The organism is Polaribacter sp. IC073, from assembly GCF_007997075.1.
GTDB lineage: Bacteria > Bacteroidota > Bacteroidia > Flavobacteriales > Flavobacteriaceae > Polaribacter.
In genome coordinates, this window is record NZ_VORS01000008.1 from 1 (window position 1) to 57,671 (window position 57,671).

General features: G+C 31.6%; 34 protein-coding genes and 1 pseudogene (1 of these 35 running past the window's edge). 27 read left to right on the forward strand and 8 right to left on the reverse strand.

Translation table 11 applies throughout. The annotated features are described in order from the left end of the window. From ES045_RS12245 to ES045_RS12265, 5 genes and pseudogenes are all read right to left on the reverse strand, one after another. Window positions 1-229, reverse strand: a pseudogene (locus ES045_RS12245) (phosphoglucosamine mutase); the annotation flags it as partial. Window positions 230-249: 20 nt separating this feature from the next. Further along, window positions 250-2,178, reverse strand: coding sequence for a glucosamine-6-phosphate deaminase (gene nagB, locus ES045_RS12250; protein WP_147116579.1), 1,929 nt, complete (start codon window positions 2,176-2,178; stop codon window positions 250-252). Between the two features lie 35 nt (window positions 2,179-2,213). After that, window positions 2,214-3,518 carry a sugar MFS transporter gene (locus ES045_RS12255; protein ID WP_147116580.1) on the reverse strand — a complete coding sequence of 435 codons (1,305 nt, stop codon included), beginning with the start codon at window positions 3,516-3,518 and terminating at the stop codon, window positions 2,214-2,216. 47 nt (window positions 3,519-3,565) lie between these two features. Next, window positions 3,566-4,630, reverse strand: a complete 1,065-nt coding sequence (locus ES045_RS12260) for a phosphotransferase enzyme family protein (RefSeq protein WP_147116581.1) — start codon at window positions 4,628-4,630, stop codon at window positions 3,566-3,568. Window position 4,631: 1 nt separating this feature from the next. After that, on the reverse strand, window positions 4,632-5,546 hold the full coding sequence (locus tag ES045_RS12265; RefSeq protein WP_147116582.1) for an NDP-sugar synthase: 915 nt from the start codon (window positions 5,544-5,546) through the stop codon (window positions 4,632-4,634). A gap of 156 nt (window positions 5,547-5,702) precedes the next feature. Between ES045_RS12265 and ES045_RS12270 the strand changes: the two genes are divergently transcribed. The 9 genes from ES045_RS12270 to ES045_RS12310 all read left to right on the forward strand — a co-directional run bounded on the left by ES045_RS12270 (window position 5,703) and on the right by ES045_RS12310 (window position 21,143). Continuing rightward, window positions 5,703-6,740: a LacI family DNA-binding transcriptional regulator gene (locus tag ES045_RS12270; RefSeq protein WP_147116583.1), complete on the forward strand. Its 1,038-nt coding sequence runs from the start codon at window positions 5,703-5,705 to the stop codon at window positions 6,738-6,740. 164 nt (window positions 6,741-6,904) lie between these two features. Continuing rightward, window positions 6,905-7,483: an RNA polymerase sigma factor gene (locus ES045_RS12275; protein WP_147116584.1), complete on the forward strand. Its 579-nt coding sequence runs from the start codon at window positions 6,905-6,907 to the stop codon at window positions 7,481-7,483. A 128-nt stretch (window positions 7,484-7,611) separates the two neighbouring features. Beyond that, window positions 7,612-8,739, forward strand: coding sequence for a FecR family protein (locus tag ES045_RS12280; RefSeq protein WP_147116585.1), 1,128 nt, complete (start codon window positions 7,612-7,614; stop codon window positions 8,737-8,739). A 155-nt stretch (window positions 8,740-8,894) separates the two neighbouring features. Continuing rightward, window positions 8,895-12,344 (forward strand): SusC/RagA family TonB-linked outer membrane protein, encoded by a 3,450-nt coding sequence (locus ES045_RS12285; RefSeq protein ID WP_223267249.1) that lies wholly within the window; start codon window positions 8,895-8,897, stop codon window positions 12,342-12,344. An 11-nt stretch (window positions 12,345-12,355) separates the two neighbouring features. Next, window positions 12,356-13,774, forward strand: a complete 1,419-nt coding sequence (locus ES045_RS12290; RefSeq protein WP_147116587.1) for a RagB/SusD family nutrient uptake outer membrane protein — start codon at window positions 12,356-12,358, stop codon at window positions 13,772-13,774. Window positions 13,775-13,792: 18 nt separating this feature from the next. After that, entirely contained in the window at window positions 13,793-14,827 is a 1,035-nt protein-coding gene (locus ES045_RS12295; protein WP_147116588.1) for a TlpA family protein disulfide reductase, read from the forward strand. 158 nt (window positions 14,828-14,985) lie between these two features. Then, complete coding sequence (locus ES045_RS12300; protein ID WP_147116589.1) at window positions 14,986-17,814, forward strand: M16 family metallopeptidase; 2,829 nt, start codon at window positions 14,986-14,988, stop codon at window positions 17,812-17,814. Window positions 17,815-17,825: 11 nt separating this feature from the next. Beyond that, window positions 17,826-19,805 (forward strand): protein-disulfide reductase DsbD family protein, encoded by a 1,980-nt coding sequence (locus ES045_RS12305; protein ID WP_147116590.1) that lies wholly within the window; start codon window positions 17,826-17,828, stop codon window positions 19,803-19,805. 237 nt (window positions 19,806-20,042) lie between these two features. Beyond that, the gene (locus tag ES045_RS12310) at window positions 20,043-21,143 is read left to right on the forward strand and encodes a mechanosensitive ion channel family protein (protein WP_147116591.1); all 1,101 of its coding nucleotides are present in this window, start codon (window positions 20,043-20,045) and stop codon (window positions 21,141-21,143) included. A 99-nt stretch (window positions 21,144-21,242) separates the two neighbouring features. Here the strand turns inward: ES045_RS12310 and ES045_RS12315 are convergent, their stop codons facing one another. The 3 genes from ES045_RS12315 to kduI all read right to left on the reverse strand — a co-directional run bounded on the left by ES045_RS12315 (window position 21,243) and on the right by kduI (window position 24,219). Next, window positions 21,243-22,418 (reverse strand): DUF4861 family protein, encoded by a 1,176-nt coding sequence (locus tag ES045_RS12315; RefSeq protein WP_147116592.1) that lies wholly within the window; start codon window positions 22,416-22,418, stop codon window positions 21,243-21,245. A gap of 146 nt (window positions 22,419-22,564) precedes the next feature. Then, window positions 22,565-23,359, reverse strand: coding sequence for a gluconate 5-dehydrogenase (locus ES045_RS12320; RefSeq protein ID WP_147116593.1), 795 nt, complete (start codon window positions 23,357-23,359; stop codon window positions 22,565-22,567). A 17-nt stretch (window positions 23,360-23,376) separates the two neighbouring features. Beyond that, a complete protein-coding gene (gene kduI, locus ES045_RS12325) occupies window positions 23,377-24,219 on the reverse strand; it encodes a 5-dehydro-4-deoxy-D-glucuronate isomerase (protein WP_147116594.1) in 843 nt (280 codons plus the stop codon). 162 nt (window positions 24,220-24,381) lie between these two features. Here kduI and ES045_RS12330 point away from each other — a divergent pair, with 162 nt between their 5' ends. The 18 genes from ES045_RS12330 to ES045_RS12415 all read left to right on the forward strand — a co-directional run. Then, window positions 24,382-25,401 carry a LacI family DNA-binding transcriptional regulator gene (locus ES045_RS12330; RefSeq protein WP_147116595.1) on the forward strand — a complete coding sequence of 340 codons (1,020 nt, stop codon included), beginning with the start codon at window positions 24,382-24,384 and terminating at the stop codon, window positions 25,399-25,401. 58 nt (window positions 25,402-25,459) lie between these two features. Beyond that, window positions 25,460-29,596, forward strand: a complete 4,137-nt coding sequence (locus ES045_RS12335; RefSeq protein ID WP_147116596.1) for a hybrid sensor histidine kinase/response regulator transcription factor — start codon at window positions 25,460-25,462, stop codon at window positions 29,594-29,596. A gap of 174 nt (window positions 29,597-29,770) precedes the next feature. After that, window positions 29,771-32,956 (forward strand): SusC/RagA family TonB-linked outer membrane protein, encoded by a 3,186-nt coding sequence (locus ES045_RS12340; protein WP_147116597.1) that lies wholly within the window; start codon window positions 29,771-29,773, stop codon window positions 32,954-32,956. A gap of 12 nt (window positions 32,957-32,968) precedes the next feature. Beyond that, the gene (locus ES045_RS12345) at window positions 32,969-34,627 is read left to right on the forward strand and encodes a RagB/SusD family nutrient uptake outer membrane protein (RefSeq protein ID WP_147116598.1); all 1,659 of its coding nucleotides are present in this window, start codon (window positions 32,969-32,971) and stop codon (window positions 34,625-34,627) included. An 81-nt stretch (window positions 34,628-34,708) separates the two neighbouring features. Then, window positions 34,709-35,647: a DUF5017 domain-containing protein gene (locus ES045_RS12350; protein WP_189663097.1), complete on the forward strand. Its 939-nt coding sequence runs from the start codon at window positions 34,709-34,711 to the stop codon at window positions 35,645-35,647. Window positions 35,648-35,924: 277 nt separating this feature from the next. Continuing rightward, entirely contained in the window at window positions 35,925-39,734 is a 3,810-nt protein-coding gene (locus ES045_RS12355; protein WP_147116600.1) for a polysaccharide lyase family 8 super-sandwich domain-containing protein, read from the forward strand. 116 nt (window positions 39,735-39,850) lie between these two features. After that, window positions 39,851-41,128 (forward strand): T9SS type A sorting domain-containing protein, encoded by a 1,278-nt coding sequence (locus ES045_RS12360; RefSeq protein ID WP_147116601.1) that lies wholly within the window; start codon window positions 39,851-39,853, stop codon window positions 41,126-41,128. A gap of 222 nt (window positions 41,129-41,350) precedes the next feature. Beyond that, the gene (locus tag ES045_RS12365; RefSeq protein ID WP_147116602.1) at window positions 41,351-42,577 is read left to right on the forward strand and encodes a glycoside hydrolase family 88 protein; all 1,227 of its coding nucleotides are present in this window, start codon (window positions 41,351-41,353) and stop codon (window positions 42,575-42,577) included. Between the two features lie 121 nt (window positions 42,578-42,698). After that, window positions 42,699-44,204, forward strand: coding sequence for a sulfatase (locus ES045_RS12370; RefSeq protein WP_147116603.1), 1,506 nt, complete (start codon window positions 42,699-42,701; stop codon window positions 44,202-44,204). Window positions 44,205-44,295: 91 nt separating this feature from the next. Further along, window positions 44,296-44,970 carry a hypothetical protein gene (locus ES045_RS12375; protein ID WP_147116604.1) on the forward strand — a complete coding sequence of 225 codons (675 nt, stop codon included), beginning with the start codon at window positions 44,296-44,298 and terminating at the stop codon, window positions 44,968-44,970. Window positions 44,971-45,014: 44 nt separating this feature from the next. Beyond that, window positions 45,015-48,068, forward strand: a complete 3,054-nt coding sequence (locus ES045_RS12380; RefSeq protein WP_189663098.1) for a chondroitinase family polysaccharide lyase — start codon at window positions 45,015-45,017, stop codon at window positions 48,066-48,068. A 162-nt stretch (window positions 48,069-48,230) separates the two neighbouring features. Beyond that, complete coding sequence (locus ES045_RS12385; protein ID WP_147116606.1) at window positions 48,231-49,838, forward strand: DUF4955 domain-containing protein; 1,608 nt, start codon at window positions 48,231-48,233, stop codon at window positions 49,836-49,838. Window positions 49,839-49,860: 22 nt separating this feature from the next. Then, the gene (locus ES045_RS12390; RefSeq protein WP_147116607.1) at window positions 49,861-51,735 is read left to right on the forward strand and encodes an alpha-L-fucosidase; all 1,875 of its coding nucleotides are present in this window, start codon (window positions 49,861-49,863) and stop codon (window positions 51,733-51,735) included. An 11-nt stretch (window positions 51,736-51,746) separates the two neighbouring features. Next, window positions 51,747-52,886 (forward strand): T9SS type A sorting domain-containing protein, encoded by a 1,140-nt coding sequence (locus ES045_RS12395; RefSeq protein ID WP_147116608.1) that lies wholly within the window; start codon window positions 51,747-51,749, stop codon window positions 52,884-52,886. A gap of 52 nt (window positions 52,887-52,938) precedes the next feature. After that, a complete protein-coding gene (locus ES045_RS12400; protein WP_147116609.1) occupies window positions 52,939-53,427 on the forward strand; it encodes a DUF4440 domain-containing protein in 489 nt (162 codons plus the stop codon). A gap of 11 nt (window positions 53,428-53,438) precedes the next feature. Then, a complete protein-coding gene (locus ES045_RS12405) occupies window positions 53,439-54,857 on the forward strand; it encodes an alpha-L-fucosidase (protein ID WP_147116610.1) in 1,419 nt (472 codons plus the stop codon). 60 nt (window positions 54,858-54,917) lie between these two features. Further along, window positions 54,918-57,080, forward strand: a complete 2,163-nt coding sequence (locus tag ES045_RS12410; protein ID WP_147116611.1) for a polysaccharide lyase family 8 super-sandwich domain-containing protein — start codon at window positions 54,918-54,920, stop codon at window positions 57,078-57,080. Window positions 57,081-57,101: 21 nt separating this feature from the next. Then, on the forward strand, window positions 57,102-57,671 hold the start of the coding sequence (locus ES045_RS12415) for a sulfatase (protein WP_147116612.1). The gene runs 903 nt beyond the window's last position; the window shows 570 of its 1,473 coding nt (coding positions 1-570); the start codon lies at window positions 57,102-57,104; its stop codon lies off the right edge, out of view.

The following is a 57,671-nucleotide window of genomic DNA, read 5'->3' on the forward strand; positions in this document are numbered from 1 at the left end:
CAATACCTAAACCAACTAAAGTATTTGCGACCAAACTAGAAATCATTTTTCCAGAAATACGAGCGTCTCTGCCAATTACAACTTTTATCTTTTTCTTATCAGCATTTCTTGCTTGTATAAATGCACCATAAGACGCTGCAAATTTCACAGCGTCTATGGGTGTTAAATTGTCGCCCGTTTTACCTCCAATGGTTCCTCTAATTCCAGATATTGATTTTATTAATGTCATTCTTTATGATTTAAGAATTATTAATATTTCCATCTTACAAAAGCTTCCATAGCCGCATAATGAGACAAACCTAATTTGTCATATAATTCTGCAGTTTCTCTATTTCTATCTTCTGCACGTTGCCAAAATTCTCTACTATCTGCACCTTGAAAAACAACACCATCTTTTTGAGATTGATGTTTAAAGATTCCTTTTCTTTTTTCTAAAACCTGGTCTGGTCCCATTGGTACAGCCATTTCTATTTCGTCAATTCCCCATTCTTGCCATGCACCTCTGTACAACCAAACCCAACAGTCATTCATGAATTTTTTAGGTTTAAGTTCTTTTACAGCCGAGAAAATAGCATCTAAACAAACTTTATGCGTTCCGTGAGGATCTGCTAAATCTCCTGCGGCATAAATTTGGTGAGGTTTAATTTTTTCAATTAGGTCGGCGGTGATTTTTACATCAGCAACACCTATTGGGTTTTTTTCAATTGCGCCAGTTTCATAGAAAGGTAATTCCATAAAATGAATTTGAGCATCTGGTAAACCTATAAAATGACTTGTTGCTCTTGCTTCTCCTTTTCTAATCAATCCTTTAATGTACCGAACCTCTGAAGTATCGATTTCACTAGATTTTTTGTTCTTTAAAAAGGTAACTGCTTTTTTATAAATGTCATTTGCTTCGGTATTATCAATGCCGAATTTATCATTATAATCACAAACAAAACTTGCAAAACGCAAGGCTTCATCATCTGCAACAGCAATGTTTCCAGAAGTTTGGTAACCAACATGTACTTCGTGTCCTTGCTCATGCAATCTCTTAAAAGTACCACCCATACTAATAATATCATCATCTGGGTGCGGACTAAAAATTAACACACGTTTTTTAGCTGGTTCCGATCTTTCGGGTCTTTTGTTGTCGTCTGAATTTGGTTTCCCTCCAGGCCAACCTGTAATGGTATTTTGTAATTTATTAAAGATACTAATGTTAATGTCATACGCTGGTCCAGAATCTGCTAATAAATCGCTCATTCCGTTTTCAATATAGTCAGCATCTGTTAACATTAAAATTGGTTTCTTTAAGAAAAGAGCTAAACTTAACACCGCTTTTCTGGTAAGTGTGTCTGTCCATACTATTTTCTCTACCAACCAAGGCGTATTAATTCTTGTTAATTTAGAAGCTGCTGCTTGGTCTAAAACAAACATTGCATTTCTGTGTTCTTGTAAGTAAGATGCAGGAACTAAACTACTAACTTGGTCTTCTGTAGAAACTTTAATAATGTTAGATTTTCCTTCTCCCCAAGCCATTAAAATAACTCTTTTGGCTTCCATTATTTTCTTAACACCTAAAGTAATGGCTGTTCTTGGTGTATTTTCTAAACCTAAAAAATCTCGGCTTGCAGCAACTCTTGTAACATGATCTAAGGCAACCAATCTTGTTTTAGAGTTTTGAAGTGATCCAGATTCATTAAAACCAATATGACCATTTCCACCAATTCCTAGAATTTGTAAATCGATTCCGCCAAAGGCTTCAATTTTTGATTCATATTGATCACAATAATTTCTAATTTCGGCTTTAGATAAAGTTCCGTCTGGCACAAAACAATTTTCTGGTAAAATATCGATGTGATTAAACAGTTGTTCTTGCATAAAACGCACATAACTGTTTACAGAATCTGGTTCCATTGGGTAATATTCATCCAAATTAAAAGAAACCACATTTTCAAAACTTAAACCTTCTTCTTTGTGTAAGCGCACCAATTCTGCATACAATCCTTTGGGAGAAGAACCTGTTGCCAAGCCTAAAATACAAGGTTGTTTTTGAGATTGTTTCACTTTGATAAGGCTTGCAATTTCTTGAGCGATTGCTTTGGATGCCGATGTTGCTTCTTTAAAAACTACCGTACCAATATTCTCGAATCTTTTTTCGAAACCTGTTGCTTTGTCTATATTACTTTTTAACATAATGTGTTGTTTGTTTCTATGAAAAGTTTGTGTTGTTATTTGCTCCAGTTTTTTATTTTATGTCCCCAAATAGCAAAAAAGAGAACAATAGCATAACAAGGAATTAGAATCCAATAACTACTTGTAGAAGCAGTTGCCATTGCTTGTGCTTCTTCGATTCCGCTAGTCATTAATTCATGCTTGGCAGCATCTACAATTCTACCATATAAAGGCGGAATAATTGCACCCCCAGAAATTGCCATAATTAATAAAGCAGATCCTGTTTTTGTGAATTTTCCTAAACCATCTAAAGTTAAAGGCCAAATTGCTGGCCAAACCAATGCATTTGCAACACCTAATGCAGCTACAAATAAAATAGATGTAAAGCCGGTTGTGTTTAAAATACAGAAACTAAAAATGATTCCTAAAATGGCACTTATAATTAAAGCTGTTTTTTGTTTTACGTACTTCGGAATTAAGAAAACACCCAAAGCATACGTTGCAACCATTGCCATTAATGTATAAGTTGTAAAATATTTAGCTTCTTCACCTGTAAAGCCAAGAGAAATTCCGTAAGAAATAATAGTATCTCCTGCAATAACCTCTGCACCAACATATACAAATAATGCCAATACACCTAACCATAAATTAGGGAATTGAAAAATACTTGTTTTTGCAGTTTTTCCTGCTACTACTTCTTCTGTTTCATCTGCTTCAACATTTGGTAATGGTGCTTTTCTTATTAGAATTCCTAATACGAATAATACAATTGCCATTATGATATAAGGCATAAAAACACTGTCTGCCATGGTATCTAATAAAACATTTTTCTCTTCTAAAGTAGCGCCAGCTAATTTTTCTTTAGTTTCATCAATTCCAGATAATAGCAATGCACCAAAGATTAAAGAACCTAAAGCACCTGCTGTTTTATTTGCAATTCCCATAATAGCAATACGTTTTGCACCGCTATCTATAGGACCTAAAATGGTAATGTATGGGTTTGCTGCTGTTTGTAGAATTGTCATACCAACTCCTTGAATGAAAATACCGGTTAAAAACACCCAATATGTTCTTGCTTCTGCTGCCGGAATAAAAACCAGTGCACCAATTGCCATAATAATTAGTCCTAAAGACATTCCTTTTTTATAGCCAATTTTATTTAAAATATAAGAGGCGGGTAATGCCATTACTACAAACGAAATGTAAGAAGCAGAAGCTACTAAATAAGATTGGGCATCTGTTAATTCGTTTATGGTCTTCATAAATGGAATTAAAGCGCCATTGATCCAGGTTACAAAGCCGAATATGAAAAATAAACTCGCAATAATTATAATTGCTGTTGTGTTATTTTTTTGTTGCATGATTTTTTTGGTTTAAATTATGGGTGTAATTGATGGTTATTTTATTTTTATATTGATAATTTTTCAGAAAAACTTTCAATCAATTTAAATTGATTTTTGGCTCTATCTAAATTGTGTTCTTCATAATTTGTTTTGTAATAAACATCATTATTCAAATAATCTGTTAAAAACCTTATTGCCATTATAAAAATCATGGTTTTTGCTGCTAAAGGCAAGTATTTTAATTCCGTTTCAGATAAAGAATCTTTTGTCTTTTCTAGAAAACCTTTTTCATACGCTTGGTAATACTCTAGGTTAAATTCTACTTTAGACAACTCTTTTTCATCTTCTGCCGCAGTATTACAAATAGTTCTAATAGCATCACCAAAATCATAATGTATAATTCCTGGCATTACCGTATCTGTATCTATCATGCATACACCTTTGTTCTCTTTATCGAAAAGAGAATTTGAAATTTTAGTATCGTTGTGCGTTACTCTTACAGGAATTTTTCCTGCTTCTTTCAGTTCTTGTAAAATGTGCATTTCACTTTTTAAAGCTGCAACTATTTTTATGTATTTGGCGGCTTTAGTTAAACGCGCTTTTGAAGCACTTTGTATAGAAGAAGCGTATTGTTTATAACGAAAAGACATGTCATGAAAATTAGGAATGACGTCTATTAACTTGCTGCTATCAAAATCTGATGTTAAGTTAAGAAAATCTCCTAGAAGTTTACCGCCTTCGTAGGCTACTTCTTTCTCCTTTACAATTTCGTAGGTAATGCTATCATCAATAAAAATCATCACATTCCAAAAATCACCATTTTCATTATGATAATAAAAAGCGGTGTCTTTTGCTTTCACAAAACTTAAAACCGTTTTGTTTAATTCTTCATTAGATAAATTTGGGTATTTGCTTCTAATGTGATTGCTTGTTAAAACTTTGTTGTTTACCAAGCCAGGAACGTCTTTAAAAATTGCGTGATTTATTCTCTGGAGAATGTAATCTTTATTGCCGTCTGCTTTTATTAAAAAAGTGTCGTTTATATGACCAGAATTTAATTCTGAATGACTTACATAATTCGATTGGTGATCGAATTTGTTAAAAATAGATGTTAGAATTTCTGCGTTCATATTAGTTCCATAATTTAGTTGGATACACTCCGTTCTCTTTCAACTTATTGATTTCTTTTTGTGCTTTTTCTTTGTCTTCGCTATACGTAACACCAAACCAAATAGAGTCTGATTCTAATACTTTTACAGAAGCTTTTTTAGATGCTAACATTTTATTTACAATTGTAGGTAAATAGAATTCTGCTTTTAAGTTCTGAGTGTTTTTTTCTAAAAAGTCTAAGAATAATTCATCTCCAAACTCGAAACATTTTGGTGTAAAGCCCCAAAAGTTCATGGAAACAGTTGTGTTTATATTAATAGGAATCATTTTTCCGTTGTCATCTTCACTTTTTAAGGTTCCATCAATTTTTTCGATTCTAACTCTTTCAGTAACATCCGTTAAAAAGCCGTCTTTATTTACAGTACATTCTCCTCTAGAAACATAGCCATTGTCTGAAACCGTGTTTTTTAAAGAATAGGCAACCATACTAAAATTGTAACTATCTATATCTGTATTTCTTAATTGTTCTGCAATGGCATCAAAAGCTTGTCTGCTATAAAAATCATCTGCATTTATAATGGCAAAATTTTCTTTTATAACATCTTTTGTCATTAATAAAGCATGCCCAGTTCCCCAAGGTTTCACTCTTTCCGGGTTTCTGTATTTTTCTGGTACATTTTCTAACTCTTGAAATACATATTCAACTTCAACTTTACTCGCTAATTTTTCATTAAAAATGGCTTTAAATTCTGCTTGAAAACTTTTTCTAATAATAAAAACAACTTTTCCAAAACCAGCCTGAATTGCATCATAAAGAGAAAAATCTATTATTGTGTCTCCTTCAGGAGTAAAAGTATCCATTTGTTTTAATCCGCCATATCTACTACCCATTCCTGCTGCTAGAATAACTAATGTTGGTTTGTTGTTTTTACTCATAATAGATTGATTTTTAGATAGTTTTGTTTTTTATTATTGACTTGCTATCGCTCATCTTATCTACAAAAATATATAATTTTTTTTGTGTTACCAAGATGTTTTCAATAAAATGTGTTCGAACACACTTTATGAAACAAAAACATTATATTTGTCATAATGAAGAAATACACCATTAAAAATATTGCAGAGTTAGCAGGCGTATCTAAAGGGACGGTAGACCGAGTAATTCATAAAAGAGGCAAGGTTTCTGTAAAAGCTTTAGAAAAAGTAAATGCTGTATTAAGTGAAATAGACTACAAGCCAAACCTGTTGGCTAGAAGTTTAAAAAAGACCAAAGAGTATCATATTTGTGTGGTGTTGCCAGATTTTAATAAAGATCCTTTTTGGCGACCGTGTTTTGAAGGAATTGAAGCAGCTGTGCAAGAGTTTGCGTCTTTTGGTGTTTTTATTGAACCTTTCTTTTTTCATCCTAATGATGTAAATTCTTTTATAGAAATTAATAAAAAAGTATTAGAATTATCTCCGGACGCTGTTTTGTTAGCGCCTTTGTTTTATAAAGAAACCGTTGCTATTGTTAATAATTATGCGCTTGCAGATATTATTGTAAGTAAGTTTAACAATCAGTTAGAAACGGAAAAAACAAAAAACTTTGTTGGGCAAGATTTATTTAAAAGTGGAAGAATAGCTGCCAGCTTGCTTCAAATGATAATTTCTAAAAATGCTGCCATTGCCATTATTCACATTGATGAAGATTATAATAATTCGATTCACATGCAAGAAAAAGAAAAAGGGTTTCGGCATTATTTTAATGAATTAGAGGACGCTAATTATGTAATTAATACTTATAATACTAAACAGGCAGCACTTGAAAATAGGTTAGACAGTATTTTTAACAACACTTCTAAGGTTGAAGCTATATTTGTAACTACTTCTAAAGTTTATAAAGTGGCAGATTTTTTTAAAGCGAAGCATATTAAAAATGTAAAGATTGTTGGGTACGATTTATTAGATGAGAATATTCAGTATTTAAATGATGGTATTATTAATTTTTTAATTCATCAAGATCCTAAAAAACAAGTGTATTTAGGCTTGTCTTATTTGGTTGATTATTTTCTTTTTGATAAGGAAATTCCTGCTAAAAGTTTGTTGCCTATTGATATTATTACATCAGAAAATTTAGAGACCTACTTGTAAAAGATCATTATATTTAGAGACGAAGCAGATGGCCATCATAAGAAATCTAAATTATTTTATTTTACTGGTATTAAGTGTGGTAGGCTACCGATCTATAAAAATATAAAAACAAAGCTTATTAGTTCGGCGTTTTTTATACTTTTAACTTTTTATATTAAAATGCAATGCTACAGACAGATATTAATAATGCGTTATTAAAACGTATTGCAAATAATGACGTAAAAGCCTTCGAAGAAGTTTATGATAAATTTGCTTCTAGGATGCTTGTGTATGCCTTAAATATATTAGATAATAAACAGGTTTGCGAAGATTTAATTCAGAATATATTTATAGCTTTTTGGTCTAAAAGAAAGAAAAATGACATTAACAATTTAGACGCTTATTTGTTTCGAGCAGTAAAGTTTCAAGTATTTAAACATTTTAGAGACAATAAGTTTCCCGATAAAGATTTAACCCGATTAAATTTTATTAATGTCGCTGTTTCTTCTGAAAATACTTTAGAATATGCAGAATTAGAAAACGCGATTCAAACATCTGTTTCTAAACTGCCAACGCGTTGTAAAGAAATTTTTGAATTAAGCAGGTACGAGCATAAAACGCATAAGGAAATAGCAGAAACGTTAGGTATTTCTGTGCAAGCAGTAAAAAATCAAGTTTCAAAAGCGTTGTCTTCCATTAAAAATAACTTAGATAAAGAGGAATATCTTTTGTTCTTTACACTCTTTTTTATAGCAAACTTTTAAAATAAACACTAATTTTATCCTATATTTTATAAGGGTTTTACGCCCTATTATAAAAATAATGAAATTTAGACGTGTACCTATCTTCTTTTTTGGGTACTTAAGAATAAACACTTATAGTTTTTACTTTAATGAATACATCAGAAGCAAAAATACTTTTTACAAAATATACTAATAATCAATGTTCTGAAAAAGAAATTGAATTATTAGAAGCGTATCTAGACTCTTATCAAACAAAGGGTTCTAAGAATACTACTATCAATGAAAGCAAAACAAAAGTTTGGCAAAATATTGTGGGCACTATAGATACACAACCAAAGAAGAAGAAAAAGTTCCCTTTTAATACAAAAAACGTCTTAAAAATCGCTGCATCAATAACTTTATTATTTATTTTATCTGTGGTAATTAAAAACTACTCTAAAGAAAGTTCTTTCATATTTAGTGAAGAACCAATGGTAGTAGGTTCTGACAAGGCAACGTTAACTTTAGAAGATGGTACCGCTGTCGCTTTAGAAAAAGGTAAAAAATACGAAAGTAAAAACATAAATAGTAACGGAGTGTCTTTGGTATATGATGCAGCTTCAGAAAAGGTTACAGAAGAAATTGCGTATAACTATTTAACGGTACCAAATGGAGGTCAGTTTTTTGTAACACTTTCAGACGGAACAAAAGTTTGGTTAAATTCTGCTACGAAGTTAAAATACCCTGTTAAATTTAAACAAAATGCACCGCGTGAAGTAGAACTTGTTTATGGTGAAGCTTATTTTGAGGTAACTTCAAGTACAAAAAATAAAGGGGCAACTTTTAAGGTGATTTCTAAAAGACAAAATATAGAGGTTTTAGGAACCGAGTTTAATGTAAAAGATTACCAAGATGAAACAATAACTTACACCACTTTGGTTGAAGGAAAAATAGCCTTAAACACTAAAGAAGATAATCAAGTTTTAATTCCTAACCAGCAAGCAACTGTAAATATGAATACAGGTGTTATTGTTTTGCATACGGTTGATGTGTATAATGAGATTTCTTGGAAAGATGGTGTTTTTAGTTTTAAAGGTAAAAACTTAAAAGAGATTATGAAAGTGCTTTCTAGATGGTATGATTTAGAAGTTGTGTTTAATAATAAAGATTTAGAAACAACAAAATTTAAAGGGGTTTTAAGTAAAAAACAACCCATCGAAGAAATATTAAAAGCAATTAAAAGTGCAAGTATTATCACATCTTTTAAAATTGAAAATAAAACAATATATCTAGAGTAAAAAAAAGGGAATAAAAGAGTAGACCGTCGAAAGCTTTATCTAATATTCCCAAAATGTATTATAAATCAATTAAATGTCTAACCAATTAATAAGTATGCAAATTTATGAAAATTAACCAAACCAGTGTTTTTTTCAGTATCAGAAAAAAACTATTAATGAACATTATGAGAACTTTTGTTTTTTTATGCTGCCTTTCGGCTTTTAGTTTATCACCAAACAATGTGTTGTCTCAGAACGCAAAAGTGTCTATTAAGACCGTTAAAACGGTAACTGTAGATGAAGTTTTTGATATCATTATGAATCAGACAGATTATAACTTTATCTATCAAGAAGGTCTTTTTAACAGCTTTCCAAAAATCACCCTTAAAAAAGGAATTATTACAGCAGATAACTTATTAAGAGTAAGTTTATCTGGGGGTAATTTTAATTTTGATTTCCTGAATAAGAATACAATCGTAATTAAAGAAATGGCAGAAGTAGCTATTTCATCATTTGTGCAAACCAAACAAATTACGGGTAAAGTTTTAGATAAAACAGGGATGCCCGTAGTAGGAGCAACGGTTTTAGTAGAAGGAACTAGTAGAGGTAAGGTAACTAATTTTGATGGAGAATATAAAATTAGCTTAGGCGAAGATGAAAACGTATTGGTTTTTTCTTCTTTAGGTTATAAAACAGTTCGTACAGAAGTAGGTGCTAGAGCCATTGTAAATGTAACTATGGAAGAAGACTTTGGGCAGTTAGACGAAATAGTGATAATAGGATATGGTAAACAAAAAAGAGAAGATGTTACCGGAGCAGTTTCATCTGTAAAAACAAAAGATATTGTACAATCTTCTATTGGTAGTGTTGGTTTTGACCGTGCTTTAGGAGGATTGGTAAAAGGTGTAAATGTTTCTCAATCTTCTGGTAGACCAGGTGCTCCTGTTCGTTTAAATATTAGGGGTGTTACTTCTCCTTTGTCTGGTTTTGGTGGTCTAAATCAACCATTATATGTGATTGATGGTGTGCCTTTTAATATCGATGCATTAGGTGGTGCAAACCCATTATTAACAATAAACCCTGCAGATATAGAAAGTTTTGATGTCTTAAAAGATGCAGGAGCAACTTCTATCTATGGTTCTAGAGGTGCAAATGGTGTTATTATAATTAACACTAAAAAAGGGAAAAGAAACCAGGCAGCGTCTATGAACTTTTCTTACACTACAAGTCTTGCAAAACCTATTAACAGTGTAAAGGTTTTAAATGCTTCTCAATATAGAAATTTTTACGATATTTTAATTGGTAATACAGTAACGGCAATGAATGCTGGTCAAATAGATCCGTTTTTTGCTTTTGACTTAGATAATATTGGAGATGTACAAATAGATTTTTCAACATTCCCTTTTCAAGTAAATTATAACGGTTTAAGAGACAGTTATTTTGGCGATGCAGATACCGATTGGAACAAAGAAGTTTTTAGAAATATTGCCGTAACAAAACAAGCTAATTTTAGTGTAAACGGTGGTGGTGAAAACAACAACTATGCAATTAGTCTTGCTTTTATAGACCAAGAAGGATTAACTAAAAAAGACAATCTTAAACAATATACTTTAAATATGTCTTTAGATACCAACTTAAATAAAAATGTTAAGATTGGTGGTACGGTTAGTTTAGGTCATACAGAATCTGATTCTGGTGAAGATGATATTTTTGGTCAATATACGTTAAACAGTTCTATTGCAAAAGCAAGACCAGATTTACCTGTTTATGATGACAATGGTCAACTTTTAGGGCAAACAGATTTTTCTTACGGATTTGCAACTTTTGAGCCAAACCCATTAATGAGGTTAGAAAACAAAACAAATAGAAAAAACTATAATTTTATTGGAAACTCATATATTGAAGTAGAGCCAATTAAAAATTTAAAGTTAAAAGCAGATGTAAATGCAGCCGTTTTTTACAGTGCAAATAGAACCTTTGTTCCGCAAATTACACAAACAGATTTTGTGTTTTTTCCTAACCAATCTTTCTTAAGCGAATCTAGAAACTTAGTTTCTAACGTAACTACAAACTTAACTGCAAACTATAATTTTAGAGTAAATGATAATCGTTTTAGCTTTTTATTAGGTGCTGCTTGGGACAGAACTAATTTTGACAATAGTAGTCAGTTTTATATTGGTTTCCCAGATGACGATGTTCTTATTAATGGTTCATCAGCAGAATCTGTTGGTTCTTATTCTAGCAATCGTTTAGAATCTGGGTTAAACTCTTTTTTCTCTAGAGTTACCTATGGTTATAAAAATTTATACAACGCTACTTTAAACTTTAGAACAGATGTATCTTCTAAATTCGGACCAGGAAATAGAAGAGCTTATTTTCCTTCACTATCTACAAGTTGGAATATTTCTAACGAAGATTTCTTAAAGGATAGTAGTACCATCAATAATTTAAAATTAAGAGCAAGTGTAGGTGCTGTGGGTTCTACAAACATATCTGACTTTGCATACTTACAGTTTTTTAAATCTGCATCCGATGATTTGTATAATGGTAGTTCTGCTATTTTACCAAATGATAATTTTCCGAACACAAATATTGGTTGGGAAGAAACAAAAGAAGTAAACTTAGGTTTAGACTTTGAATTATTAAATTCTAGATTAAGAGGTAGTATAGATGTATATAGTAGAAAAACTACTGGCGCTCTAGTAAGCACGCCTCTGCCTTTAGAATTAGGTCCAAACAGTTACTTTGCTAACTTTATAGATGTAACTAATAAAGGGGTGGAATTAGCTATTGGAGGAGACATTATTAAAAATGAAAACTTTACGTGGTCTGCAAATGTAAACTGGTCTTTAAACAGAAACAAATTAGACAAACTAAATGGCGCAAACATCAACCAGTTTCAGTTAGATTATTTTGTTGAAGGAGAACCAGTAGGAACTATAAAAGGATACAAAGTTGTTAAAATATTTCAAGATCAGGCAGAAGTAGATGCTTTAAATACTGCATCTTCAACTGGTTTGTATGATCAAATTGCTACTAGTGTAGGAGATTATATGTATGAAGATTTAAACAATGATGGTAGAATAACTACAGAAGATAGAACAATTCTAGGAGATATCGAAGCAGATTATTTTGGTGGAATTTCGAATACATTCACCTATAAAAATTTAAGTTTATCTACATTAATGCAGTACTCTGTTGGAGGAGAGAGAACTTGGAATAACATTTCTTTTGGAACGTTAAATATTTTAGGTGAAAATAAATACAGTGAGTACGGTTTAAATACTTGGACCCCAGAAAACACAGATGCACGTTACGCAAGAGCTTTATATTTTGATGCATCTGCAAGTAGTAGAACATCAGACAGGTATTTGTATGACACTTCTTATTTAAGATTAAAAAGTGTGCAGTTAAGTTATACGTTCGACCATACTATTATGAATCAATATGGTATAAACAACGCAAGACTTTTTCTTACAGGAACTAATTTGTTAACATTTACAAACTGGCCAGGTATGGATCCGGAAACTTTTTCTGAAAGAGGAGGGATTACAGATCAAGTAGATAATGAAGATCCTTATCCGTTAGCAAAAGCATTCTCATTAGGTATTCAAGTTCAATTTTAAAAAAGAAAAAAATGAAAATAGATATTAAAATATTTAAGAATCTAGTTTGTGCATCAATCTTAGTGTTAATGACAAGCTGTAGTATAGATGATATTGAACCTCAAAACCAATTAACGCAAGAAAACACCATAAGAGATGAGATTTCTGCGCAACAGGTTTTAAATGGAGTTTACGATCTAGGTAGAGATTTCGATGTAAGCGCATTTCCGTTATATTTAGCTGCGTATGGTAATGAAGGTATTATTTCTGGAAGTCTTTCTGGTGGTAATGGTTTTAACACCAATGAAGTGCCAGTAAGTAATGTGTTTTTAGCAAGCTTATACAATGCTCATTATAAAATAATTAACTCTACTAACTTTTTAATTAAAGGCTTAGAAGATGGTAAAGCAGTTGGTATATCAGAAGAACGTAAAAACGGAATGATTTCTGAAGCAAAATTTCAACGTGCATTTGCTTATTTTAATTTGTTGCGTTATTTCGGTCAATTTTATGATGTAAACTCAAGTTTTGGTCTTGTTTTAAGAAAAGAATTTTCAACAGAACTTACGGCAAGCCCTAGAAATTCTGTGCAAGAAGTTTATACTTTTATAAAAGATGATTTAGAATTTGCAGCCGCAAACGGTCCAGAATTTATTGAACATTTTTATGCTGGTAAAATTGCAGCAAAAGCATTATTGGCAAAAGTAGAATTGTACACCGGTAATTACACAGATGCTGCAACATTAGCAGATGAGGTAATTAATAATACAGAGGGGTATGCTTTAGAATCAAGTTATTCAGCAATTTTTAGCAACAGTTTTAATTCTCAGGAAGTACTTTTTGCTCCTTATGCAAGTTCTGGACAAGAAGGTGGTAGTACAATGGATTTAATTAACAGAACTACTTTTAGTGATAATTTAAAAACAACTGCAGATGCACAAGTTGGTACTGCAACAGATGGAGATTTAACTGGAGCAGGTACTAATTACGATCCTCGTTTTAGTTTTGCGTACTCAGAGGGTACCAAAGGAGTTAATACACAAGGGAAATATCCGTTTATAAACAATGCTTCATCACAAAATAATACATTATATCACTTAAGATTAGCAGAGGTATTTTTAATTCATGCAGAAGCAGAAGCAAGAAGACCTGGTGGAGATTTAACAGTTGCTTTAGGAAGCTTAAACACTATTAGAAATCGTGTTTCTGTTACACCAAAAATGCTTTCAGACAAAGCAACTTTGTTAGAAGATGTTAGACAAGAAAAATTATTAGAATTGTTTTACGAAAACGGAGAATCTTGGTTCGATCTTGTAAGATATAGTAAATTAGGTGATGTAACAATCGCTTCTAAAAAAGCAACAATTACAACAGAAAGACAATTGATTTTACCAATTCCTTCGCAAGTAATTATTGGGAACAATAATGTAGATCAAAATCCAGATTATTAATACTTAACAAATCATATTATGAAAAATATTTTTTTTATAGCGCTTTTACTAATCACAGTAATGTCTTGTAGTACAGAAGAAAAGCCTAAAGATTATGCAGTTATTTCTGGTACAATTACAAACCCAATAGACAGTTTAAGGTTAAGGTTGTACGATGCCAAAAATAAAAAAACGGTAATGGTAGCTGTAGATGCTGCGGGTAATTTTAGAGATACTTTAAAGTTAGATGCACCGGTTACTTTTACTGCAGTTTACAAAAGTGTTTTTGGGTTGTATTTAGAAAACAACATGAATTTAAATTTAACTTTAGATAGCAAAGAGATTGCAAAGAGTATTTCTTTTTCTGGAAACGGCGAAATCGAAAATAACTTTTTAAGGTTTAAAACTAAAAAGGCAAGCGAACTTTATGGTGAAAATTATAAAGAGTATTTAAGTTTAAATGAAGCAGATTTTACAGCAAAAACGAAAAGCTATACAGAAGGAATTAGCAATGAATTAGAGGCTAAAAAAGTTGATTTCGATACTGCTTTTGTAAATAGACAGAGAAAAGAATTGGTGCTTTTTGAAAAGGAAAACTTAATACAATACGAAGAGCAGCAAAAAATAAATAAAGCTTTAGGAAAAGGAAATCCTTCGCCAGAATTTACGGATTATGTAAATTATAGAGGTGGTACTTCTTCTTTAAAAGACTATAGAGGTAGCTATGTTTATATAGATGTTTGGGCAACTTGGTGTGGGCCTTGTAAATATGAAATTCCTTTTTTAGAGAAAGTAGAAAAAGAATATCATGATAAGAACATTAAATTTGTAAGTCTTTCAATTGATAATTTAAAGGATGAGTCAAAATGGAGAGCCATGATTAAAGATAAAGACATGAGTGGTATTCAGTTATTGGCAGATAAAGATTATGATTCTCAGTTTATTAGAGATTATTTTATTTACGGGATTCCTAGGTTTATTTTAATTGATACAAAAGGAAATATTGTAAATTATGATGCTCCAAGACCATCCGAAGAAAAATTAAAAACACTTTTTAATAGTTTAGACATTTAGAAAATACTTCTAATTGTTACACCTTATGAGTATTTAAAACTAAAATCAAAGAACTTATAACCTTTGGTTTTAGTTTTAAATTATAAAAAAAATGCACTGTTCTAAGAACCCTTAGTTCTTCTACTTCAAATAACAAACAATCTTTTTACAACGATACAATGAAAAAATTAATCCTTTTTTTAGTCCTATTAATTGGTTCTAATCTGCATGCGCAAGATTTAGATTTAAACACACAACTTCCAACAAATAACATTGTTAAAAAAGGTGTTTTAAAAAACGGATTAACGTATTATATTTATAATACAGATGTAACCAAAGATGCTGCTAGTTATTATATAATTCAGAATGTAGGTTCGGTTTTAGAAAATGACAAACAACAAGGTTTAGCTCACTTTTTAGAACACATGGCCTTTAATGGTACTAAAAACTTTGCAGGCAAAGGTGTTTTAAATACGTTGCAAAAAGAAGGAGCTGTTTTTGGGCAAGATATTAATGCTTACACTGCTTTTGATGAAACAGTTTATAACATGAACAATATACCGGCAACGCCAGAATTAATAGACACTTGTTTATTAATATTGCGTGATTGGTCTAATGGTTTGTTGTTAACAGATGAAGAAATTGATGCAGAACGCGGTGTTATAAAAGAAGAATGGCGCACCAGACAATCTGGTGGAATGCGAATTTTTAAACAAAGCTTACCTGTAATGTTTAACAATACCATTTATGCAGAACGTATGCCTATTGGGTTAATGGACATTGTAGCTAATTTTGAATACAAAACGCTTAGAGATTTTTACCACGATTGGTACAGAACAGATTTACAGGCAATAGCTATTATTGGCGATGTAGATGTTGAAGAAGTTGAGGCTAAAATAGAAAAACTATTTTCTAATATTCCAGCAATTGAGAATCCAAAAGAACGTTTTATTGTAAACATACCAGACAACGAAGAGATGCTTTATGCATTGGTTCAAGATAAAGAAGTAACCACAGCTCAAATAGAATTTGGTATTAGACACCAAAGACCAAAAACATATGCTAAAGTTAAAGATTTAAAAGATTTCTTAATAGAAAATATGATTACGAGCATGTTTAGTGCTAGAATTAGTGAACTTACTCAAAATCCAAATACACCATTCTTAGGTGCTAGAATTAATTATAGCAAGAATTCTAGAGCAACAAGTTCTTTTTCAGCTTCTATTTCTCCAAAACCAAATCAACAACAAAAGGCTTTTAAAGCGACTTTAACAGAAATAAATAGGGCTGTAAAATTCGGATTCACGCAAGAAGAAATAGACCGAGCTATTGTGCAATTTAAAAATTACTACCAAACTCAAATATCTAAAGAAAGTGATAAATCTCACGCAGCTATTGTGTATGAGATTCAGCAAAATTATTTAGAAAACATCACAATGGTTGATATTTCAAAACAATATCAATTCATAGAAAAAATAGTTGCTAGCTTAAAAAAGGAAGACATACACCAAAGACTGAAACAACTTTATACAGCTAATAACAGATCTCTTATTGTAACTGGTGTTAATGGAAAAAATAATTTGTCTGAAGAAGAAGCGAAAAACATTATCAATCTGGTTGAAAATGACACTACAATAATCGCTTACGCGGATGCTTTTTCTGGTAAAACTTTAATTTCAAATGTTGATATTAAATCAGGTACAATTATTTCAGAAAAGAAAAATAAAGAGGTAGAAGCAACCACATTTAAGTTAAGTAATGGTATAAAAGTGCATTATAAATATACCAACAAGAATAAAAATGATGTAAAATTAGAAGCCGTTAGTTACGGTGGTTTATCGCTTATAAACGATGAAGATTTACCATCTGCGAAATACGCAAGCACTGTAGTGCAACAATCTGGTTTAGGAGATTATTCTGCAACCGATTTAACAAAAGTATTGGCAGGAAAAACGGCGTCTACTTACATAGATATTACCGCTTTAAACGAAAGTATAAATGGATCTTCCGTTACTAAAGATGCAGAAACCATGTTACAAATGGTGCATTTACGTTTTGTAAAACCTCGTTTCGATGAAGATGCATATAAAGTGTTTAAAGGGCAAGTAGATAACTATTTGATAAGAAGAAGTGAAAACATAAATGAGAAAATTCAGGATAGTGTAACGGTAGCTTTGTACGGTAAAAACAATCCTAAGAAAACTATTTTTAATACAAATTTTGCTAGTAAAATTAATTTTAATAAAATAAAGAACATCTATGCAGAACGATTTGCAGATGCGTCTGATTTTGAGTTTTTTATCGTGGGAGATATAGATGAGAATACACTAAAACCTTTATTAGAAAAGTATATCGCAAGTATTCCTACAAACAATACAAAAGAAGTTTGGAAAGATAATTCTACACCATGGTTGCACAATACAATCGATAAAGATGTGTTCTTAAAAATGGAAGATCCTAAAAGTACGGTAAGAATTTCTTATAAAAATGATTACAAGTACAGCTTAAAGAATAATATAATGGCACAAGCGTTGGCAGATATTTTAAGCTTAAGATATATGGATCTTTTACGTGAAGATGAAGGCGGAACGTACGGTGCTAGTGCTTATGGTAGTGTAACCAAAAGACCAAACGAGCAAGCAAATCTTTGGGTACAGTTTGACTGCAACCCAGATAAAGTTGAAAAGTTGGTTGCTATTGTTCACAGCGAATTAAAAAAAGTAGCAGCAGGAGTTATTTCTGAGGCAGATTTAGAAAAAACAAAAAATAATTATCTAAAAGAATACAAGCAGCAACAAGATTATAATAGCTACGAAATGAGTCTTCTAGTTAATTTTTATCGCGAAGGATATAATATGAATGCCTCTAAAAATTTCGAAGACATCGTAAAAAATTTAAAAGTAAAAGATATAAAGACGTTTGCGAAAAATTTAATAGCAAATGCAAAATCGTATGAAATAATTATCAAGCCATTAAAAGATCCGATTGAAAAAATGGAGTCTAAATAATATAGAGAAAGATGAAAAAAATAATTTTAATCCTAACATTAATTCTAAGTTTTAACACGTTTTCACAAGTGTTTAAACCTGTAAAATGGGCTACATCTGTAGAGAAACTGTCCGAAACTGAATATAATTTAGTAGCAAAAGCAACAATCGATTTTGGTTGGCACTTGTATTCACAGGTAGTTCCAGAAGGTGGACCAATTCCTACGGATTTTACTTTTGAAACGAATGAAAATTATGCTTTAATTGGTGGTGTTGTAGAAGATGAAGGGCATACAGTTGATGATCCTGTTTTTATGATGAAAATTAAGTTTTTCGAAAACAGTGCAACATTTCAACAGAGAATAAAAGTTGTAGATGCAACCCTTTCTAGTGTTATAGGAGAAGTAGAATTTATGGTGTGTGATGATACTAAATGTCTGCCACCAACATATGTAGATTTAGAATTTAATTTACAAAATGCAATTCTTAAAAAAGCAATAGTAGTAAAAAAAGGCAATGCAACTACCGTCTCTTCAGACAAAGCAGAAGAGATTAAAAATCCAAATAAAGAAAGTGACAATAAAGGCTTACTATCTATTTTCTTTATTGCATTTATTTCTGGTTTTGCGGCATTGTTAACTCCGTGTGTTTTTCCAATGATACCAATGACGGTTAGTTTTTTTACCAAACAAAGTAAAACCAAAGCAAAAGGAATTAAAAATGCTATTATTTACGGATTATCAATCATTGTAATTTATGTTTTATTAGGTGTTTTAGTAAGTCTTCTTTTTGGGGCAGATGCTTTAAATGCACTTTCTACAAATGTTTGGTTTAATGTAATTTTCTTTGTTTTGCTATTAGTTTTTGCGGCATCATTTTTAGGAGCCTTTGAAATTATGTTACCAAATTCTTGGGCAAATAAAGTAGATTCTCAAGCAGATAGAGGTGGTTTAGTTGGTATTTTCTTTATGGCATTAGCACTCGCTATTGTCTCTTTTTCTTGCACAGGACCAATTGTTGGTACATTGTTGGTTGAAGCTGCTGCTGGAGGTAGCCAAATAGGACCAATTATTGGTATGTTAGGCTTTTCTTTGGCAATTGCATTGCCATTTGCATTATTTGCTGCTTTTCCTGGTTGGTTAAATTCATTGCCAAAATCTGGAGGATGGTTAAATACCGTAAAAGTAGTTTTAGGGTTTTTAGAGCTAGCTTTGGCTTTCAAGTTTTTATCGAATGCAGATTTAGTTTTACAATTACACTGGTTAGAAAGAGAGGTTTTTATCGCTATTTGGATTGCCATTTTTGGTACATTGACCTTATATCTTTTTGGAAAAATTCAATTACCACATGATTCACCATTGAAACATATTTCTGTAGGTAGATTAGGTTTAGGGCTATTTTCTTTAACGTTTACCTTGTACATGTTGCCAGGATTATGGGGCGCACCGTTAAATATAATTAGTGCTTTTCCACCACCACAACATTACAGCGAATCTCCTTACGGCGTTGGATACATGAAATTAGGTTCTGGAGGCGCTTCTAATATAGACGTTCCTGATGGAGCACATTTAATGGCACCACACAATATTTTAGCTTTTAATGATTTTGATAAAGGTTTGGCATATGCAAAAAAGGTAGGCAAGCCCGTAATGATCGATTTCACAGGACATGCTTGTGTAAATTGTAGAAAAATGGAACAAAATGTTTGGGTTAAACCTAAAATTTTGCAAATGCTTAAAAAAGATGTGGTACTTATTTCCTTATATGTAGATGATAAAAGACCTTTAAAGGAAAGCGAAATAGTAGATTCTAAATTGAGACCAGGAAAAAAACTAAAATACATTGGTCAGAAATGGAGTGAGATGCAAACCATAAAATACAAAACAAATACACAGCCCTTTTATGTTTTAATAAATCATAAAGAAGAGGATTTAAACACTCCTGTAGGGTACACACCAGATGCAGAAGAATATTACAACTGGATGAAAGAAGGAGTAGAAAATTTTAAATAGTACTATTTGGATTAGTTTTTTATTCTTAACCCCTAATTATAAGGATAAAAATAAAAGGATTGTAGCAATACAATCCTTTTTTGATTTTAGACGAAAGTATGAGAAAAAAATCAACAGCATATTTTATACATTATAATCAGAAAAATATTAGCTAAAAACTCTTAACTTTAAAATTAAAGTATAAAATACCAGTGTGTAAAAAATAAATAAACTATTACAATCGCTAAAAGTAAAATAATGAAAGATTTTTTGATAACCTATAAAGGATATATGTATTGGGTGGTAGGAGTTCTAATTGCTGTAATTATACTGCGCTTTTTAACAAACTTACTGCATAATTGGCTGCTAAAAAAAGAGCTGGAAAAATTTCCAGAAGAGCAACCTAAAACAGTTAACTTAGTTAAAAGAATTCTAAATGCATTATGGGTTGTTTTAGGATTAATTGGGATGAGTTTTATTTTTGTCGGTGAAAATAAGTATGCCATTATTTTAAAAAATATAGAACTCGTTTTATATTTAGGTTTAATGGCGGTATTTACAATCGTGGCAGCTGCAACAACAAACATGTGGTTCAAAACATCTATAGAACGTAAAGTAAAACACAATGATGATCCTACCAGTCTACAGTTTTTGAGAAATGTAATTGTTGTTGTTATTTATTTTTTAGGAATTGTTTTATGTTTATTGGCTTTTCCATCGATGCGAGGTTTGGCTCATACTGCTTTAGGTGGTGCAGGTGTTATTGCTCTAATTGCTGGTGTTGCTTCCCAAGAAGCATTGTCTAATGTTATTGGTGGTATATTTATCATTTCATTTAAGCCTTTTAAAATAGGAGACTTAATAAAAGTAACAGATGACATGGTTGGTACTGTTACAGATATTACCTTACGTCATACTATAATTCGGAATTTTGAAAACAAAATGATTGTGATCCCTAACGCAATAATTAATAAAGAAAAATTAATTAATTACGATTTAGGAGAATTGAAGTGTTGTGAACGAATTGAAATTAAAATAGGGTTTGATAGCGATGTAGATGTTGCCAAAAGGATAATGCAAGAAGAATGTGAAGCACATCCGTTATTAATGGACAATAGATCTTTTCAAGAAAAAAAAGAAGGCAAACCTATTGCTAAAACAGCTTTAATAGAGATGAGCGAGTATTGTGTGACGTTAAGAGTTTGGGCTTGGGCACATAATTTTTCTGACTGTTTTCAGCTAAAAATTGATGTTTTAGAAACGATAAAAAAGCGTTTCAAAGAAAATAATATAGAAAGACCTTCACCAAACAGAACCATTATTTTTCAGGATAAAAAAACCGATTTAGAAACGACGTAATTCTATTTTTTGATGACTTATTGTCAAGATGATTTCATATTTTAAAACTAAAGAAGGATTGCACAATTGCAATCCTTCTTTAATTTTAAAAAGAAAATGTTATTTAATATCAACTTGTAACGGGTTGTTAATCTGTTTCGAGAATTTATTTAAATAATCTTCCCAGTCTTGTTTCGAAGTAAATTGTTTGCTTTTTAACCAACCAAAACCTGCATAGTAAACTACTTTATGATCCTTTACATTTAAATGAGCATATCCGTTGCTTAAATCTTTTGTTTCTACATCATATTTTTCAAAACCTTTAAAAGTGCTTTTGTCTGCAATAATTGCAGTTCCTAATTCTGAATCTGCATGAGGTTGCCAATAACTTACCCATCCATTTTTATCATTACCAGTAACTTCGCCGTCTTTTTCATGCAACGTTAAACCCGCAGAAATGGTGTCTGTTCCTTCAATATTTGTAGAAAATTTAGAAAAATTACTTCCTAAATCTAAACTAATTGTTTTAGATTCTGTGATGGTTTTACCAGCAGCATCCCAACTTTCATATTCTAAATAAAAACTAGTTCTAATTGGTCCCGTGGTAATTGTTGTCCATTTTGTGTAGTTTTTAGAAAGATAATAAGTGCTATCAACCTTAACAGCAATACCACCAACTCCACGACTCACACCAACATGAAAATCATCTAAACCTTCACCTGTATCTTCGTGATAGCTTCCTGTTTTGTCTACCATCGTTTCTTTGTACCACTTGTTAATTATAGGATATTCTACTCTTTTTAACCAAGCATCTACACCACTAGATAAAGTTCCTCCAGGAATATTGTCTTCTATCATTTTTTGAGCAACGGGTCCATACACTCTAAAAGCAACTTTGTTGTTTTCCCAAGTATAATCATCTGTACGTTCTGGTACAAAACGAGAGTAACAGAAGTCTTCTGCTTTCGGGTTTTCTGCAGCTGTAATGCTTACAACTTCGAAGCTTATTTCTGAATTTGCGGCCATTTTAGGTTGAAATAAAAGTTCATCCATAGCACCATCTCCATCAATATCTACAAGCTGGGTAACCTCAAGTTGTCCTGTTTTTACATTTTTTATTCCAACAGTAGAAAAATCATCAACCTTTAGAGAAGATTTGTTAAGTTCTACGGTTTCGAAAGTACGTTCAAAATCGAGCATATTTTTCACGGTAATAATTGTGTTTTTTTTCTCTTCAGAACAAGAAAACACAACGGTTACAATTAATAAATAGGATAGTTTTTTTAAAGTGTTCATTGTTTATTCATTTTAAAAATTAATGTTCTTGGATGCAAATAGGTTCGATGAATTTATAGTTTATAGGTCTAAAAATAGCAATAAGACCCCACAGGTTTTTAAAACTTGTGAGGTCTGAAAACTGTTATTTTTACTGCTATTAAAGACTAATCTTCGTTTGCAGGTTTACCAATAGTAGCTAAAATTCCGCCATCAACATATACTACATGTCCGTTTACAAAATCACTAGCCTTAGAGCTTAAAAAGATTGCTGCCCCTTGTAAGTCATCTGGGTTTCCCCATTTTCCTGCAGGAGTTCTTCCTACAATAAAATCGTTAAAAGGATGCCCATCTACTCTAATTGGTTCTGTTTGGCTGGTTGCAAAATAGCCAGGACCAATTCCGTTTGTTTGAATATTAAATTTAGCCCATTCTGTTGCCATATTCTGAGTCAACATTTTTAAACCTCCTTTTGCAGCTGCGTAAGCACCAACAGAGTTTCTACCTAACTCGCTCATCATAGAGCAAATGTTTATAATTTTACCACTTTTTCTTTCAATCATGCCTTTTACAACATGTTTAGAAACAATAAAAGGCGCTACTAGATCAACATCTATTACAGCTTTAAAGTCTGCAACTTCCATCTCTACTAACGGAGTTCTTTTGATAATACCTGCATTGTTCACTAGAATATCAATATGACCAACTTCTGCTTCAATTTTTGCTACATTTTCTTTTACAGCATTTTCATCTGTAACATTAAAAAGATACCCATAAGCATCAATTCCTGCTGCTTTGTATTCTAGAACGGCTTTGTCTAATTTTTCTTGTGAAGAGTTTCCGTTTACAACAATTTTAGCACCCGCGTTTCCAAGACCTTTTGCCATTGCCATACCAAGACCATGTGTTGCACCTGTAATAAGTGCTACTTTTCCTGATAAATCAAATAAGTTAATAGACATAATTTATTTTTTTAAGTTTATCTTAATTCGTTAATTTTACAATGATCCATGTCTCCATAATCTAAATTTTCACCTGCCATTCCCCAAATAAAAGAATAACTACTTGTACCAGAACCAGAGTGAATAGACCAAGGTGGTGAAATTACTGCTTGGTTGTTAGCCATCCAGATATGTCTTGTTTCTGTAGGTTCTCCCATAAAGTGAGAAACTGCTTGATCTGAAGCAATTTCAAAGTAGAAATATACTTCCATTCTTCTATCATGTACGTGTGCTGGCATTGTGTTCCAAGAGCTTCCTGGTTTAATGGTTGTCATTCCCATTTGTAATTGGCATACTTCTACAACGCTGTTTACAATGTACTTTCTTAATGTTCTTGCATTTGCAGTTTCAGGAGCTCCTAATTCTATCGTTTCAACATCATCTTTCCCTATTTTTTTAGTAGGAAAAGCTTTGTGAGCAGGAGTAGAGTTTAAATAAAATAAAGCGGGGTTGCTTGCAGACTCGCTAGAGAATTCTACATTTTTGTTTCCTTGCCCAACATATAAAGCTTCTTTATGCTCTAAAACGTATGCTGTACCATCTACAGTAACTTTTCCTTTTTGACCTACATTTATAATTCCTAATTCTCTTCTGTCTAAAAAATTTTCGGCTTTTAAAGGATCTATAGATTCTAATTTTAAAGTAGAATTTGTTGGTACTGCACTACCTGTAATAAAACGATCATAATGAGAATACACTAAATTAATAGTGTTCTTTTCCATTAAGTTATCTATTAAAAACTCTTCTCTAATTCTTGCGGTATCATAAGTTTTTACATCTTTTGGTGCTGCTGCATATCGTGTACTAAAGTTTGTTTTCATCATTATATTTTTTATTGAAATTGAATGTTTTTTCTTAATTATATTACAAAAGTAAGAAAAAAAACATTAAAATACAATCGATTGTATTTTAATGTTTTTATATTTGCTTTCAACTAAACAACATAATATGTTTAATTTAGTCAATGATAATTTAGAATTTTAATGGACAATACTGAGATAACGATACATGATATTGCTGAAATTTTAGGGATAAATAGCTCTACGGTTTCTCGAGCTTTGAATAATAGTTCTAGGGTCGCTCAGAAAACCAAGGATAAAATATTAAAAAAAGCAACAGAGTTAGGATATCAGCGAAACCATTTAGCTTCTAATTTAAGAAAAAGAAAAACCTTTACTATAGGTGTAATTGTACCAAGAATATCGCGTCATTTTTTCTCATCTGCAATTGCAGGAATTGAAGAAACTGCTTTTAAAGCTGGTTATAACGTTATTATTTGTCAGTCTTTAGAAAGCTTAGAAAGAGAAAAAAGTATTATAGATACGTTGTTAGCAAATAGAGTAGATGGTGTTTTAATTTCTATTTCTATGGAAACTAAAAATTATGATCATTTAAAGGGATTAAAACAAAGAAAGATACCGTTTGTTTTTTTTGACAGACATTGCGATATAGCAGAAAACAGTAAAGTTGTAATAGATGATTTTAATGCTGCATTTACTGCTGTAGAGCATTTAATTGAAAAAAACAGCACGAATATTGCTCATTTTTCTGGCCCACAAAATTTAGAAATTTATAAAAACAGATTTAAAGGCTACAAGGCTGCGTTAGAAAAACATAAGATTCCTTTTAGAGAAGAATTGGTTGTTTCTTCTAGTTTAATGGAAAAAGATGGTGCACAAAATGTACAAAAAATATTAGCGCTACCGTATAAAATAGATGGCTTGTTTTGCGCAAATGATGTAGTTGCTATTGGTGCAATTCAATATTTGAGAAAAATAAAAATTAGAGTTCCAGAAGATATTGCTATTGTTGGCTTTAGTAACGAAACTATTTCTTCGGTTATTGAACCCGCTTTAACTACTATAAATCAATCTGGCATGCAAATAGGTGAAGCTGCTACAAATTTATTGTTAGCTAAAATTTCTAATGAAAATAAAAAGCAAATTCATGAAACTATTATTGTTAAAACAAATTTAATTGAACGCAAATCTACGTTAAGGTGATTTAATTTTTTTACATTTAACTTTTACATATTATGAAATTATTACGTAAATTTTTTTAATGAATTTTAAAAATATATTATTTTTTCTTTCTTTTGTTTTGGTACTATTTTCTGCCAAAGCACAAGATTTCTCTAGTAGCAATCAGCTCTTAAAGTTTAAGCAATTTTCTTTAACAGAAGGCCTGTCTCAAAGCTCTGTATTGTGTATTCTGCAAGATTCTAGAGGTTTTATATGGTTTGGTACTAGAGATGGATTGAATAAGTATGATGGCCATACTTTTATTACTTACCGATATAATTACAGAGATAAAAATAGTATAAGTAATAGTTATATAAAAACCCTATTAGAAGATAAGAATGGTACAATTTGGATTGGTACAAACAACGGTTTAAACAAATACATTCCGCATGAAGATAACTTCGAAAGAGTTAAGCAATCTAACTTAGATGGTAGTTTAATTAATAATGAAATATGGAGCTTAGCTTCTATAGATAAAAATTATTTGTGGGTTGGTACCAATGCAGGGTTAGAGAAATTTAATATAAAGACCGCAAAAAGTGAACATATTTTTAATAAAGCGAATACTTCCAAAGCTTTATTAGAAAATCAAATTAGATCTTTATTTGTTGCATCAAACCAAGATTTATGGATCTGTAATAGACAGAATATCTCTGTTTACAATGATAAAAAAAAGGAGTTTAAACAAATTTCTTATCCTATAACTCAAGTAAGAAAATCTACTATAAGTTATGCGCCTGTTATATTTCAAGATGCTAGTGATGTTATTTGGTTAGGCTACAGAGATGGTTTAGCCGTTTTTAATCCAGAGAAAAATAAGTTTGAACATTTTGAAATAAATTCAAAAAACACCACTACAATTAATGATGAAGTAAGAGACATTCATCAAGATTTTTATGGCAATATTTGGGTAGGAACTTATAAAGGTTTGTATATTATTGATAAGGATAAAACAACTATAAACCATTATGAACATGACGAAAATAACTTAAATAGCTTAAGCCAGAATTCAATTTACAGCATTATTGGTGATACAAAAGGAGATGTTTGGATTGGTACCTATGCTGGCGGAATAAATTATTATGATAGAAGTTTCGACCTTTTTAAAAACTACTACGCTGGGTCAAATAACTACAAGCTAAATTATAAAGTAGTAAGTGATATTGTAGAAGACAACGCTAATAATTTATGGATTGGTACAGAAGGTGGAGGTGTTAATTTTTTAGATAAAAAAACCGACAAGTTTACCTATTACACACATGATAAGAATAACGCCAAAAGCATTAGTGCTAATAACGTAAAGTCTCTTATTAAAACAAAAAAAGGTAATTTTTGGATTGGTACACATGATGGTGGTTTAAATTTCTTAAATCCGAAGAAAAAACCTTACACTTTTTTAAAATATAGAAGTGATTCCAATGACTCAACTAGTTTAAGTAGCGATAGAATTATATCTTTATTTGAAGACGATAAAGAGAATATTTGGGTAGGAACCTCTGGTGGAGGATTAAACATGTTAAATGTAAAAGAAAATTCATTTTTAAGAATTGAAGAAGCAACTTCTTTTATAGGAGATTTTGTGTACAATATATCAGAAACAAATGACAAAGAGGTGCTGTTAATTTCTGGAAATGAAGGGTTGGCTAAAATTAATATAAATTCTAAAAAAATAACTTCAATAGCCTACCAAAAGAAAAGCGAAGAATTAGAAAATGCGGCAATAACATTATGTGCCTATGAAGATGAATTTAATAATATTTGGATTGGTACAGAAGGTGATGGAGTGTTTTATTACAATACGAAAACCCAAAACAGTATTCGATACGGAACCAAAGATGGTTTACCAAACCAGGTGATTTATTCCATTTTACCAGATGACTATAATAATTTATGGTTTAGCACAAACAAAGGAATAAGTAGATTAAATTTAAACACATGTCAATTTAAGAATTTTGATGTTTCTGATGGATTGATAAGTAATGAGTTTAATTACAATTCTAAAATTAAATTAGAGAATAAACAGTTAATGTTTGGGAGTGCAAACGGTATCGTCTTTTTCAATCCAGAAAAAATAGCCGAAAATGCATTTATCCCCTCTGTTTATGTAACCTCGTTTTCGGTAAATAATAAACCTTATTTATCAGGAACAAGAATTGGCAAAAAAATTACGCTTACGCACGATCAAAGTGTTTTTAGTTTCAGTTTTATAGCATTGAGTTACTCGCAACCAGATAAAAATAAATATGCCTATAAGTTAGAGGGTTTCGATACAAGTTGGAATTATATTGGCAATAAAAAGTCTGCAACCTACACAAATTTAGATGCAGGTAAATATCTGTTTAAGGTAAAAGCATCTAATAGTGATGGTCTTTGGAATGAGAAAGGACGAGCTGTTATTGTGAGGATATTGCCTCCGTTATGGAAAACTTGGTGGGCATATTTTATCTATATCTTAGTAATTATTGGTGCGTTATTGTTGATTAGAAAGTATAGTTTGTTAAGAATTTATGAGAAAAATGAATTAAAACAAGAACGCTTAGAGAAAGAAAAAATAGAAGAAATAAATAGTTTAAAATTAAAACTATTTACAAATATTTCGCATGATTTTAGAACGCCACTAACATTAATTATTGGGCCTCTAGAAAGAATGTTAAAGAATAACGAAGGAACTAGTTTTGTGCAAAAGCAGCATCAAATAATGTACAGAAATGCCAGTGTTTTATTACAATTAATAAATCAGTTATTAGATTTTAGAAAAAATGAATCTGGTAAATTAAAACTAAAAGCATCTCATAACAATATTGTTTCTTTTGTAGAAAATATAAAAGTATCTTTTGACGAGTTGGCAAATTATAGAGAAATAGACTACAGCTTTAAATCTAATGAAGAGGTTTTAGATGTTTGGTTCGATGTTGTAAATCTAAAAAAAGTAATTTTTAATTTACTTTCAAATGCATTTAAATTCAGTGCAGATAGTAGTAAAATTAAGATTAGAATTTCTACGGTAGAAAAAGGTAAGAAAAAACAACCGTTTGTTAAAATTGAAATTAAAGATACCGGACGAGGAATTCCTAAAAAGAATCTAAAGTTTGTGTTTGACCGATTTTATCAAATAGAGAGAGATGAAAATTCGCGTTCTGGTACTGGTATTGGTTTGGCTTTAGCTAAAAGTGTTATAGAACTTCATAGTGGTTCTATAAAGGTAAAAAGCAAAGAAGAAGAAGGTACTTCATTTATAATTTTAGTGCCTTTTGGGAATGCTCATTTAACAGAAGACCAAATGATTTCTGAATCTAATGAAATAGAAAATATTAATTTTTATGAAGATGCTTCAGTAGATTATTTACAAGAAAAGGCTAAAAATGTAGCAGCTGTAAAACCAGAAATAAACGATAATATTCCAACACTTTTATTGGTAGAAGACAATACAGAGGTGCGTTTCTTTATCAAGCAAATTTTTGAAGGGAATCACAATATCTTAGAAGCAGAAAATGGTGCAATTGCTTTAGAAATTGCAAAAAATAATGCCATCGATTTAATTATTAGTGATGTAATGATGCCAATTATGAATGGTATTGAACTTTGTAAAAATATTAAGAAAGATGTGATAACAAGTCATATTCCTGTTTTATTATTAACAGCTAAAACTTCACAAGATTCTCAAAAAGAAGGGTATAAAATTGGTGCAGATGCCTATGTAACCAAACCTTTTGATGCGAGTATTCTAGAGCAAAAAGTAAAAAACCTTTTACAAACAAGACAAAACTTAATTAAGAAATTTAAAAAGGAAATCATTTTAAAACCTAAAGAGTTAGAAATTACTTCTGCAGATGAAATCTTTTTACAGAAGAGTATTACCTTAATTGAAGAAAATATTAATAACGCAGACTTTACAATAAATGATTTTATTAATGAATTAGGTATGAGTCGTTCTGCACTTTATAGAAAATTAAAAGCATTAACAGGGCAATCTATTACAGAATTTATTAGAACTATAAAATTAAAAAGAGCTGCGCAATTAATAGCACAAACAAAATTAACAATTTCAGAAATTGCATTTGATCTTGGTTTTAATGATTTAAAACACTTCAGAAAATCTTTTAAGAAGTTATTTAATGAATTACCTTCTCAGTACCGTGTAAATAATTCGCGAAAAAAGAATGAAAAACCCGAATAAGAAAAGGGCTTTTTAAACTTTATCTTTTTTTGTATCATTACTCAGATACCCTTTGTTTATCTGTATTTATATGAAAGTAGAACAATAAACCCCACTATAAAGAGCTAACTACCCCCTTTTATTTCTTTAACATCTTGTTAACTTTACGGTATAATTTAAACTAAACAATTAAGGATGAAAAAATATTTGAAACTATCTTTAAACAAATCAAAAGTGAATCGTGTTATTCTCTTTTTATTTTTATTCAGTGCAATAAGTACTTTCTCTACTTATGGGCAGGTAAAAACTATTTCTGGTGTAGTAACAGATGAAATTGGCTCGCCGTTACCAGGAGTCTCGGTAATGGAAACGGGAACACTAAACGGAGTCTCTACAGATTTCGATGGTAAATATTCTCTTCAAGTAAAAGTAGGTACTACAGTTACCTTTAATTATCTAGGGTATAAGCCAATGGTTAAAACGGTTGGTAACGAGAATACATTAAACGTAAGTCTTTCGCCAGATGTTCAAAGTTTAGAAGAAATTGTAGTAATTGGGTATGGTTCAGTTCAGAGAAAAGATGTAACAGGTTCTGTTGCAACGGTAAAAATGGACAAATTAACCGAGGCACCAGTTGTGAATTTCGATCAAGCTTTGGCAGGACGTGTTTCTGGGGTTCAAGTAAGTACCAATAGTGGTGAGCCAGGAGCTAGTGCAACTATTGTTATTAGAGGTGGTAACTCAATAAACGGTGATAACTCACCTTTGTATGTAGTAGATGGTTTTATTGTAGATAACTTTGACCCAGGAATTGTAGATCCTTCAGATATTGAATCTATGTCTGTTTTAAAGGATGCATCTGCAACTGCTATTTATGGGGTTCGTGGTGCTAATGGTGTAATCATAATTAATACAAAACGTGCTAAGGTAGGGCAAACTAAAGTTAGTTATTCAACACGATTGGATGTTAAAAATGTTTCAAAAACATTAGAGGTATTAGAACCTTATGAATTTTTAAAACTAGGTGAAGAAATAAACTTTAATAATATAGCATCGCGTTTTTATTCAATTCGTCCTGGTGGACCTAGTAGCCCTGGTGTAATTGTTGGTGATGCAGAAGATTATAGAAATACAGTAGGTAGAGACTGGCAGGATGAAGCATTTAGAACAGCTTATACAAAAACTCATAAGCTTGATATATCTAGCGGAACCGAAAAAACTAGGTTTAACGCATCGTTAAATGCGGTTGACGATCAAGGTACTTTAATGAAGTCGGAATATAGTAGGCTAAATGGTAGAATGACTGTACATCATAAAGTTAATGATAAATTAGATGCAACCGTTGATGTGATGTATACAAGTACTGAACAAGAAGGTATTGGCGTTAACGGAACTAGTTCTTATTCTTTTTTAAGAAGTTTGTTAACATATACCAATGTAGCAAATCAATTTGTAGAATATGAAGATGGTTTTGATCCTTTATCTCAAGTAAGCGAAAATTTTGATGAAACGAATGCTGTAGTTTGGCACCCGATTGTATCATTAAATAATGAATATAGAAAAAATCAGGTTGATCGTTTTATAGCTAATTTTAGCTTGAAGTATAAAATAAACTCCGATTTTAGAGTTGAAACTAAGGCAAGTTTTAATCGCCAGACTAGAACTTCGGGAAGTTTTAATAATAGCAAAACAGTTTATGGTCGATTAATAAATCCAATAGAAGGTATTAATGGTAGTATAAGAGAACAAAAATGGAAAAACTTCTCTTCGGTGAACACCTTAAATTATAAAAAGAAATTTGGCAATCATACAATAGATGCATTGTTTGGGGTTACTTTAAATATTAATAAAAATGAATTAGCAAGCGTTTCAGCTAAAGAGATTCCACAATACCTTGAGGGATTAGGAATTAACTCTATAGACGGAGGAGAGCTAAAAGATGAAAATGATACTTATGGTACAAGTGAGTCTAGGATTTTCTCTGTATTATCAAGAGTAAATTATGGCTATAAAGGCAAGTACTTATTTACAGCTTCACTAAGACGTGATGGTTCTTCAAATTTTCCTAAAAAAAATAATATTGGGTACTTCCCATCTGCAGCATTTTCATGGAATGCAGATAGAGAAAATTTTATAAAAGACCTAAATGTATTCTCACAATTGAAGTTTAAAGCAGGGTATGGTAAAACGGGTAATGATAGATTTGATAGTAGTGCTAGATTTGAGATCTTGACAGATAATTTAGCGAATTACCCTTTTGGTGGAGCTACTGTTTCAGGACAACGCCCTCCAAGTTCTGGAGCCAATGACAACTTACTTTGGGAAACAACAGATCAGGTGAATGTTGGTTTAGACATGGGCTTCTTTCAGGGTAGACTATCTTTTTTAGTTGAAGTGTATCAAAAAGACACGAAAGATTTACTTTTAAATGCTGATGTTGCTCAATCGGTAGGTTATAGTGAAAAATGGGTAAATACTGGGCATGTAAGAAATAGAGGTTTGGAAGTTAGTTTTAATACGGTAAATATAAAAACTAAAGATTTTAGCTGGATTTCAGATTTTAATATCTCTTTTAATCAAAATAGCGTTCAATCTTTACCTGAAGGAAAATCAATTTTTGGAACGCCTAATTATTTCTTTAGACTAAATAAACCACAGTTTATTGTTCAAGAAGGTAAGCCATTAGGTAATATGTACGGACGTATCTCTGATGGTGTATATCAACCAGAAGATTTTGTAAATTACGATCCTACAGCTGCTTCACACACATTGCGTCCAGGTCAGCCTTATTATAAAGGAAGTCACCAAGCAGGGGATGAAAAGTTTAAAGATATCGATGGTAATGGACAAATAACAGATGGCGATAAAACTATTATTGGTAATGCTTTAGCAAAACACTATGGTGGTTTTGGAAATACCTTTAATTACAAAAACATTCAATTAAGTACATTTTTACAATGGTCTTATGGTAATGACATTTTAAATGCCAATAGATTGGTGTTTGAAAACATGGAAAATGCAGGTCAAAACCAATTGGCAACAACACTTAACAGATGGACTTGGGAAAACCAAAACACAACAATGCATAGAGCAGGTGGACAAGGAGTTGAAGACATCTCTTCTAGAGTTATAGAAGATGGTTCTTTTATTAGATTAAAAACCGTTAATCTTTCTTATAAGTTTTCTAAAGATGTTTTAGAAAAATTAAAAATTAACAGTTTAGAAATGTTTCTATCGGGACAAAACCTAATCACTTGGACAAACTATTCTGGTTTTGATCCAGAGGTTTCAACACAAAGATCATTAATTATGCCTGGTGTTGATTATTCGTCTTATCCAAAGGCTAGAACATTCAGTTTAGGCCTAAATGTATCATTTTAAAAAAAAGAAATCATGAGAATAAAATTTATAATAGCAACCATCTTTACCGCCTTTTTAATGCAAGGTTGTGATGATCAATTAGATATATTGCCAAATGACAATATATCTTCAGAAACCTTATACAAGACTGAAGCAGGTGCCTTGGCAGGATTAGCAGGTGCATATAGCCGTGTTTTACAGGTGTATAGAGATGCTATCATCAATGGACAGTATCCAACAGGTTGGACAGATGAAGGTTTTTACAAGCGAAAAGGGCTTCAAAATATTATTAAAAATAATTTTACAGCATCAGATCCTGTATTGGGCAGAATATGGGCACAATATTATGAAGGTGTTGCAGCTGCAAACTCTTTATTGATTGGGGTTCGAAACTCAGAATTAGATGAAGCTGTGAAGTTAGAATATGAAGCAGAAGCGCGTTTTTTAAGAGGTTTTTTATATTTTGATATACAAAAAGCATTTGGTGGTATTCAAGGAATTCCAATGCCTTTAGAAGCTGAGTTTATTACTAAGGAATTATTACCTAGAACTCCAGGTATCGACGTGTACAGACAAATTATTGCAGATTTAGAATTTGCAGAAAAGCATTTACCAACCGCTACTGAAGCAATAGGTGGTAGAGGAAATAAAAGTGCGGCTAGAGGATTAATAGCGAGAGCTTATATTTTTATGGCAACGGCTCCTTTTAATGAAGCAGGTGCTTATGAGAAAGCTGCTGCATGGAGTAAAAAGGTTATAGATGATCCATATCATGAATTAAACCCACAATATCAAGATGTTTTTAACGAACTTGGAAGAGGGAACTATGAGACTAAGGAAACTTTATTTCAAATAGGGTTTTCCCTTGAAGGTATTAATCCGCAATTATCTAATTTAGGTTCTGGTTTTGGAATGCTATTTGAAGATGAAAATTGTGCTACAAAAGGGGCACGTCTAAAAGGTAAAGCTTATGGGAATACTTTTGCTAATGTAACTTTGGTTTTAAAATATAGATCAGATCCTGATGACGAAAGAGGTTTGTGGAACACACTTCCATTTTATAATAAAAGAGACGGTAGCTGTACATTACAATTAGAAAGCTCTCAGTTTTCTTATGCGGCTTCAAAATACCGTAGGTTTTTAGAGCCTGATCCTACCTTTAATAGTTGGGGGTCTCATCATTGGCCAGTAATCCGTTTGTCTGAAATGTATTTAATATATGCAGAAGCACTTGTTAATACAGATCCAGCGAAAGCATTAAAAGCGGTTAACGATGTAAGAAATAGAGCGAATGCTACACCTTTGACTGCAATTTCAGATGAGGCTATACAAGAAGAGTATTTGCTAGAATTATGTTTTGAAGGACACCGTAAATTCGATCTTGTAAGATGGGGAATCTTAGAGGAAACAGTATATGCAACAAGAGATGCAGTAAGAGCTTTAGAGGCTGATACGAGCTTTATGAATGAAGATTGGGTTACTTTTGGTGAATATTCATTAGATGCTAATGACATTCCAATAATTGACACTACTAACCCTACAAACACAGTTCCTAGAAGAAATACCATGAGCACAAACTGGAGTTATTATGAAGGTTATGAGGACTTTGTGCCAAGTAAGAATTATATACTTCCTATTCCTGCACAAGAATTGGGTGTAAATACTAATTTAAAACAAACCACTGGTTGGTAAAAAAAAGAATTGGTTTCAACTGTTTACTGGATGTAAAAAGTTGAAACCAGTTTTAATATGAATAAATTAAAAACATTTAAAATGAAAAAAATAGTTTACAGATTAACAATGTTGATTCTAGTAACCTTAGGGTTTCAGAGTTGTGAAGATCTAGATGAAATAACGAACCCTAATTTTGATGTTGCTTTTAATGCAACAGCTAAAGTAGGTGAACCAGTTGAGTTTAAAATCAGTAACGCTCCAGATTTTTTAAGTTTCTTCTCAGGCGAAACTAGTCGTGAATTTAGAAATAGTAATCGTTTAAAAGCAGATGGTACGTTTTCTTTATCTTTTGATACTGCTAGACATTATTTTGATGGCGCCAGTAGATCTGACAATGCTTGGAACTTATTAGTATCCACAGATTATACAGGATCTGGTAAAGTAGAAGATGTACAAGCTGCTACTTGGACAGATATTACAGATCGTTTTACATTTGCAACAGCAAGAACATATAGCCAAACCAATTCTGGAACTGTAGATATTAGCGATTTAGCAAGCGATCTACCTACTTATTTTGCCATAAGAGTAAATGCTGAAGGAAAAAAATCTGAAGGAAACAGACAAGGTGTTTTTCGTTTACATAGCTTTGATATCTCTCTAGCAGTTGAGAATGAAAATTATTCATTAGATGTTACTACTATTACTAACCCAGGTTTTAAACCTGTAAATGTTGAAGGAACGCATCCTTCTAATAAAAGTAAAGATCTTTGGGTTAATAAAGGAGGTTATTTTGAAATGTCTGGAGATCAAGCAGAATATACAAACGATGATTGGTTAATAAGTCGTCCAATAAATTTATCAGGAGCTGTTGAACCAGATCGTGGAGAGCCTTTAAAATCATATACAGATATCCTTAAGTCGTTTCAGTATATATATTCAGAGGCTGGTACTTATTCAGTAGTATTTGTTGGAAGCAACGAAACAATACATGGTCAAAAGGATAGCATGAAGGAATTTACTATTACGGTTACAGATTAATATTTTTTGGTTAATAATATTTCAGAACCTTCAAAGTCTTTACAAGTATAATGTATCGTTCTTTGAAGGTTTTTTTGGTTAATTAAGAGATTAATTTTTAGCCTACATTATTATAAAATAATCTTTTAGAAAGTAGGAAAAGAAACAAACCTATTAGATAATTGAAGTTGATGTTTAGATATTCAAAAATTAATAATGAAACAATAATTATAGTTAATATTTTAAAAATAAGTGACAAGCGAGTTAATTCAGTAACAACAGATTACACCTTAAAAAGATGAAACATATATACCCTTTAACGCTACTTTTCCTCATAGTAGTAAATATTTCTTTTGCACAAGTAAATACAAGTTCAACAACATGGGATCCAATAGGTAATGTAGTTATAACTACTGTAACAGATGATGCAGACAATGGAGATGGTGTTGGAGATGGCGCTACTTTTGTAGACGGACAATCGACCGCTACAGGACAAGGTGCTGCATACACTTTTGGAGGAACAATGCAGTTGGGAGAATCTATAACGATTAGTACTTATACTTATAATCGAAATAGTTCTTATGTAAATCTTAAGGTTGAATTATATAATAAAACAAATTCTAGAGTATTAAAAACATCACCAATAATTAAGCATGATGGAAATGATACAACACCAGTAAATACAACTTTAAGTTATACTGCGGTTTCTGCAGACAATGGAGATGTTTTACAAATACGTTATATAAGAACAGATAACGGAAATACAGCAAGAGATTTTGCTATCGATAATATCTTGTTAGTAGGACCTTGTCCTTTTACAGTAACACCAGATTTACCTTTAATAGCATCAAATGCAACTATAGAAGCAGAAATTAATACAGCCGTTGATAGATTTTCAGATAGGTATTTGGGTACAAACACACCGTCTGCAAATGAATTGTCTTCTGCAGAAAACGCCTATGCAGCATTAAATATAAATGTTTCTGGGGGTACTATTACTGGAAACACACCCTCAAACTTTAAGGAGGCTTCTTTCTTAAAAACATTTGCAAAACAGTTGAAATTTAATCCTACAGACACCAATATTAAAACAAAAGCCAACAATACAGTTTGGTGGTTCTCGAAACAATTTTGTTCTGGTGATTTAGCTATAGATAATCAATTGTACTCTTATGAGGATTTTGCAAGACCTGCTTCTTTGTTAAAAGATTTTCTAGATTTAAATGTAAAAAGTTTATTTGAATATACTTTGTATAAACACTCCGTAGAATTTGAACATTTTTGGGAACCTACTTTCGATACCAATTATCAAATAAATAATAATGCTATTAATACAGATATGATTTTTAATATTTCTGATGTAATGCTAGCTTATAGTTTATGGCATAATACACCAGAAGAGCGTTACAGATACATGCGTGCATACAAACGTTTTATAAACCGCTTCTTTTCTTACACTTCTGGTACATCCGAAGGTATTAAAGTAGATGGTTCTGGCTTTCATCACTGGACAGCTTATAATAATTACATGTATGCCTATAACACAGCAGCCAACATATTATCTTATTTAAGTGGTACGAGTTTTCAGGTAGACCAAGCAAATTATCAGGTGTTTCGTAATGCTTTTCTTACTCAATACATACAAGCAAACGATGCGGGAATTCAGGCATTATCAACTGCAGGGAGAAATCCTCAAAGTAGAACGAGACCATTGTCTCAATCTACACTTAAAAGAATAGCAGTTGTAGGTGGAGATATTCTTGGTTTATCCACAGCTGATCCAATTTTTGCTGGGATGCATAATAGAATTTATGGTTCAGATGCCGAATTTAATTACAGTACAGTTGCACCTTTTACTGAAGGTTTTTTTCAATTTAATCACGCTATGGCAGCTGCTTATAGAAAAAATGGTTGGGTTGTATTTAATAAAGGTTTTTCTAGTAATATGTGGGGTAGTGAGGCTTACCCACCACAGAACAGATATGGGCGTTATCAAAGTTATGGTGCACAAGAAGTTATTTATCCAGGGAATAAAGAAACAGGAAATGGTTACGACGTAAATACTTGGAACTGGAATTATAATCCAGGTACAACTGTTATTAGATTACCGTGGGCAAATTTACATGCAGAACGTGGCCGTTTAGATGAAGAACAACAAAAAAGATTTGTTGGAGCTCTAAACTTAAAAAATAAAGGGAGTGAGTTGTTGACTAATAATCATGGAGATTATGGCATGTTTGCTATGGATTTTCAGGAAAAAGAAGGTCAGGGTTTTAGTACAACGCATTCATCAGAAAATCATAATAACACGTTTACATTTAAAAAATCAAATTTTTATTTTGATGATATCATTGTGTGTTTAGCTTCTGGAATAAATAATAACGATACTTCAAACGAAACGATTACCACCTTATATCAACGTTTAGATAATAAGGGTGTTAGTCCTAATGTTAATGGAGTAAACCAAGCATCATCAGGAGAAATAACTTACGGTGGAGCTTCAAACAACTGGCTACTAAGCAATTATAATACGGGGTTTTATTTACTTCCAGGTAATCATTCTTTAAAAGTTAAAAAGGAAGTACAGCAGACACCGAATCAAAATCAAATTTGGCCTGTAGATTTTAGTAGCAATCCTACAGCAACTTATTATACAGGGTATATAGATCATGGAACAAACCCATCAAACGAAAATTATGAATATATATTAATGCCCAATAGTAATGCTACAGCAATGCAGTCATTACACACAGAAATACAAGGAGGCAATAAACCTTATGTAGTTCATCAGCAAAATGCAAACGCACATATTGTTGCACACAAAGCAAAAGATGTTTGGGGATATGCTTTTTTTAACGCAACAGTTAATTTGCCTTATGATAAAGTAACAGGTGTTAATGCATCATGCTTGGTAATGACTGAAAATAATAATAGCACAGGAAGATTATTGTTATCTGTTGTAGAACCAGATGTAGGTTTTAATTCTAGGTCATATAGCCCTTCTATATCGGTTACCAAACAAATAACTTTAAAAGGGGAATGGACTTTGACTCAAAGTTATGATGGAGTAAGTATTATTTCTTCATCGGCTGCAGAAACAGTTGTTCAGTTTGATTTAGTTAATGGTTTATCTAAAGAAATTTTATTAGAAGTTGTAGATTATGTGAACCCTGATTACCCAGTTGTATTTTATGAGGATTTTCAGTTTGATGCAGGTCATGGATTTACGAAACAAGTCGTTTCCCAAGGAGGTCAGGCAACTAGTGAAATAATGAAAAGAGTTACAGATGTTCCAGATGCAGTTGATAGCAATGGTCTTTTTGATCCTTCTACTAACAGACCTTCTAATAGAATTCCAGAAGGAAGTGCTAGTAATCAAAGAGCTATTTCTACCTCAGGGAATAATAGTACAACTAATTTTGGTGTAGATGCTTATGCGGTTATAACAACTTTAGATTTAACTGCTTCCAACCCGCTCATTAACGGTACAGATACTTATAAATATGCTTCATTTTGGACAGAAAGACGTTATGGAGATGGAGATATTGCTACAATAACGATATTAGCATCCACGGCTTATACAGGAGATCCAGCAACAACAACATGGTCTATTTTACCATTACATACAGGTAAGATAGCTAAAACTTCAGATGGCCGAAAATATGTACATGGAGCAGTAGATCTAACCTCATTTGCCAATAGTAGTAATGGTTCTAACGTAACTTTAGCTTATCGCTATCAAGGTAGCACGACTGCACATAGTGGAGCCAATAGAAATGGAACGTTTTATTTTTCTGATTTACAATTTTATGTACAATCGGTGCCGCTATCTGTTCCGTTATATATTTCGGAAAGTGCATTAAATCAAAGGATTGAGGTTTATCCAAATCCTACAAATAGAATTTTGAATATTGATGTTTCAGATGCAGCAATACAAATTAAAATGGTGCAACTTATCGATGTTTCTGGAAGAGCTATTTACACTAGTAAATATACAAATACAATTAATGTAAGTAATTATTCAAAAGGAATCTACTTTTTAAAACTAGAGACCACAGATGGTAGAGTGCTTAATAAAAAAGTAGTTGTAAATGCCACAAAGTATTAGCATTGAACAGAATCACCCCTAACATTGAGCATCTAGCACCACATAAATACTGGTAATTAAACCTAATTTTATTGTCAATAGAAAAAACACAGATTAATAACCTTTAAATTTTATTTATGATGAAAAAAATTACTCAAAAATTATTCTTTTTTATAATTGCTGTAATGGGAATTTCCATTACAACAGCTCAAGTTCCTGCAAACGGTCTTTGGTCTCCAGTTGGTAATACAACGATGTCTGAAGTTTCAGATGATGGAGATAACGGAGACGGTGCTAATGATGGGGCTTTATTTTTTGATGGACAGGATGCTGTACCAGATTTAGGAGCAAAATTCACCTTTAATGGAACTATGGAAGATGCAACTGTTTATGCTATTGTAACAAATGTATATAATATTAGAAGTTCTTACGTGAATTTTATAGTTTCTTTACATAATAAAACAGATGATGTTCAATTAGCTGCGTCTTCTACTATTTCTTTAGGAAATGGTGCAACTACGCAAGCAGTCGAAACTGTAAGTTTAACCTATACAGCTGTTGCAGATGATGCTGGAGATGTATTAGAATTAAGATACATAAGAGTTGAAAATAACTCAGGTCGTGATTTTGCAATAGACAATGCGAGTTTAAATGGAACATTTGTAACAGAAGCTTTATCAGCTGTTTCTCCTAACGGTTCATGGAGTGTTGTAGATGCTAGCGAAGCAACTCCAACAATATTATCATTCATTACTACAGACGAAGATAATGGTGATGGTGTTGGTGATGGTGCTATTTTAGTTGACGGTAAAAACACGGTCGATCCGCAAGGAGCTAAATTTACACTTACTGAAACTATGGTAGATGGTAAAAGATATAAAGCAGAAAGCACTATATATAAAGCAAGTGCATCTTATTCTAGAGCTAAATTACAGTTGTATAATGCAACAGATAACGTACTACTAGCTTCATCTGGACAATTGGTGTTTGATAATGGTGGGCCAATAAAAATTGGAACTGTTACTTATGATGCGCTTGCTGCGGATGCGGGTGATGTTTTAGAAATTAGATGGGTTAGGAGTGATGGAAATGCGGGATACCGTGATTTCGCAATAGACAATGCTAAAATAAATGATGAAACTATTACAATTAATGCAGCTGTACTTTCAGTAGCAGATGATGAATTAAGAAATGCTATTTCTGTGTACCCTAATCCTACTAGTAATTTTATTACTATTTCTAATGCGAATGCAAGCATTAAAAACGTAAAATTGATAGACGTAACAGGTAAAGTAATTTACAACAATAACAATGCAGAACCAATAGATGTAAGAAATTATTCTAAAGGATTATATATCTTAAAAATAGCCTCTAAAGAAGGCGGAGTTGCAAGTAAAAAAGTGGTTATAAACTAAGCTCTTTTTTAAATTATATTGAAAGCATTAAATCCGTAAAAAGGTTTAATGCTTTTTTTTTTAATTTAAAAATTTCACTGTATTAAAGGGAAAAAAGTACTTTAGGTTAAAAACACACCTCTTTATGGTCTATGCACACCTCTTGCAATTAATGGTACTTATGTATTTTTGTGTGCAATCATTTTTATGATAAAAATTAGTATATAATTTAAAATAACAAGCATGCGTTTTAAAGCTCTCCTCTTAATTATTTTGATAAGTTTAGTTAGTTGTAAAGATTCTAAAAAGAATAATGAAACAAAACAAGTATCAGAGATTAAACCTGAAATCAATTTACAAAAACAAATTGATGATTGTGAACATCAACTAGAAATAGCAGTTCCTAAATTAACAGACCTAACAAAACACCCAAGGTTAATTGATACTGATAAAAAAGAATGGAAAGAAGTAGGAAATGATAAATTAATATGGACTTCTGGTTTTTATCCTGGAGTTTTATGGTATGCCTATGATGTAACAGGAAATGAAAGATGGAAAGAGGAAGCAACAAAACGTACTGAAGTTTTCGAAGATTTTAAAAACATTACAGAGCACCACGATATTGGTTTTATGATGTTTCCTGCATACGGAAAAGGTTATGAGATTGGTAAGAAAGAGGAATACAAAGATATTTTGTTAACATCTGCAGCATCTTTAGCGACAAGATTTAACCCGAATGTGGGAACCATAAAATCTTGGTCTACGAAAATGCACCCACGTTGGAAACAGCACATTACTATTATAGATAATATGTTAAATTTAGAGTTGCTTTTTTGGGCAGCGAAAAATGGTGGAGATCAAAAGTTTTATGACATCGCTGTAAAACATGCAGAAACTACAATGAACAATCACTTTAGAGAAGATTTAACCTCATGGCATGTTATAGAATATGATTCTATAAACGGTAATGTTTTAAACAGACACACAAAACAAGGTTTTGCAGATGACAGTAGATGGTCTAGAGGGCAAGCTTGGGGAGTGTATGGGTATACGATGGTGTATAAGGAAACAAAAGACAAGAAGTTTTTAGATTTTGCTCAAAAAATTACGGACAAATATTTAGATTTATTACCAGAAGATATGGTTCCTGCTTGGGATTTTGATGTTCAAAGCAATCCGAAAGAAGAAAAAGATGCCTCTGCAGCAGCAGTTGTAGCCTCTGCATTGTTAGATTTAAGTACAATGGTAGAAAGTAAAGAAGATCAAGAAAGATATTACAATGCAGCGATAAAAATGCTAGAATCTTTAGGGTCTGATAAATACTCTGCAGTTGGTAAAGCAGATTCTTTTTTATTACATTCTACAGGAGCAAAATCTTTAGGACATGAAATTGATGTAGCCTTAATTTATGCAGATTACTACTATATTGAAGCTTTATCTAGATTGAAGAAATTAGAAGCTAAAAAATAAAATTAAAGGCTGTAATTGCAAGGAGGAACGACGAAGCAATCTGTTAGCTCAAACTCAAAAAAGATTGCTTCGTTTCGAGCAATGACAGAGTGCTTGAAGTGACAACCAAAAAAGGATTAAAATGAAGAATTACATCAAATTTTTATCATTCGTTTGTATCTCAATTCTGATGGTTTCTTGTAAAACGAATTCAGTTTCACAAGAAACGAAAAATGAGAAACCAAACATCTTGTTTATTTTTCCAGATCAGTTTAGAAATGCTGCAATTGGTCTAAATAATCAAGATCCTGTTAGTACCCCTAATTTAGATAAATTAGGTAAAGAAGGCATGGTTATTTCAAATGCTATTAGTAATTATCCTTTATGTAGCCCGTATCGTGGAATGCTAATGACGGGGAAATTACCTTATAATAATTCAGTTTTAAGCAACAGTAATTCTAGAAGACATAAATACAATAACTCTTGGCAAAAAGGAGATGTTAGTATTTCGGATGTTTTGGTTAAAAATGGGTATGATGCAGGTTATGTTGGTAAATTACATTTAAGATCACCGAAACCAATGGAAGGAAAAGATACCGTAGTTTGGGATGCTTATCAGCCAAAAGAATTACGACACGGATTCAATTTCTGGTATGCGTATGGTACTTTCGATCAACACAACACACCTCATTATTGGAAAAACGACGCCAAAGAAGATGAGGTTACTTATGTAAACGAATGGTCTGCAAAACATGAAGCAGATGTTATTATCGATTATATTAAAAATCCATCCCCAAAAACAAGAAGCGGAAAGAAACCATTTGCATTGTTTTGGTCTGTAAACCCACCACATCCGCCGTATCAATATGTACCAGAAAAATACTTAGAAAACTATAAAGACAAATCTTTAGAGGAACTTTTGGTAAGAGAAAATGTAGCTTTAGATTCAGACGCTTCAGAATTTGCTTTTCATTCGGGTGCTACTAGAAAAAGAACTCATTTAGCAAAAGAGCATGTAAGAAATCATTTTGCGATGGTAACTGGTGTAGATGAACAAATTGGGCGCGTTTTAAAAACGTTAAAAGACGAAGGATTAGAAGAAAACACCATTGTTATAATTACTTCAGATCATGGAGAAATGATGGGCAGTCACGGTTTAATGTCTAAAAATGTTTGGTTTGAAGAAGCTATAAACGTTCCTTTTATTATAAAATGGCCAAAGAAAATTAAGGCAAATCAGAAAAGCGATTTAATTGTAAGTACAACAGATATTATGCCAACACTTTTAAATTTAGTGGAAGCAACAGAGGGAATTCCAACAAATTTAGATGGGAGAGATTTATCTTCCATTATTACGGACAATAAAGGGGATAAGCCAACTTCTGCATTGTACTATTTTATTTTAGAAGGGCAACCAGCTTCTGGGCATCGAGGTCTAAGAACTCATAATAATACCTATGTTATTACCATTGATAAAAAGAATGTAGAACGTAAATTTTTATATGACAATGTAAATGACCCGTATCAAAAAGTAAATATTATAGGAACGGATACGGTTATAGAAGAAAAATTACATCAAGAATTATTGAAAAACTTAAAGGAAAAGAAAGATCCTTGGTTAGAAAAATATAAAAACTTAAAAGAATAATTTATTAATGAATTTGAGTGTGTTCAATATTTTCTCTATTATAAAAAATAAATTTACAGTTGCTATTTCTATCTGTGTTTTTATGTTTTGTATGAGTTGTATAAAAGAGCATCATTTAAATACAGATTATAAAATTGATTTTATAAATAAAGAGATAAGTACCGTTTCTGAATTGAAATATTGGACCAAAGATGCTAATGAATGGCAGATTGAAAACAATAGAATTGAATGTTTAGTAAGCTGCCTAGATAGAAAAATTCATTTGCAAACAACAAAATTAAGTTCAGAAGATGCAACTGTAGAAATGAAAATCCGTTTGGGTTTTTTAAATGATGAAATTACCAGTTTAAATAAAAATTGGGCGGGATTTCATATTGGTTATAAAAATAACTTATTAAATGATAATCTCGAAAATTTTAATAAGGGCATAAATATTGGAGTTTGTACAAATGGGGCTTTGTTTATTGGAAGCCCAAGTCCGAACCAAAAAAATCAAAAAATTATTAATAATTTAAAAAAGGGCCTCGATTTAAAAGTTTTAATTACAAATACAAACAACCTTTACAAGATTGATTTTTCTGTTTTAGAAGTAAAAACAGGAGAGGTATTGGGTAGAATTTCTAAAAAAGACATTGCTTCAGAAGAAATACTTGGCGACTTGTCTTTAATAAGTAGTTTTCAGAATCCTGAAAAAAATAAAGTGAATAATAATAAAAGTGTTTGGTTTCAACATTGGGAAATTAAAGGTTCTAAAGTTGAAAATTAAATAAACAATAAAAAATAATGAACAATATTAATAGTATAAAAAACATGAATTATTTAATAAAAACAAAAGTAACCTCACTGATAATCTTATTAGGGTTTTTTGGATATGCACAAGAGAAACCAGCGATAGAATCGTTTGAAAAAGAAGCGGTTTTAAGTAAATACAAGACAGTAAATAGTACTGTTTCTGCAAGTACAGATCACCAGAAATACGGAAAAAATTCTTTAAAATGGTCTTGGACAGATACAGATGCATCTGTATCAACATCAAACTTTAGAATGTTAACTGTAGATGAAAGCCCTTTAGATTATGGAGACTTTTTTCCTGCAAGTCCAACCTTACAAATGAATTTGTATAATGAAACTCCTTCAGAAGGAGAAATCACTATTTCTTACGAAAAGGATGGAAAGAAAGAAGTGTATTTTAATTTACCATTAAATTTTAAAGGTTGGCGTACCATCTGGGTTCCTATGTATGAAATGCAAGGAAACGCTCCAAAGAAAAAAGCATCTGTAGCTTATAATGGTTTTAAAATTTCTACCACAACTAAAAGTGGTACGTTATTTTTTGATGATATTTCTTTTGGTCAATTTCAAGATGACAGACATCAATACCCAGATGAATTTGTGCCTTTTATTAAAAAAGGACAAGATTTAGCAAAAGATCATTGGATGCCTTTGATGGTAAATTATGATCGTATTAAAAATATTGAAGCAAAACCAATATCGTATGCAACAAGAATGGATTTGAAAAAATTTGAGCAAAAGTTGGATGCTGATATGGAAATACCAAAGAAGTATAGGTTGTACATAGATTCTATGCGAAAAGATTTTAATGATTTAAACTTAACAGATAATGGGAAATATGTAACAGGACCACCTCTAATTTTTAGAAGAGAGCAATATGTGTATGATAAAGAACAACAAGGAAAAGACATATTTAACGATATAAAAGATTTAGGCAGAGTAATGAAAAAACTTGCTGCTTTTATGGAAAGAGGAAATGCCGAACAAAAAGCAGAAATGGAGGAAATGTATTTAACTGCAACAAAATACTATCTAGACCAAGGTTGGGTTGCGGGTTCTAATGGTGGTACTAGACACCATATTGGTTATGCAGTAAGACAAATTACAGAATCTTTTTTTATGATGCGTGGTTTACTATATAAAAACGGTTTATTAAGTGAAGTTTCTGGTAGTTTGCATTGGTTATTTAATTTAGGAATGTTATTAGATAATCCTGAAAAGTTTCACATTAATATCGATTATCTAAACACGCAATCGTATTATCATTTAATGATGATTTTCTTGTTCGAAAAGCAAGAACAACAAGCAGTAATGTTAAAGGCGTATTCAAACTATATTTCTATAACCTTAGCACAACAAAAAGAAGAATGGGGTTTTAAAGTAGATGGAACAGTGTGGCATCATAATGGTCATTATCCTGCTTACGGACTTGGTGCATTCAGTTCTGTGCCAAAAATAATTAACACATTGGCAAAAACACGTTTTAGAATAAGTACAGAAGGTCATGCTAATTTTAAAAAAGCACTTATGGCGTCTAGAATTTACAGTCAGAAATTTAATTGGGGATTTGGTAATTCAGGCCGTCACCCGCTAGAAGGCAATAACATAAAATCTTTAAAGAAGCCTTTTTTATTAATGGCAAGAGCAGGAGACCCAACGGGTAAAGAGGAAATTGATACAGAAGTAGCATCTGCATACTTACGTCTTTGGGGAGATGAGGATATTATGAATACAGCTTTATTTACCAAAGTTAAAGGGATACCTAAAGAACGTCTTGATGGTTATTACAGCTTTCCTTACGGAGCGACTGCTGTTAAAAGAGAAAATGACTGGGCAGCTTTGATAAAAGGGTATAGTAAATATGTTTGGGGATCAGAAATTTATGTAACTGCAAATAGATATGGAAGATATCAAGCAAACGGAACCATACAATTATTAAATAATAAGGGTGAAAAAGGAAGTGGTTTTCAACAAGAAGGTTGGGACTGGAATTTATATCCTGGTGCAACTGTAATTAACATGCCATTAAAAGAGTTAGAAGCAAAAAGACCTTTACTTATGTTTCGATCTGGAGAAACATTTGCCGGAGCTACTTCTTTAGATAAAGACGGTATTTTTGGCTTTGTTTTAAACGAAAAGAAAGGAAGTAATGTTGAGGGACCAGCAACTCAAGTAGGCTTTTCTGGAAAATTAAAAGCTAAAAAATCGGTATTCGCTTTTGGTGATAAATTAATTTGTATTGGTACAGATATTTCTAGTGTTGATGAGAAAAATCCAACACAAACTAACCTATTTCAAACTTTTTTAAAGGATGAAAAAGATTTAATTTATACAAATAAAGAAGAAATTAAAAAGTTTCCTTTTGCGGGAGAATTGAAAAAAAATAGTGAAGGTAATAATTGGATTATTGATCCTTATGGGAATGGTTACCATATTTTATCTAACAATGCTGTTCAATTTAAAAAGGAAAAACAAGATTCTTATCACAATAAATACTCTGTAAATACAGGTAAAATAGATAATGCTGCTAAAGGCGTAAAAGAAACAGAAGGTGATTACGCTGCTGCTTGGATACCTCATGGTTTAGCACCTAAAGACGCAAATTATCAATATGTTATTTATCCTTTTAACAATGAAGCTGAAATTAAAAACTTCGATAAGAAAGTAAAGAATGATAATTCTTATACGATTCTTAAAGCAGATAGTATTGCTCATATTGTAAAAGACAGTAAAACAAATACGATTGGTTATGTAGTTTTTGAACCTGAGACAAATTTAGAAAATGGCATTTTAAAAGCTGTTTCTAAACCAGCCTTAATTATGGCAAGAGAAGACAGTTTTAATAAAACGACTTTAAGTATTGTACAACCAGATTTAAATTTTGAAGAAATTAGAATGAACAGATTCTTCAATTTCAGTAGATCTGTGAAACTTTCTATTACTTTAAATGGAAAATGGTCTTCAGTTCTAAATGAAAAAGTGCTTTCTGTAGATAATTCTTCTGGAACAACTATTATTTCTTTAGAGTTGATAGATGGTTTATCACAAGAAATTGTATTAATTAAAATATAATCTTTTTGTAAATTAGGCTTCAAAAGATTTAATACATACTTGCTATATTTTTTTTAGCAAAAATAAGTTTAATAGAAAAATAATTAAGTCTATCCTGCAAGGTTTCAAAAACCTTGCAGGATTTAAAGAATTAAATATCAAACAAATACTAGTTTATTTATTATGAATTTGAAATTTTCAAAATATCGATTTTTAATTCTTTTATGTTTTGTAATTTCTATTACTTACGGCCAAGAAGAAGCTAAAATATGGCAAAAATTTACGGGTAAAATTTCTAACCCAGAAATACCTGTGTTATTCGATTATTCGTATGCTGGTTATAAATTAGGGGCAATTGGGGTTCCTAAAAAATTCAAAAATTTAAAAGTATTTAAGGTGACCGATTTTGGTGCAATCGCTAATGATACAATTTCTGATCAAGAGGCAATTCAAGCAACAATTAACGCGGCAGAAAAAAACAAAGGAGGCATTGTCTTTTTTCCAAAAGGAGAGTTTTTGGTAAATGTGAAGCCAATAAAAACAAATCCTATAGAAATTAGCTCCTCCAATATTATCTTAAAGGGAAGTGGGTTCGGTAAAAACGGAACGATAATCAACATGAAAAATCACATGTTGAGAAGAACACCAAACGAACCAGAATGGAAAGTAAGTTATATGTTTACTTTTTCTTCAAATAAACGAGCAAAAGCACAAACAAATATTTTAAAAAATGCAAAGGAAGGTGATTTTACCATTGAAGTAGAAAATGCAGATTTGTTTAAAGAGGCAAAGTTTATTCACTTAGAAATGCCTTATAATAGAGAAGCTGTTTCAGAATCTTTAGAAGGAAAGAAACCAAGACCACATTGGGAAAAAATTCAAGAAAAAGGTGTTACTTTTATAGAAAATCATGAAATAAAAAGTATTTCTGGAAATACAATCACTTTAAAAGATCCGTTAGTAAATGCTATAAATACCAGTTATAATTGGCAAGCAAAACCTTTTTATCCACTAGAAAATGTTGGTGTAGAAGACATCTTCTTTAAAGCGAACTTTAAAGATAAATTTAAACATCATAAAGATTATTTACATGACAATGCTTGGTCTATCATTGCGATGAGCAACGTAGCAAATTCTTGGGTTAGAAGATGTAAATTTAGTAATATTACGGGTGCAGTTTCCTTAGGGAATAGTTATGCATCCTCTATTTTAATGTTGTTGATTGAAGGAAATAGCGGCCATAAATTAACCAACGTTACTCAGTCTTCTAGAATATTAACCGGTTTAATTAATGACAAAACTAATTACGGGCAATGGCATGGAGCTTCTATGTCTCATAAAACTTCGGGCTCTGTAATTTGGCGTGTAAAAACACCAAAACAAGGTTGGGATTCTCATGCGGATATTCCTAAAAATAATTTAGTAGATTTATATGAAGGTGCAAAAATGACATCTCATGGTGGTAATTATAAGAACGAGCCACATCACTTAAAAGGGTTGACTTTATGGAACTACAAAAGAGTAGGGAAGACACAGGAAAATTACGATTACTGGAAGCTTTCTGGAGCAAGACATCTGTATTGGGGTTTCGCTGTTGTTAATCCGAATGTTGTGGGTTTACACGGCTCAAAAACTACCTTAGAAGAAAAAAATGTTGGCTATTTAGAAAGTTTAGGAACTCAAGTTTTTCCGGCATCTTTATACGAAGCACAATTAGAGCACAGATTAGGTAAAGTTCCAAAATGGATTTGCAAAAGTCTAAAAGAATGGCAAAAAATACAAAACAATTAGATTCAAAATTAAATAGCAACAAATGAAAGCAAACTATTTCTACAACCTACTTTTTTTAGGTTTCATCGTTATTTTTACTTCTTGTAAAGAGGATGTTAAAAAAGAGTCAGTAAACAGTTCAGAAGAATTAAACTACCAAAGTAATATTGAGGCGTATTTTAAAAGCAATACACCTTCTAAAGTAGATTTACCTTATGAAACTGAAGAGGAGTATCAAGAAAGAATGCAATGGTGGAAAGATGCTAAATATGGTATGTTTATCCATTGGGGGTTATACTCTCAGTTAGGTGGAGAATATAAGGGAGAAGTAACGCCGAAAATTGCAGAATGGATTCAGAATACCTTAAAAATACCAGCAGTTGAGTACAAAAAATTGATGGAAACTTTTAATGCAACAAAATTTAGTGCAGAAGAATGGGTGTCTATTGCAAAAGCTGCAGGAATGAAATACATTGTGATTACCTCTAAACATCATGATGGATTTGCATTGTTTGATTCTAAGGTTTCTGATTATGATGTGATGAATACGCCTTTTGGTAGAGACGTTATTAAGGAATTAAAAGACGAGTGCCATAGACAAGGTTTAAAATTCGGATTGTATTATTCTCATGCTATTGATTGGGATCATCCACAAGCATATATTGGCGAAGGCGAATTACAAAACCGAATGAATACAGTAGATTTTGACCCAAATGATATGGATCGTTCTAAGTATTTAAAGGAAAAATCTTTTCCTCAGTTAAAAGAGATCTTAACCAATTATGGGACTATAGATATTCTTTGGTTTGACATGGGAAAAGGTTTGGATAATGAGGAAATTCGTGAATTTGTAAAAATCACTAAAGAACTACAACCCAATATTATTATTAGCTCTAGAATTGGAGATGAAGTAGCGCCAACGAGTTTAAATAAAGATATGTACTTCGATTTTTTTACGCCTTCGGATAATTATTCTACGGGAGATCAATTTGAAATTCCTTTTGAAATGGCAGGAACAACGAACAGTTCTTGGGGGTACAGAAAAGATGACAAAGAATGGAGAGAACCTGGTTTTATTATAAATTCTCTAATTGCATCTGCAAGTAGAAACGGAAATTATTTATTAAATGTTGGTCCAATGGCTAACGGATTAATTCCATCTGAACCTGTTAAGAATTTGAAAATTGCAGGAGAGTGGTTAAAAAAGAACGGCGAATCTGTTTACAATACAACAGCTTCTCCTTTTCCTTGGAATTATAACTGGGGATATGTTACTCAAAATGAAAATAAAATGTATTTAAACGTCTTCAATTGGCCAAAAAGCAATCGAATTGAGTTGAATGGTTTGTTAACAAAAGCTGATAAAATAACTGCATTAGGAAGTTCTGATAATCTAAGTTTTACGCAAGACGGGCGTTTTTTAAGTATCGATTTATCTACTGTTACAAAACAAGATTTTGCAACTCCAATAGTTGTTGAACTTAAAAGTGCTGAATTAAATATTGATAAAAAAATATCACAAAACATAGAAAATGATATTCGTTTAGATAGAATTACAAGTCAATATATGAAAGACGAAAAACTATCTTCTTGGAACTTTACAGTGCATACACCTGGGAAGTTTAAAATAAAAATTGTTTCTAATGAAAAAGGAAATCACTCTAAGCCAGATTGGACAGGTGCTGACCAAAAAGGAAGTGTACAAGTGGCGGGTAAAATAATTCCGGTTTCTTTAACAAGAGATACAGAAATTGTAAATCCGACTTTATTCTTTTACAAAGAAATTGGTAGTAATGTTGGTGAAATAGAGTTTACAAAAAAAGGAACCTATTCTTTACAATTAAAAGGTTTTGAAATTGGTGCAGGAAAATGGACTAAAGGCTTAGGATTAAATAGAATAGAGCTAGTGCAAAAATAAAATAGAATATCATGAAAAATAAATTACAGATTTCCATTATAACTAGTTTCTTGTTTTGTTCAGTAATAATGGCACAAACTACCTTATACATTCCAGGAACAGGTACATCAGTTAAAAAATTAGATTTTGAAAGTACTATTCAACTTACTGAAAAGTTTAATTATGGCAATGGTTGGGCAGGAACAGGGTTTAGTTTAACAGGAACTCAAAGAGGAGCACCAGAAGACGTGTCTGTTATTGCAAACCCACAATCAGTAACTTCTTCAGGAAGTCAAGTAATGGCTTTTCGTTCTTTTGATAGGGATGCAGCTTGGTATAATAATAATCCATCTGCTGTTGGTACAAATGTTTATGGTGCAGCAGATACAGAAGATCAAGATGATTTTTTTATGACGGGTGCAGGTTGGACTCCAGCAGAAACTCCATCTGTTATGATGCACACATTTGTGCCAGATTATTTAGATAATAATAGCGTTGTTACCTCATTAAGAATGCCAATAAAATTTAATGCATTAGGTGATTCTTATAGTTCTTGGCCAGGAATTTGGTGTCATGGATCTTTTTTCGTTTTAAGGGGTCCAGGCAGAAGAGATATTTTACAAGATACAAATGCGCCTAATGGAGGTAAAAATACTTGGTGGACGTTTGGTGTTTCTATTGCCCCAGACGGAGATATTCAATATTATGCAACACCTAGTTATGTAACTCAATTAACCAAAGAACATTTAATAGGTATTAATAGTGTTATGAGTGCAGAAATAATTGCAGATGGTGGCGATGCAAATGATTATGCATATTATCCAGTTGCTAAGAGTAGTGATGCTATAATTATGTCTTCTAATGTTAATACGACATCAGAAAAAACATTATTCGATAATATAATGTACACAAAAGGAACATCACAGGTTTTAAGCGTTGCAAAAAATGAACTTTTGTCTGTTTCAATATATCCTAATCCAACGGCAGATTTTCTTTTTATTAACGGATTAAAAGAAGATACTTCGTATAAGATATCTGATAATTTAGGAAGAATTATTAAGACTGCTAAAATAGCAACAGCATCCAATAAAATAGAGGTAGCTTCTCTACCAAAAGGAATTTATTTCTTGATTTTAGAAGGATACAAAGCAAATACCTTCGTTAAAAATTAGTGTGTTTTATTTGGCTTAATCTATTTTTAAGAAGCTTTAAAATTATGTATAAATGAAAAAAATAATTGTTTTATTAGTAATCTTACTCACGTATTCTTGTGAAAATAATGTAAAGTCTAATACAAAGAATACAATTGAAATTACTGATTTACAAAAACAACAAGATGTTGATGCTGTAAAAGAGCTCATTTCAAAATCATTTCAAGATGTTTTTTCAGACTTAGATTCAACGAAAGTTTTAAATCATTATACAAAAGATTTTATTCTTTTAGAAAACGGAGTGGTTTGGAACAATGATTCGATAACAACCTACATACGAGAAAGGCAAATAGGTAAAAATGAAGTTCAAAGACGAAATAAATTTGAATTCTTAAAAACAGTTCATAATAAAAAGACAATATGGATTGCCTATAATAATTATGCTGTTTGGGTGCGAGAAAAGGATACTCTTGGTAAGGCACATTGGCTAGAAAGTGCCATTGCCATTAAAGAAAATAATATTTGGAAACTTGAACAGTTGCATTCTACTGTTGTTAGATAATAATAAAAAATATGAAGACGCTCTTTTTAAAAACACTATTTATTGTAAGTTTTTTATTCCTGCTATTAGGATGCAATACCAAAAATAAAACACAAGAAAATCAAGATAAAATGACTTGGTGGAAAGATGCAAAATTCGGAATGTTTATGCATTGGGGTCTGTATTCTAAAACTGCTGGTTTTTGGGACGGGCGCAAAGCAAAAGGAAAAGAACATTTTATGTTGCACGAACGTATTCCGTGGAAAGAATACGCAAAAATAGCGGATGATTTTAACCCAATAGATTTCGATGCAGAAAAATGGGTGCTTACTGCAAAAGAAGCAGGTATGCAATACATTGTAATTACTTCTAAACATCATGATGGTTTTGCGATGTTTAATTCTCCTTCTAGTGACTATGACATTGTTGACAGAACGCCTTATGCAAAAGACCCAATGAAAGCACTTGTAGATGCTTGTAGAAAATACGATATGAAATTTGGTTTCTATTATTCTTTAGGACGTGATTGGCAAGATCCAGATGCACCAACTAATTGGCCTGTTAAAGCGGGAAGAAGCAACACTTGGGATTACCCAGATGAAGATGCCAAAGTTTTTAATACATACTTTGAAAGAAAAGTAAAACCTCAAGTTAAAGAATTGCTTACACAATATGGCGAAATAGATATTATGTGGTTTGATACACCAGGAATGATAAGTATAGAAGAAAGCAAAGAATTACGAAAATTTATTTTAGATATTCAACCCAACTGTATTATTAATAGCAGAATTGGAAATGATGAAGGAGATTATTTAGTAACTGAACAAAAAATTGTCAAAGAAAAATTAAACAAACCTTGGGAAGCTTGTATAACCATGAGTAGAAATTGGGGGTTTGTAGAATATGATACTGTGTACAAGTCATCTGAATTAATGACCAGACAGCTTTTAGAAATTGTAAGCAAAGGAGGTAATTTACTTTTAAATAATGGGCCAACTCCAGAAGGTGAAATAACGCAACTTGCCCAAGAAAGATTGGCAGAAATGGGCCGTTGGATGCAACAAAATTCTGAAGGTATTTATGGTTCTTCTCCATGGAAAAAAACGAACGAATTATTAGCGGATGTTTCAATTGTTTCTGATGACGAAAAATCCGACTCAGAAAATACCATGAAAGATGCAGAAAATGATGCAACCTCAAAATTGATTTTTCCAGAAGTAAGATTTACACAAAAAGAAAATTATTTGTACGCCTATGTTTGTAGCACAACTGAAAAAAATGTGCTTATTAAATCGCTTGCTTTTGATAGTAAATTAAAGATTAATACTATAAAAATATTAGGAAGTAATCAAAAGGTAAAATGGAAGCAAACCAATGAAGGTTTACAAATTGAAATGCCATTATATGCTGAGAATGAAATTCCAATAACAGGTTTTAAAATTGAATTTTAAATTTCATAAAAAGAAGACTTAGATTATTTGTTTAATAAACTATCGCTAAAATCATTGCCTATGAATGTAGTTGTAAATAAAAAATGGTTTTCGGTGTTCTTTTTTATAGTTTTATTTTTTGGTAACGCTTTTTCACAGCAATCAGAAACACACCAGCTTAGTAAAAATGTGGCCGCTTATTTTTTGGCAGAAAACCCATCAACGCTCAAGCAAAAATTGAAAGATGTTACTTGGGACAAGAATAATGGCGATGAAATTTATGTAGAATTATATCAAAGAAAAAAACCAAGCACTACTTCATTAGAGAAAATTTTAAAAGATTTTAAGGTTGATGGTACTTGGACAGATATTGATTATACCGATATAAAAGCATCTGGTTGGCAACTTAAAAATCATGTAGATAGAATACTCCTAGTTACTAAAGAATATTTACGTGAAAACTCTAAATATTACAAAGACCAACGTTTAAAAAAGCTAATTCATCAAGGTTTAGGATATTGGTTTAAGAATATGCCTCAAAATGATAATTGGTGGTACAATGAAATCGGAATTCCGAAATCTTTTGGACCAATTCTAATTATGATGAGAAATGAACTCAGCAAACAAGAATACAATGATGGTCTAAAAGTAATGCGTCAAGCAAATTTTGGAAGAACAGGACAAAACAAGGTTTGGCAAGCTTGTAATGTGTTCTATAAAGCCTTGTTAACCGATAATGAAAAATTAGCGCAACAAGCAAGAGATACCATTGTTTCAGAAATAAAAATTTCTAAATCAGAAGGAATAAAAACAGATTTTAGCTTTCATCAACATGGGCCACAACAACAATTTGGAAATTATGGATTGGCTTTTTTTACAACACAAACTTCTTATGCTGCTATTTTTGCAAATACCAGTTTTCAATTAGATACAGATAAAATAGCCATTTTAAGAAATCTTTTTAACCAAGGTTTTAATCAACTTACTTGGCAAGGTTACTTTGATATCAATTCTTTAGGAAGACAATTTTTTAAACATTCGCAAGAACTAAAAGCGTTGGCAATTGGGTTTGCAGCTGTAGATTTAATAAAGGTAGATGCAAATAATAAAAACAGCTATCAGCAATTTATCAATCGTAATTTTTCTGAGATCAGCGAATCAAACTTAACAGGAATTACAAACTATTTTACTTCAGACATGATGGTGTATCGTTCTAAAGATTGGTACAGCAGTATAAAAATGTCATCCAAAAGAGTTATTGGTGCAGAAGCAGGAAATAACGAGAATTTAAAAGGATATTATTTAGCCGATGGTGCTTGTTATATTTCGGTTACTGGAAAAGAATATGATGATATTTTCCCTTTGTGGAATTGGAGAAACTTACCAGGAGTAACTTCTTTTGAAAGTGATACACCTTTAAAAGTATTGCCTTGGTCGGGTTATAGAAATAATGCTGATTTTACAGGCGGAATCTCAAATGGCTTGAATGGTATTATGGCATTTGAACTGAACAGAGATTCGCTAACTGCAAAAAAATCATATTTCTTTTTAAACAATCAATTAATTTGTTTGGGAGCAGGAATTACAACTTTAAATACAGATGCAGTAACTACTACTTTAAATCAAACTTGGCTAAAAGGTGCTGTAAATTATTTTACTGATACTGTAAAAACGCTAAAACCAGCATCTGAAATCACCAATCAAAAGGTAAATTGGGTGTATCATAATAATAGTACTTATATTCCATTAGAAAATACAACACTAAATATATCAAACAAAACACATACTGGAAGTTGGCATGAAATCATTGCAAAATATCCAAATGATATAATTTCAGGGAAAATATTTACCATAAAAGTTACACCAGAAATAAAGCCACAAAATTCGAAATATGCGTATGCAATTTTTCCAAATTTTAAACCTCATAATAAAAAAGTAAAGCTAAATTTTGAAATTATTCAGAATAACAACAAAGCACAAATTATAAAAAGTAAAGACAATAACGTGTTCTTAATGACGATTTATAAACCTTTAAAACAGCACATAAAAGGTTTGGGAAATTTAGAATTTAAACAGCCAGGATTGTATCAAATTGAAAAAATTGAGAAGCAATGGAAAATTACCTTGGCAGATTCAACTCAAAAATTAAACTCTATGGATATTATTTTTAATGATAAAAACTATCATTTTAAAATGCCAAAAGATGTTTATAAAGGAAAATCGATTCATAGAATATTAGATTAATAAAAAAATAGCTTTGGTAAAATGATAAAACAATTTAAGACATACAATAGAAAGCTACTTATACTTTTTTCTATGATTTCTATTTTCATATATTCTTGTCAACAAAATGAGAAAATAAAATCTGTTCCAAAAATTGCCTCGTCAAAAGTAAACAAACCTAACATCGTCTTAATTTTAACAGACCAACACCAAGCAAAAGCATTAAGTATTGCTGGTAATTTTGATGTAAAAACACCTAATTTAGACAAGCTAGCAAAAACAGGAACTCGTTTTACAAATGCCTATGTTACCTTTCCACTTTGTAGCCCTTCACGTTCTAGTATTTTTACAGGAAAATTACCACACGAAATTGGTGTGAATTCTAATGAAGATAAAACAATCAATACAGCGCTTAAAAATAAAAATTTAGCACATACCTTAACAAAAGCAGGATATCATGCAGCTTATGGTGGAAAATGGCATGCGCCAGAGGTGGAGCTACCAAGCAATAGTGGTTTTGAGAAAATAGCGGAGTTTGATGATATTCCTTTGGCAGAAAAATCTATTGAGTATTTAAAATCGAGAAAAGACAATCCACAACCTTTCTTTTTG

Excerpts from the sequence above, each read along its gene's own strand:
- ES045_RS12340 (WP_147116597.1), top strand. The coding sequence starts at position 29,771 with ATGAAAAAATATTTGAAACTATCTTTAAACAAATCAAAAGTGAATCGT.
- ES045_RS12345 (WP_147116598.1), top strand. The coding sequence starts at position 32,969 with ATGAGAATAAAATTTATAATAGCAACCATCTTTACCGCCTTTTTAATG.
- ES045_RS12370 (WP_147116603.1), top strand. The coding sequence starts at position 42,699 with ATGAAGAATTACATCAAATTTTTATCATTCGTTTGTATCTCAATTCTG.
- ES045_RS12300 (WP_147116589.1), top strand. The coding sequence starts at position 14,986 with ATGAAAAAATTAATCCTTTTTTTAGTCCTATTAATTGGTTCTAATCTG.
- ES045_RS12350 (WP_189663097.1), top strand. The coding sequence starts at position 34,709 with ATGAAAAAAATAGTTTACAGATTAACAATGTTGATTCTAGTAACCTTA.
- ES045_RS12390 (WP_147116607.1), top strand. The coding sequence starts at position 49,861 with ATGAAAGCAAACTATTTCTACAACCTACTTTTTTTAGGTTTCATCGTT.
- ES045_RS12405 (WP_147116610.1), top strand. The coding sequence starts at position 53,439 with ATGAAGACGCTCTTTTTAAAAACACTATTTATTGTAAGTTTTTTATTC.
- ES045_RS12315 (WP_147116592.1), bottom strand. The coding sequence starts at position 22,418 with ATGAACACTTTAAAAAAACTATCCTATTTATTAATTGTAACCGTTGTG.
- ES045_RS12355 (WP_147116600.1), top strand. The coding sequence starts at position 35,925 with ATGAAACATATATACCCTTTAACGCTACTTTTCCTCATAGTAGTAAAT.
- ES045_RS12310 (WP_147116591.1), top strand. The coding sequence starts at position 20,043 with ATGAAAGATTTTTTGATAACCTATAAAGGATATATGTATTGGGTGGTA.
- ES045_RS12410 (WP_147116611.1), top strand. The coding sequence starts at position 54,918 with ATGAATGTAGTTGTAAATAAAAAATGGTTTTCGGTGTTCTTTTTTATA.
- ES045_RS12320 (WP_147116593.1), bottom strand. The coding sequence starts at position 23,359 with ATGTCTATTAACTTATTTGATTTATCAGGAAAAGTAGCACTTATTACA.
- ES045_RS12255 (WP_147116580.1), bottom strand. The coding sequence starts at position 3,518 with ATGCAACAAAAAAATAACACAACAGCAATTATAATTATTGCGAGTTTA.
- ES045_RS12385 (WP_147116606.1), top strand. The coding sequence starts at position 48,231 with ATGAATTTGAAATTTTCAAAATATCGATTTTTAATTCTTTTATGTTTT.
- ES045_RS12375 (WP_147116604.1), top strand. The coding sequence starts at position 44,296 with ATGAGTTGTATAAAAGAGCATCATTTAAATACAGATTATAAAATTGAT.
- kduI (WP_147116594.1), bottom strand. The coding sequence starts at position 24,219 with ATGAAAACAAACTTTAGTACACGATATGCAGCAGCACCAAAAGATGTA.
- ES045_RS12380 (WP_189663098.1), top strand. The coding sequence starts at position 45,015 with ATGAATTATTTAATAAAAACAAAAGTAACCTCACTGATAATCTTATTA.
- ES045_RS12265 (WP_147116582.1), bottom strand. The coding sequence starts at position 5,546 with ATGAGTAAAAACAACAAACCAACATTAGTTATTCTAGCAGCAGGAATG.
- ES045_RS12360 (WP_147116601.1), top strand. The coding sequence starts at position 39,851 with ATGATGAAAAAAATTACTCAAAAATTATTCTTTTTTATAATTGCTGTA.
- ES045_RS12335 (WP_147116596.1), top strand. The coding sequence starts at position 25,460 with ATGAATTTTAAAAATATATTATTTTTTCTTTCTTTTGTTTTGGTACTA.
- ES045_RS12260 (WP_147116581.1), bottom strand. The coding sequence starts at position 4,630 with ATGAACGCAGAAATTCTAACATCTATTTTTAACAAATTCGATCACCAA.
- ES045_RS12270 (WP_147116583.1), top strand. The coding sequence starts at position 5,703 with ATGAAGAAATACACCATTAAAAATATTGCAGAGTTAGCAGGCGTATCT.
- ES045_RS12290 (WP_147116587.1), top strand. The coding sequence starts at position 12,356 with ATGAAAATAGATATTAAAATATTTAAGAATCTAGTTTGTGCATCAATC.
- nagB (WP_147116579.1), bottom strand. The coding sequence starts at position 2,178 with ATGTTAAAAAGTAATATAGACAAAGCAACAGGTTTCGAAAAAAGATTC.
- ES045_RS12305 (WP_147116590.1), top strand. The coding sequence starts at position 17,826 with ATGAAAAAAATAATTTTAATCCTAACATTAATTCTAAGTTTTAACACG.
- ES045_RS12330 (WP_147116595.1), top strand. The coding sequence starts at position 24,382 with ATGGACAATACTGAGATAACGATACATGATATTGCTGAAATTTTAGGG.
- ES045_RS12395 (WP_147116608.1), top strand. The coding sequence starts at position 51,747 with ATGAAAAATAAATTACAGATTTCCATTATAACTAGTTTCTTGTTTTGT.
- ES045_RS12365 (WP_147116602.1), top strand. The coding sequence starts at position 41,351 with ATGCGTTTTAAAGCTCTCCTCTTAATTATTTTGATAAGTTTAGTTAGT.
- ES045_RS12275 (WP_147116584.1), top strand. The coding sequence starts at position 6,905 with ATGCTACAGACAGATATTAATAATGCGTTATTAAAACGTATTGCAAAT.
- ES045_RS12400 (WP_147116609.1), top strand. The coding sequence starts at position 52,939 with ATGAAAAAAATAATTGTTTTATTAGTAATCTTACTCACGTATTCTTGT.
- ES045_RS12285 (WP_223267249.1), top strand. The coding sequence starts at position 8,895 with ATGAACATTATGAGAACTTTTGTTTTTTTATGCTGCCTTTCGGCTTTT.
- ES045_RS12295 (WP_147116588.1), top strand. The coding sequence starts at position 13,793 with ATGAAAAATATTTTTTTTATAGCGCTTTTACTAATCACAGTAATGTCT.
- ES045_RS12280 (WP_147116585.1), top strand. The coding sequence starts at position 7,612 with ATGAATACATCAGAAGCAAAAATACTTTTTACAAAATATACTAATAAT.